The 50,324-nt window shown below is 58.7% G+C and carries 48 protein-coding genes (1 of these 48 cut by a window edge); 12 read left to right on the forward strand and 36 right to left on the reverse strand.

What is annotated here, in order from left to right; all coding sequences use genetic code 11:
• The 3 genes from trpC to lexA form a co-directional block, all read left to right on the forward strand.
• A protein-coding gene (gene trpC, locus AC13CE_RS13385; RefSeq protein ID WP_221539992.1) for an indole-3-glycerol phosphate synthase TrpC crosses the window boundary here: on the forward strand, window positions 1-62 show its end. 724 nt of this gene lie to the left of the window's left edge; 62 of the gene's 786 nt are visible here — the last part of the coding sequence; its start codon lies beyond the left edge, outside the window; the stop codon is at window positions 60-62.
• A gap of 156 nt (window positions 63-218) precedes the next feature.
• Window positions 219-692 (forward strand): cyclic pyranopterin monophosphate synthase MoaC, encoded by a 474-nt coding sequence (gene moaC / locus AC13CE_RS13390; protein ID WP_221539990.1) that lies wholly within the window; start codon window positions 219-221, stop codon window positions 690-692.
• Between the two features lie 127 nt (window positions 693-819).
• Window positions 820-1,521 carry a transcriptional repressor LexA gene (gene lexA, locus AC13CE_RS13395; protein ID WP_482972666.1) on the forward strand — a complete coding sequence of 234 codons (702 nt, stop codon included), beginning with the start codon at window positions 820-822 and terminating at the stop codon, window positions 1,519-1,521.
• A gap of 38 nt (window positions 1,522-1,559) precedes the next feature.
• Here lexA and AC13CE_RS13400 read toward each other — a convergent pair whose 3' ends face one another.
• Complete coding sequence (locus AC13CE_RS13400; protein WP_482972667.1) at window positions 1,560-3,746, reverse strand: ComEC/Rec2 family competence protein; 2,187 nt, start codon at window positions 3,744-3,746, stop codon at window positions 1,560-1,562.
• A gap of 28 nt (window positions 3,747-3,774) precedes the next feature.
• On the opposite strand from AC13CE_RS13400, the gene gltX reads away from it, so the two are divergent.
• The 3 genes from gltX to AC13CE_RS13415 are packed head-to-tail and all read left to right on the forward strand — an operon-like array spanning window position 3,775 to window position 6,709.
• Window positions 3,775-5,199, forward strand: a complete 1,425-nt coding sequence (gltX, locus tag AC13CE_RS13405; protein ID WP_482972668.1) for a glutamate--tRNA ligase — start codon at window positions 3,775-3,777, stop codon at window positions 5,197-5,199.
• A gap of 26 nt (window positions 5,200-5,225) precedes the next feature.
• Window positions 5,226-6,512: a citrate synthase gene (locus AC13CE_RS13410; RefSeq protein WP_221539982.1), complete on the forward strand. Its 1,287-nt coding sequence runs from the start codon at window positions 5,226-5,228 to the stop codon at window positions 6,510-6,512.
• The gene (locus tag AC13CE_RS13415; RefSeq protein WP_482972669.1) at window positions 6,512-6,709 is read left to right on the forward strand and encodes a hypothetical protein; all 198 of its coding nucleotides are present in this window, start codon (window positions 6,512-6,514) and stop codon (window positions 6,707-6,709) included. Before AC13CE_RS13410 ends, AC13CE_RS13415 begins: the two co-directional genes overlap by 1 nt.
• Before the next feature lie 18 nt (window positions 6,710-6,727).
• Here AC13CE_RS13415 and AC13CE_RS13420 read toward each other — a convergent pair whose 3' ends face one another.
• The 3 genes from AC13CE_RS13420 to AC13CE_RS13430 are packed head-to-tail and all read right to left on the reverse strand — an operon-like array spanning window position 6,728 to window position 10,178.
• The gene (locus tag AC13CE_RS13420) at window positions 6,728-8,089 is read right to left on the reverse strand and encodes a sensor histidine kinase (protein ID WP_221539980.1); all 1,362 of its coding nucleotides are present in this window, start codon (window positions 8,087-8,089) and stop codon (window positions 6,728-6,730) included.
• Window positions 8,086-9,030 carry a hypothetical protein gene (locus AC13CE_RS13425; protein WP_221539979.1) on the reverse strand — a complete coding sequence of 315 codons (945 nt, stop codon included), beginning with the start codon at window positions 9,028-9,030 and terminating at the stop codon, window positions 8,086-8,088. The genes AC13CE_RS13420 and AC13CE_RS13425 overlap by 4 nt, the downstream gene beginning before the upstream one ends.
• A 53-nt stretch (window positions 9,031-9,083) precedes the next feature.
• Entirely contained in the window at window positions 9,084-10,178 is a 1,095-nt protein-coding gene (locus tag AC13CE_RS13430) for a hypothetical protein (RefSeq protein ID WP_482972670.1), read from the reverse strand.
• Between the two features lie 288 nt (window positions 10,179-10,466).
• Between AC13CE_RS13430 and AC13CE_RS13435 the strand changes: the two genes are divergently transcribed.
• Window positions 10,467-13,097 carry a coiled-coil domain-containing protein gene (locus AC13CE_RS13435; protein ID WP_221539974.1) on the forward strand — a complete coding sequence of 877 codons (2,631 nt, stop codon included), beginning with the start codon at window positions 10,467-10,469 and terminating at the stop codon, window positions 13,095-13,097.
• 1 nt (window position 13,098) lies between these two features.
• On the opposite strand, the gene AC13CE_RS13440 is transcribed toward AC13CE_RS13435, so the two are convergent.
• Genes AC13CE_RS13440 through ndhC form a run of 21 tightly spaced genes read right to left on the reverse strand, consistent with a single transcriptional unit; the run spans window position 13,099 to window position 32,493 of the window.
• On the reverse strand, window positions 13,099-13,371 hold the full coding sequence (locus AC13CE_RS13440; protein ID WP_221539972.1) for a DUF1467 family protein: 273 nt from the start codon (window positions 13,369-13,371) through the stop codon (window positions 13,099-13,101).
• A gap of 17 nt (window positions 13,372-13,388) precedes the next feature.
• Entirely contained in the window at window positions 13,389-15,047 is a 1,659-nt protein-coding gene (locus tag AC13CE_RS13445; RefSeq protein ID WP_221539970.1) for a ribonuclease J, read from the reverse strand.
• Window positions 15,044-15,820, reverse strand: a complete 777-nt coding sequence (locus tag AC13CE_RS13450) for a type III pantothenate kinase (protein ID WP_221539968.1) — start codon at window positions 15,818-15,820, stop codon at window positions 15,044-15,046. Before AC13CE_RS13450 ends, AC13CE_RS13445 begins: the two co-directional genes overlap by 4 nt.
• Window positions 15,821-15,823: 3 nt before the next feature.
• Complete coding sequence (locus tag AC13CE_RS13455) at window positions 15,824-16,546, reverse strand: biotin--[acetyl-CoA-carboxylase] ligase (protein ID WP_221539966.1); 723 nt, start codon at window positions 16,544-16,546, stop codon at window positions 15,824-15,826.
• Window positions 16,543-17,997: an NADH-quinone oxidoreductase subunit NuoN gene (nuoN, locus tag AC13CE_RS13460; RefSeq protein WP_221539964.1), complete on the reverse strand. Its 1,455-nt coding sequence runs from the start codon at window positions 17,995-17,997 to the stop codon at window positions 16,543-16,545. Before nuoN ends, AC13CE_RS13455 begins: the two co-directional genes overlap by 4 nt.
• On the reverse strand, window positions 17,997-19,541 hold the full coding sequence (locus AC13CE_RS13465; RefSeq protein WP_221539961.1) for an NADH-quinone oxidoreductase subunit M: 1,545 nt from the start codon (window positions 19,539-19,541) through the stop codon (window positions 17,997-17,999). Before AC13CE_RS13465 ends, nuoN begins: the two co-directional genes overlap by 1 nt.
• Window positions 19,541-21,619, reverse strand: coding sequence for an NADH-quinone oxidoreductase subunit L (nuoL, locus tag AC13CE_RS13470; RefSeq protein ID WP_482972671.1), 2,079 nt, complete (start codon window positions 21,617-21,619; stop codon window positions 19,541-19,543). Before nuoL ends, AC13CE_RS13465 begins: the two co-directional genes overlap by 1 nt.
• A gap of 6 nt (window positions 21,620-21,625) precedes the next feature.
• Complete coding sequence (nuoK, locus tag AC13CE_RS13475; protein WP_221539957.1) at window positions 21,626-21,931, reverse strand: NADH-quinone oxidoreductase subunit NuoK; 306 nt, start codon at window positions 21,929-21,931, stop codon at window positions 21,626-21,628.
• Complete coding sequence (locus AC13CE_RS13480) at window positions 21,928-22,548, reverse strand: NADH-quinone oxidoreductase subunit J (protein WP_221539954.1); 621 nt, start codon at window positions 22,546-22,548, stop codon at window positions 21,928-21,930. The genes nuoK and AC13CE_RS13480 overlap by 4 nt, the downstream gene beginning before the upstream one ends.
• Window positions 22,549-22,575: 27 nt before the next feature.
• A complete protein-coding gene (nuoI, locus tag AC13CE_RS13485) occupies window positions 22,576-23,064 on the reverse strand; it encodes an NADH-quinone oxidoreductase subunit NuoI (RefSeq protein WP_221539952.1) in 489 nt (162 codons plus the stop codon).
• Entirely contained in the window at window positions 23,061-24,116 is a 1,056-nt protein-coding gene (gene nuoH / locus AC13CE_RS13490) for an NADH-quinone oxidoreductase subunit NuoH (protein ID WP_482972672.1), read from the reverse strand. The genes nuoI and nuoH overlap by 4 nt, the downstream gene beginning before the upstream one ends.
• The gene (gene nuoG / locus AC13CE_RS13495) at window positions 24,113-26,137 is read right to left on the reverse strand and encodes an NADH-quinone oxidoreductase subunit NuoG (RefSeq protein WP_482972673.1); all 2,025 of its coding nucleotides are present in this window, start codon (window positions 26,135-26,137) and stop codon (window positions 24,113-24,115) included. The genes nuoH and nuoG overlap by 4 nt, the downstream gene beginning before the upstream one ends.
• 2 nt (window positions 26,138-26,139) lie before the next feature.
• Window positions 26,140-26,790 carry a hypothetical protein gene (locus AC13CE_RS13500; protein ID WP_221539945.1) on the reverse strand — a complete coding sequence of 217 codons (651 nt, stop codon included), beginning with the start codon at window positions 26,788-26,790 and terminating at the stop codon, window positions 26,140-26,142.
• On the reverse strand, window positions 26,787-28,079 hold the full coding sequence (gene nuoF / locus AC13CE_RS13505) for an NADH-quinone oxidoreductase subunit NuoF (RefSeq protein WP_221539943.1): 1,293 nt from the start codon (window positions 28,077-28,079) through the stop codon (window positions 26,787-26,789). Before nuoF ends, AC13CE_RS13500 begins: the two co-directional genes overlap by 4 nt.
• Window positions 28,079-28,222, reverse strand: coding sequence for a hypothetical protein (locus tag AC13CE_RS13510; RefSeq protein ID WP_482972674.1), 144 nt, complete (start codon window positions 28,220-28,222; stop codon window positions 28,079-28,081). Before AC13CE_RS13510 ends, nuoF begins: the two co-directional genes overlap by 1 nt.
• Window positions 28,222-28,890, reverse strand: coding sequence for a complex I 24 kDa subunit family protein (locus AC13CE_RS13515; RefSeq protein WP_473820415.1), 669 nt, complete (start codon window positions 28,888-28,890; stop codon window positions 28,222-28,224). Before AC13CE_RS13515 ends, AC13CE_RS13510 begins: the two co-directional genes overlap by 1 nt.
• Window positions 28,890-30,107 (reverse strand): NADH-quinone oxidoreductase subunit D, encoded by a 1,218-nt coding sequence (locus AC13CE_RS13520; protein ID WP_221539937.1) that lies wholly within the window; start codon window positions 30,105-30,107, stop codon window positions 28,890-28,892. Before AC13CE_RS13520 ends, AC13CE_RS13515 begins: the two co-directional genes overlap by 1 nt.
• Window positions 30,104-30,646: a hypothetical protein gene (locus AC13CE_RS13525; protein ID WP_482972675.1), complete on the reverse strand. Its 543-nt coding sequence runs from the start codon at window positions 30,644-30,646 to the stop codon at window positions 30,104-30,106. The genes AC13CE_RS13520 and AC13CE_RS13525 overlap by 4 nt, the downstream gene beginning before the upstream one ends.
• Window positions 30,646-31,551, reverse strand: a complete 906-nt coding sequence (locus AC13CE_RS13530; RefSeq protein WP_482972676.1) for an NADH-quinone oxidoreductase subunit C — start codon at window positions 31,549-31,551, stop codon at window positions 30,646-30,648. The genes AC13CE_RS13525 and AC13CE_RS13530 overlap by 1 nt, the downstream gene beginning before the upstream one ends.
• A gap of 11 nt (window positions 31,552-31,562) precedes the next feature.
• Window positions 31,563-32,114 (reverse strand): NuoB/complex I 20 kDa subunit family protein, encoded by a 552-nt coding sequence (locus AC13CE_RS13535; RefSeq protein WP_473820418.1) that lies wholly within the window; start codon window positions 32,112-32,114, stop codon window positions 31,563-31,565.
• A 4-nt stretch (window positions 32,115-32,118) separates the two neighbouring features.
• The gene (gene ndhC / locus AC13CE_RS13540) at window positions 32,119-32,493 is read right to left on the reverse strand and encodes an NADH-quinone oxidoreductase subunit A (protein ID WP_221539930.1); all 375 of its coding nucleotides are present in this window, start codon (window positions 32,491-32,493) and stop codon (window positions 32,119-32,121) included.
• Window positions 32,494-32,665: 172 nt separating this feature from the next.
• On the opposite strand from ndhC, the gene AC13CE_RS13545 reads away from it, so the two are divergent.
• Window positions 32,666-33,148 carry a YbjN domain-containing protein gene (locus AC13CE_RS13545; protein WP_221539928.1) on the forward strand — a complete coding sequence of 161 codons (483 nt, stop codon included), beginning with the start codon at window positions 32,666-32,668 and terminating at the stop codon, window positions 33,146-33,148.
• 62 nt (window positions 33,149-33,210) lie between these two features.
• Here the strand turns inward: AC13CE_RS13545 and AC13CE_RS13550 are convergent, their stop codons facing one another.
• A complete protein-coding gene (locus AC13CE_RS13550; protein ID WP_482972688.1) occupies window positions 33,211-34,641 on the reverse strand; it encodes a coniferyl aldehyde dehydrogenase in 1,431 nt (476 codons plus the stop codon).
• An 89-nt stretch (window positions 34,642-34,730) separates the two neighbouring features.
• Between AC13CE_RS13550 and AC13CE_RS13555 the strand changes: the two genes are divergently transcribed.
• Window positions 34,731-35,927, forward strand: coding sequence for a thiolase family protein (locus AC13CE_RS13555; RefSeq protein ID WP_482972677.1), 1,197 nt, complete (start codon window positions 34,731-34,733; stop codon window positions 35,925-35,927).
• Between the two features lie 109 nt (window positions 35,928-36,036).
• Here the strand turns inward: AC13CE_RS13555 and AC13CE_RS13560 are convergent, their stop codons facing one another.
• A complete protein-coding gene (locus AC13CE_RS13560; RefSeq protein WP_482972678.1) occupies window positions 36,037-36,501 on the reverse strand; it encodes an SH3 domain-containing protein in 465 nt (154 codons plus the stop codon).
• Between the two features lie 84 nt (window positions 36,502-36,585).
• Here AC13CE_RS13560 and AC13CE_RS13565 point away from each other — a divergent pair, with 84 nt between their 5' ends.
• Together AC13CE_RS13565 and AC13CE_RS13570 are read left to right on the forward strand one after the other, a co-directional pair.
• Window positions 36,586-37,611 (forward strand): 2-hydroxyacid dehydrogenase, encoded by a 1,026-nt coding sequence (locus AC13CE_RS13565; RefSeq protein ID WP_482972679.1) that lies wholly within the window; start codon window positions 36,586-36,588, stop codon window positions 37,609-37,611.
• A 43-nt stretch (window positions 37,612-37,654) separates the two neighbouring features.
• On the forward strand, window positions 37,655-38,083 hold the full coding sequence (locus AC13CE_RS13570; RefSeq protein WP_221539924.1) for a nuclear transport factor 2 family protein: 429 nt from the start codon (window positions 37,655-37,657) through the stop codon (window positions 38,081-38,083).
• 46 nt (window positions 38,084-38,129) lie between these two features.
• On the opposite strand, the gene AC13CE_RS13575 is transcribed toward AC13CE_RS13570, so the two are convergent.
• The 7 genes from AC13CE_RS13575 to AC13CE_RS13605 all read right to left on the reverse strand — a co-directional run bounded on the left by AC13CE_RS13575 (window position 38,130) and on the right by AC13CE_RS13605 (window position 46,174).
• The gene (locus tag AC13CE_RS13575) at window positions 38,130-38,918 is read right to left on the reverse strand and encodes an enoyl-ACP reductase FabI (protein ID WP_247710428.1); all 789 of its coding nucleotides are present in this window, start codon (window positions 38,916-38,918) and stop codon (window positions 38,130-38,132) included.
• Window positions 38,919-38,956: 38 nt separating this feature from the next.
• Window positions 38,957-40,186 (reverse strand): beta-ketoacyl synthase N-terminal-like domain-containing protein, encoded by a 1,230-nt coding sequence (locus AC13CE_RS13580; RefSeq protein ID WP_482972680.1) that lies wholly within the window; start codon window positions 40,184-40,186, stop codon window positions 38,957-38,959.
• 9 nt (window positions 40,187-40,195) lie between these two features.
• A complete protein-coding gene (gene fabA, locus AC13CE_RS13585; protein ID WP_221539922.1) occupies window positions 40,196-40,705 on the reverse strand; it encodes a bifunctional 3-hydroxydecanoyl-ACP dehydratase/trans-2-decenoyl-ACP isomerase in 510 nt (169 codons plus the stop codon).
• Between the two features lie 137 nt (window positions 40,706-40,842).
• On the reverse strand, window positions 40,843-41,541 hold the full coding sequence (locus tag AC13CE_RS13590; RefSeq protein WP_473822372.1) for a class I SAM-dependent methyltransferase: 699 nt from the start codon (window positions 41,539-41,541) through the stop codon (window positions 40,843-40,845).
• Window positions 41,538-42,665, reverse strand: a complete 1,128-nt coding sequence (prfB, locus tag AC13CE_RS13595; protein ID WP_473822371.1) for a peptide chain release factor 2 — start codon at window positions 42,663-42,665, stop codon at window positions 41,538-41,540. Before prfB ends, AC13CE_RS13590 begins: the two co-directional genes overlap by 4 nt.
• Before the next feature lie 74 nt (window positions 42,666-42,739).
• The gene (locus AC13CE_RS13600; RefSeq protein WP_482972681.1) at window positions 42,740-45,247 is read right to left on the reverse strand and encodes a penicillin-binding protein 1A; all 2,508 of its coding nucleotides are present in this window, start codon (window positions 45,245-45,247) and stop codon (window positions 42,740-42,742) included.
• Between the two features lie 63 nt (window positions 45,248-45,310).
• Window positions 45,311-46,174: an N-acetylmuramoyl-L-alanine amidase family protein gene (locus tag AC13CE_RS13605; protein ID WP_482972682.1), complete on the reverse strand. Its 864-nt coding sequence runs from the start codon at window positions 46,172-46,174 to the stop codon at window positions 45,311-45,313.
• 438 nt (window positions 46,175-46,612) lie between these two features.
• Here AC13CE_RS13605 and AC13CE_RS13610 point away from each other — a divergent pair, with 438 nt between their 5' ends.
• Window positions 46,613-49,318, forward strand: coding sequence for an Rne/Rng family ribonuclease (locus AC13CE_RS13610; protein ID WP_482972683.1), 2,706 nt, complete (start codon window positions 46,613-46,615; stop codon window positions 49,316-49,318).
• Window positions 49,319-49,372: 54 nt separating this feature from the next.
• On the opposite strand, the gene AC13CE_RS13615 is transcribed toward AC13CE_RS13610, so the two are convergent.
• Both AC13CE_RS13615 and tnpA read right to left on the reverse strand, forming a co-directional pair.
• Window positions 49,373-50,008 carry a class I SAM-dependent methyltransferase gene (locus AC13CE_RS13615; protein ID WP_482972684.1) on the reverse strand — a complete coding sequence of 212 codons (636 nt, stop codon included), beginning with the start codon at window positions 50,006-50,008 and terminating at the stop codon, window positions 49,373-49,375.
• Between the two features lie 69 nt (window positions 50,009-50,077).
• Window positions 50,078-50,324, reverse strand: a 247-nt coding sequence (gene tnpA, locus AC13CE_RS13620; protein ID WP_482972685.1) for an IS200/IS605 family transposase, incomplete at its 5' end; no start/stop codon positions are given.

The following is a 50,324-nucleotide window of genomic DNA, read 5'->3' on the forward strand; positions in this document are numbered from 1 at the left end:
GCGAGAGCCTCATGCGGCAGGGCGATGTAGAGGCTGCGACGCGGGCGCTATTGCAGGGTTAGACTGTCCTACCAGTTGAGAAAATGGCATGAGGCTAAAAATGTCTCACCCCTACCCAACCCCATCTGCCCGAGCGGCTGACCTGGCAATGGGTCGATTTTTCTCGTCAGGACTGTGGTCCATGTCGTCCACCCGGTTCAGGATCCCAAGGCTTCAAAATGAATAGGCTGACTCATCTCGACGAGGCCGGAGCAGCTCGCATGGTCGATGTCAGCGGAAAATCCGAGACCGATCGGAGCGCAACCGCCGAGGGGAGAATTCGGATGAAGCCGGAAGCTCTGGAAGCTATCATGGCGGGCACCGGAGCCAAGGGTGAAGCTTTGGCGACTGCCCGGATTGCGGGCATAATGGCGGCCAAACGTACAGGGGAGCTCATACCCCTTTGCCATCCCCTGGGACTTGAAAGCATTAAGATCGACTTCACACCGGAAGCAGAAGCTATCCGGGTGACGGCGGTGGCTGGCCTGACCGGCAAGACAGGTGTCGAGATGGAAGCGATGACCGCCGTCAGCGTCGCGCTCCTCACGCTCTACGACATGGGTAAGGCTCTCGATCGCGCCATGGTTATCGAGGGAATCCGTCTCCTTGAGAAGACAGGCGGCAAGTCCGGCGCCTGGCGAGCGGCGGACTGAAACGGGAACGCTTGTTCTCTATTGACGGGTTCTGAAACCGCGGGAATGCTTGACTTGCTGAAATCGGTTGCCTAATTGTTCCACATTCGTTCACAGCTTTGTGAACAGGAACATAGGGAGTTACCCGATGCTGACCGCCAAGCAGCACGAATTGATTCGCTTCATCCAGCAGAAGCTCGAAGATACTGGCATTTCGCCTTCTTTCGAAGAGATGAAGGAAGCGCTCGACCTGAAAAGCAAGTCCGGCGTTCATCGACTGATCTCGGCTCTGGAAGAACGTGGCTTTATCCGTCGCCTGCCCAATCGGGCCCGTGCGCTCGAGGTGATTAAACTACCGGAAGATTCGGTCACCGGCTCTTCGCGTTCTGTTGCGGCTCCCACATCGGCAAACGATTCCGTAATTGCCGCGCATACGGCCAAACCGGTCGCTGTAGCACCAGCGAACGATATTATCGACGTGCCTCTCCATGGCCGTATTGCCGCCGGTGCTCCGATCGAGGCAATCGAAGGCCAGTCGTCCATGCCGGTTCCCGCAGCTCTCCTGGGACCGGGGGATCACTATGCGCTCGAAGTCAGCGGAGACTCGATGATCGAAGCAGGCATTTTCGATGGCGATTTTGCACTGGTCAAGCGCACTGAAACTGCACGCGATGGCGAGATTGTAGTTGCTCTTGTCGACAACCAGGAAGCAACGCTCAAATACCTGCGCAAGGAAGGCGCGATGATCAGGCTTGATCCGGCCAATGGCGCTTACGAGCCACAGCTCTATGAAGCCGATCGCGTTCAGGTTCAGGGTAAGCTCGCAGGATTGCTGCGTCGATATCACTGAACCGAGGGACGGCGTCCGTTTAAATCCGGGCGCCTCTTTCACCGGCGCTCGGGTGCTTGCCACCAGCCATGCATTCCTTGATGTGCGGCGACCGTCTCGATCCTCCGGTCTTCCAAATATATCGTGGTCCCCCCTTGCGCATCGAGATAGCGGCCGTCGGCCTTTAGCCATCGAGGGCGGCAGCTACGGGGCAGCCAACGATCCGCGATCACAATGTCGGAGCGTTCACACGCGGCAGCGAGAGCGCGCTCGTCGATCCGTTCGCGGCTGCGTGCAACCAGCAGATGCCAGACTTTGTCGGAGCGGCGCATAGGGATGCTGCAAAAGTCGGAACTACATCGCGCGCCCGGCCAATCGGCCATCGACCGAGGCAGCGCTTCGGCACCCGCCAGTTCGACGAGATTCTCCTGCGCGTAGGAGCCGGGCTTATTCCGGAGCACATACAGACTTCCGGCAGGATCGACAAAGCCGACATCCGCGCCGTCCCGCGCGATCAGCAGATCGGGGGCCGATGCCTGGCTAAGCAGTGCTGCCCCAAGCAGGGCAGGCGCAAGGCCCCATAACCGCCCCCTTCCTTTCCACAGGGCAAGCCATAGTCCGCCGGCAACGAAGAGGAGAACATTGAGAATACCGATATGAGGCATCAGCTTCACCGCGCCTGGCTGAGCCGCTGTCGTCCGGGCGATGGCAAGAAGCAGGTCGAGCGACTTGCCGACCAACCACCAGAATGGCGAACCCAGACCCACCAGGTCGAAGCACAGTGCGATTGCGATAAGCGGCATAGAGACAAATGTGACCAACGGGATCGCGATCACATTGGCAAAGGCCCCGTAAATGCCTGCACGGTGAAAATGAAAGAGCACGATGGGTGTGAGCGCAATTTCGATAACGAGACCAGTGATGAACAGCATCAGCACCCGGCGGCCGAGCCACCTGCCCCATTGCTCCTCGCGCGGGGCGAGGAATTCTCGCACCGGACTGGAATTGTGGAGCGCCACTATCGAGATGACTGCGGCGAAGCTCATCTGGAAGCTCGGCCCTACCAGGGTTTCTGGCCACAGCAAAAGAACCACGCCCGCAGCGACCGCCACCATCCGCATGGAAAGAGGCTGGCGCCCAAGTGCCAGCGCAATCAAGACCAGCACGGCGCCGACACAACTGCGAACGGTCGGGACCTGCGCTCCTGTCAGCAATGTATAACCGATGCCCGCACCGGCCCCAATGGCGGCCGCCACCAAAGGCAGACGGACCCTCAGCGTCAGCCAAGGCCATAATGCAAGCAGCTTCAAGGCTAGAACGTATGCAGCGGCGATAACTGCGCTGACGTGTAGACCGCTGATCGACAGGAGATGCGTCAATCCGGAGTCGCGCATAGCGATTTCGTCAGCTTCGCTGATGGCCCCGCGGTCCCCGCTGGCAAAAGCGGCCGCGATGCTGCCAGCAGATCCGCCCACATTTTCGCGAACATGCGCTGACAACCATCGCTGCACTCTTGCTATTTCGCCATCACCTCCACGTGGCGGTTCTACCAGCTCGATCTCGCCCACCAGAGAACCGGTGGCAGCATAGCCTTCGAACCAGGCGCTACGCGCAAAGTCGTAGGCGCCTGGCAGCAGCGGAGGGGACGGCGGCATCAGGCGTGCCCGTAATCGTACCCGCGCACCTTCGTTGAAGGTGATCGAGTCGTCTTTTTCGGGTACGTTGACCCGCACCTTGATAGTTCGTCCGGCTTCGGGATCGCGGGTCGCCAGAACCAGCCTGATGCGATCCTCGGCCGGCTGCTCCTGACGCTCGAGAATGCGGCCATCGATCTTTATCATCGTGGGATGTGGAAGTGGCGTGGCCCCCACGACCTCAGATCGCGCCCAGATAACTACCAGGCCGACTGCAAAAGCCAGACCTATTCCTGTACCCGCAAGCCTTAGGTGAGCGCGACCCTCTTCACCTTTCCAGAGAGATTGAACTGAAAGAGATAGCAGAGCGGCTAGTGCAATCGCGCCAATCCATTGCCAAGGGTTTGCTAGGAGAAACCAGCTTCCAATTCCCGCAGCAAAGGCAACGATCAGCCAAGGCCCTCGATCGAAGCCGGAGGCCGCCAAAGATCCCTCGATCCACTCCGCAAATCTGGACATTGCGTCGCGCATACGCCAAGGGCGCTGCACTGCAGCATCGGCGGTGATATCCGCATCGCCAAGCGGAACCAGCGGCGTCCCCTGCGTCGCCATGCAAATACCTGAAAGGAAAGATGAAGGAATGGCAAGCGAAACCGGCAAACAGGTCGTAACACGGTTCGCTCCGTCACCAACCGGCTTCCTTCACATCGGCGGGGCGCGCACTGCGTTGTTCAACTGGCTTTACGCGCGTCATCATGGCGGCAAGGTTCTGCTGCGCATCGAAGATACCGACCGTAAGCGCAGCACACAGGACGCGATCGACAAGATCATCGAAGGACTCGATTGGCTTGGTCTCGATTTCGACGAGCCACCGGTTTTCCAGTCCGACCGTGCCGAGCGGCACGCCGAGGTAGCCAGGCAGCTCCTTGACGCAGGCCACGCGTACAAATGTTACGCCTCCCCCGAGGAACTCGAAGATATGCGTGCGCAACAACGCGCGAATAAACAGCCGATGCGTTATGACCGGCGTTGGCGCGACCGTGATGAAAGTGAAGCACCTCAGGGTGCTCCTTACGTCATACGCCTAAAGGTTCCCACCGAGGGCGAGACCGTCATTCACGACAAGGTCCAGGGCAAGGTGACCGTCAAAAACGCTGAAATCGACGACTATGTCCTTCTTCGGGCTGACGGTACGCCCACCTATATGCTCGCAGTAGTTGTCGATGATCACGATATGGGTGTCACCCATATCATTCGAGGTGACGATCATCTCAATAACGCTTTCCGCCAACTCCCCATTATTCGCGCGATGAACGAGATCGAAGGCGGATGGCCCGATCCAGTCTATGCCCATGTGCCGCTGATACACGGTGCCGATGGGGCGAAGCTATCCAAACGCCATGGCGCAGTGGGCGTCGAAGCCTATCGCGACGAAGAAGGCGTACTGCCCGAAGCGCTCTTCAACTACCTTCTACGCCTTGGTTGGGGTCACGGCGATCGTGAAGAAATCACTCGCGAAGAAGCTATCGAACTTTTCGACCTGGACGGTGTTGGAAAAAGCCCTTCCCGCTTCGACATAAAGAAGCTGCAAAATCTCAATAGTCATTATATCCGCGAGGCCGACGATGCACGGCTTGCATCATTGGTGGCGGGGAAACTTGGCGATACAGCCGAAGTTGCATTGCTTACCAAGGCCATGCCGGTTCTTAAAACACGCGCTAGAACCGTCAATGAACTAGTTGAAGGCGCGGCATTTCTTTTCAAGAGCCGGCCCTTGGAAATGACGGAGAAAGCCGCGGCGCTGCTCGATGACGAAGGTCGCGCGCGACTGGCTGGCCTGTCCGTTCGGCTCGCGAAGGAAAATCACTGGACAATCGAGGCACTCGAAGCCACTACGAAATCGTATGCCGAGGAGCTCGATCTGGGTCTTGGCAAGCTGGCGCAGCCCATGCGGGCGGCGCTGACGGGCACGACAACGTCGCCCGGAATTTTCGACGTACTGGTCCTGTTGGGCAAGGAAGAGTCGCTGGCGCGGATCGATGCGCAGGCCTCGCTCGCAGGCTAAGAATAAGACGAACCAAGGAGACACGCGTGGCCGACAAGCAGGCAACTCTCAATATCGGCGAACAAGTCCAGGACTTTCCTGTTTTGGAAGGAAGCGTCGGACCGGACGTCATCGATATCCGCAAACTGTACGGTACGACCGGCAAGTTCACGTATGATCCCGGCTACAAATCGACTGCCAGCTGTGAAAGTGCGCTTACCTATATCGATGGCGAGGAAGGGGTGCTCCTTCACCGCGGCTACCCTATCGGCCAGTTGGCCGAAAAATCCAGCTTTATGGAAGTCGCGTACCTACTGCTCAATGGCGAGCTGCCGCAGCAGGCCGAACTGGACGAATTCGACTATACGATCACTCGGCACACGATGCTGCATGACCAGCTGCGTCAGTTTTACCAAGGTTTTCGCAGAGACGCGCACCCCATGGCGATCATGTGCGGCGTAGTCGGTGCTTTGTCGGCTTTTTATCATGACAGCACCGACATTTCCGATCCCGAACACCGGAAGATCAGCAGCCACCGGCTGATCGCCAAGATGCCGACAATTGCGGCATGGGCCTACAAATATTCCATTGGCCAGCCTTTCATGCAGCCGGACAATAATCTCAGCTACACTGGCAATTTCCTGCGTATGACCTTTGGCGTCCCTGCAGAAGAATATGAGATTCACCCCGCGATCGAACGCGCGATGGATCGGATATTCATCCTTCATGCAGACCACGAACAGAACGCATCGACCTCGACCGTTCGCTTGGCGGGCTCTTCAGGCGCGAATCCTTTCGCCTGCATTGCTGCAGGCATCGCTTGTCTTTGGGGCCCGGCGCATGGCGGCGCGAACGAAGCGGCTCTGAATATGCTGCAGGAAATCGGATCGCCCGACAGGATCCCGCATTATATCGAGCGCGCCAAGGACAAGAACGACCCGTTCCGCCTGATGGGTTTCGGCCATCGTGTCTATAAGAACTACGATCCTCGGGCCACGGTGATGCAGCAGACTCTGCGTGAAGTCTTCGATGCGCTGAACGTGAACGACCCGGTATTCGAAACGGCACTCCAGCTTGAAGAGATCGCGCTCAACGACGATTACTTCAAGGAAAAGAAGCTCTTCCCGAACGTGGACTTCTATTCAGGCATCATCCTGAATTCGATCGGCTTCCCAACCACCATGTTCACCGCACTTTTCGCCCTCGCCCGTACCGTGGGCTGGGTTGCGCAGTGGAACGAGATGATCTCCGATCCCGGCCAGGTCATCGGTCGTCCGCGCCAGCTTTATACCGGTCCAACTCAGCGCGATTACGTAGCCATCGACCAACGCTGATGTTTCGCTTTACCCTCATGGTCTTCGGAATGGCATTTATGCTTTCCGGAGGCCTTTGGGCGTTGCAAGGATTGGGTATCGTCAGGTGGCCGAGCGACAGTTTCATGCTCGCCGAACGTAGTTGGGCTATCTATGGCGGCCTAACCTTCCTGCTGGGTGGCTTCCTGTTTTGGCGCGGTTCCCGAACGGCAGGCTAAATTGGCGAATAGTCCGGCCTAACTGTCGGCGAGTGGAACCGACAATGTGAAACGTGCCCCCTGCCCTGGCGCACTTTCTACCGTCAGGTCCCCGCCCATTGCCCTTGCAATTCGCCGCGAGATATAAAGGCCCAGACCCGATCCGCCATCTTCGCCACGACCGAGCCGTTCGAATTTTTCGAATACCTTTTCCTGTTGCTGCTCATCAAGGCCGTGGCCTTGGTCTGCAACAGTGATCATTGCTCGATTGCCGATTGAATCGAGACGGACCCAGATACGACTTTCCTTCGGCGAATATCGAATAGCGTTCCCTATCAGATTGAGCAGGACCTGTAGGACACGCCGAAACTCGGCAGTTGCCAACTGGCTTTCCCCTTCAGCCGGGGGATCGAGCATTATGCCGCGCTCCTTGGCCCGTACACCAAGGATTCCGCAGGCGCGACGCGCTACATCGCCAAGATCGATCCGGTCAGGTGCCGTTGCGAAATCCTCGGCCTCGACCACCTCCAGATCGGACAGGTCATCGATCAGCGCCAACAGGTGTTGGCCCGCACTGGCGATATCTGCTGCATAATCGCTGTATTCTTCCCTCAACGGGCCGGCGAGCCTGGTACGGATTGTTTCGGCATTGGCGATGATGCGATTGATCGGTTGTCGCAAAACCGGTGTCAAATCCCTCCCCAGAGAAGGCGTCGTCCCGTTTCCGCTGTCATTGTCGCTTGCAAGAGGCAGTGACGCACTGAGATGCAAAACGAAGCCTGCACTCCCGGGTTCTGGCTGGCCGAGAGGTTCGAGACATGCGGTCCAGTCGCGATCGGAGCCTGCAATCCGGCAAGTGGTTCCGTCCAGTAACCGCCAATGAACAGGTTGCTCGTGAACTTGAGTAGGCAGGATTACGAACTCGGTCCATGGGCGACCAGCGCCCTCACCCACGACTTTTGCAAATTCTACGAGGTCAGGCGCATCCGTTTCAATCGAGTACACGCGCTGAGAAGGGTCGAGGCGCATGGTGCATTCTGCCAGATGACGATGGATTTCTGTGCGGCGAAGCGAGGCTTCTGCCTCACTCTCCGGCGCAATTTCGTCTATATGCCAACTGGCTACAGCAATTTCGCACCCTTCCGCATCCCCCATGGGTGCTATGTCGACCCAAGCGGAAATTCGTTGCCGCCCATCGACGGCACGGAACTGGCGTGACAAGCGAAAGCCGTATTCCCGGGCTTTGCCTACCAAGGCGAGTAATTCCGGAATCGCTAACGTGCTGCCGACTTCACCACCGCAGTCACGATTCAGGACCGCAAGTGGTCCGTCGGCTTCCAGCAGTCGGTCCGCGGCATCGGTTTTACCCCGCGCGATGTAACGGGCCCCGACGTTAGTCATGACCGCCGTCCGAGCGCGTGAGCAGCATCAAGCAACATCCCACGTGCCTTGTCCTCGTCGATCTGCTCCAAACCGGCCAATGGGGCCGCCCCTGGGTGCAGGCGTAACAGGATTTCATCTATGCGCCGAGGTTCGAGTCCTGCCGCGCGCAGGCTCAACCCAAGGCGAACGGTCTGGCGCGCATGGCTCGACAGGATGGCCATTTCACGACTTTGTCCGGAATATATCGCCAGTGCGGTAAAAAACAGTCCGGCTCCCGCATCTTCCAGAGACAACGCAATCCTACCATCCGTACGGGCAAGCAGGCGCTCGAAAAGCGCAAGACGGGACGCACTCTCATCGAAGGAGTGACGCAATTTGGCTTCGGCTCGGTCGACCGAATCCCCACGCGCTTCGCCGCAATAGTTTCTCCATGCCAAGAGTAATTCGTGAAGCAGTTCGCCAGGCAGTTCGCCAAGGGAAAGTTCCATGCGCCGCTGCCCCTGGGCACAACGTGCCTGCGCGGCGAGTGCCGCCATGGCCACGCTCGATATCGCGGGATCGGGATCGGCTATCAATTGCTGCATCAGAGGTGAGAGCACCGGGTCAAGCCCCGAATCCGCTTCCAACCGATCCGTCAGCTGCCACTCCACCGCAAGCGCATGACAATGAGAGAGTAGCGGCTTGCATGCCTGAAAATGCTCCGCCAACGCTTCGCCATGCCGATCAGCGAAGGATTCACGACTTTGTTTACCGGTAGCCTCGGCTTGGATCCGGAGAACCTGGCGCGCGAGATCCGCAAGCATGCCGCGCACGCGCGCAACGATCTCGTCGCTAAACAGTGAATGGTCCGGAGCAGAGAGAAGGTGGCCGAGGATCGGCCCTATCCCTGCCAGCATGGAATCGCCCCGCGCCAATGCGGCGCTCAGATCGCTGTCCGACGAACGTTCGGTCTTATCCATGACGGGAACCCGTTCCATCACATACACGTAGCCCCGCAGTGGTTAATTCGCCGTTAGTCGTCACGAAAGGGCCTGAAGAAACGTGTCGCCAAGACAAGCAAGGCAATGGCTGCTGCCATCTCCGTCGAAAAGCCTGCAAAAGCCGCAGGAGCAATTAGTATCCCGAGCAATATTCGGTCCGCGTAAGTTGCTCGCCAAGGCTCGCTGGCGTGTCGTTCACCGAGCCGGAGCAGACCAATCAAGACCAGCGGAACGAAACCGCGCAGAAAACCGAGTTCTTCTGGAGCTGACAGAACCAGAAGCATGATGAATAACGGATCGATGAGGTAATCGACCGTCTTCCGCAGCAGATTAGGCTTACTTTTCGGACGACCGCGCGTCGCAATCCGCTCTACCACTCCGCCCATATGTGCGAACAATGCCGCAGCTGAGGTGAGGCCTATAGCGATGGCGGGATATCCGACGATGCCCAGGACAGTCGCGGCGAGCATGCAGGTGCCGGCGGCGATTACAGGTATCGGCTCTGCTGAACGACCGACTATATCCCGCGTGAGGCGAGCTCCTGCCCGTTCGGCAACGGCAAGGCCAGGTGCGCGGAATGCTATTCGCCTACGCTGTGAATCGATCCATCGCTTTTCACGCAAATCCAAAGCGGCCCTGTCGGCGTTGAGATGCCAACTGCCCTCAGTCAGTAAATTGCGATCCAGAGGTATGACCTGGCCACCTGTTTGCAGGGCAAGGCGCATCAACGCGCTCGGCAAATCTATATCGTCTGGCAGATCGGAAAGCTTTTCGACCAAGTAGCCGGGAATGAGCATTGTACCCGCCCAGGCAAATCCAAGATCTATTCTTTCATAACCGAGCGGCACGGCGATATCGGCGGGAAAAGCGAGAATACCCTTCTTTGAAAGTGCAGTCTTTACCGTCTCATCGTCAGGCAGAATTCCAGTGTCGATAACAAGCAGTTCGTCATCGGCCGTTACCATTCCAGCGAGACGTGAGGGCTGGCGAATGGCGCGGAATTTCAGCTCGGCACATTCCGCACGATGTTGGAGTTCGACGATCTCCCGCTCTACAGCGTCCACAAGGCAAACTACTCTCTCACACCCCATCAAGAGAGCCAGATCGAGCTGCCTTTCGACCACCATCGCCCCTGCGAAATTCGCAAAGGCAGGCCTTGGTGAACCGGGGCGCGGATCCCTGTCCAGCGTTGACAGCAAGGCTATGCGCATAGTCAGTCCTTCTGGTGCGACGCGATGGAAACCATAGGGTCCGGGCCGCTAACCTGCCAAGCACACAAGTGCAAATGCCCACCGAGACGACGCTGAATGGCAACGTGATCGTGGACGACCAAACGAATAAGAATTCGGGACAATCCGCCGGTCTCGAAGGTTAATGAGGGTTCCTGGTAACGAAGGATATGCTACATATGCAGCATGTCAAAGCGCTCCCACATTTCAGTCGTCGACGGCGAAAACAACGATTTCGACACTCCCCAAGCGACCGGGATCTCCGATGAACCAATTGTTGAGGATCCACAGCAGGACATTGGCGATGCCGGCGATGAATGGGTCGAGGATGACGTAACGCCAAGGGATCGGAACTGGATCAGTCCTTCGCTTGCCGCGCTCGCTATCGCAGGCTGGACGGTTTTCTATTGCTGGGCAAACTGGTCTGATATCATTGTCGGTGGGACTGCACGGCAATGGGTATCGTGGATCATCGAGTGGTCGGTTCCGACGCTTCTCATAGTCGCGTTGCTGATGCTCGTGACGCGCAACTCCACGCGCGAAGCCTTTCGCTATGGCAAGGTCGCACGCAGCCTGTCGGAAGAATCGGCATTGCTGGAAAGCCGCCTTGTGGTCATCAACCGCGAACTCAGCCTGGCGCGCGAGTTTCTCGCCAATCAATCACGCGATCTCGAGTATCTTGGGCGTAGTGCTTCGGAACGGATTTCCGAGCATGCCGAAAATCTCCAAGGGCTTATTCGCAACAACGGTGAACAGGTCGAGGCTATTCACGGCGCAAGTGCCGCTGCGCTTGAGAACATGGAGAAACTGCGGGACAACTTACCGGTCATTGCCAATTCCACGCGGGATGTATCCAATCGGATTGGTGGTGCTGGCCGTGTGGCTCAGGAACAGCTTGCTGCACTCGTTGGCGGTTTCGAGCGGCTGAACCAGTTCGGAGAGGCAAGTGAGCGCCAGGTCGGCTCCTTGCGCAAACGAGTCGATGAGGCCTTGGCTGCCTTCACGGATCAGGCCAACGAACTTGAAACGATCACCGCAGAACGGTTTGCCTCACTGGCAGAAGGCAGTGAAGCCGTTCGAAAGGATCTGCAGACCCATGAAATCGAAGCTCTTTCTTCGCTGCGTGCACGTAGCATCGCGCTACGAAGCGAACTGGCCGAAGCCCACGCTGTAGCGAGCGAGGAAGAGGAACAGGCCCTCGCCGCCATGCGCGCAAGGATCCAGGCGTTACGGGATGAAGCGGCAGAAGTGGCGCGCGGCGTTCGAGATGGTGAGGACGCCGCTATGAGTGCCTGGGGAAATCAGATTGAGGCGATGCAAGTACGACTCCAAAACGCTGTAGCGGAGATCAAGCAGATCGACGAGAGCGTCCTGGAAGCGGCAAATGCGAAGCTCAAGGCATTGTTTGACGAGGTAGCAAGTATCGATTCTCGTATTTCCGAGAGCAACCGACTCTTCGAGGTGGAGACACTCCGCCGGACCGAAAAACTCTCGGCAGCTCAGGACGGGATTGCTGCGACACTCGAAGATCGCATGGCAGCACTCGATAATGCGATATCGGAGCGACGCCAGCTGCAGAGAGAACAGATTGCAGCGTTGGTTGAGGATGGCGAAGCGCTCGGCGAACGTATCGATGCGCTTGGAGCGACTTTCAATACCATCGCGGCACAGGGTCATGAAGCTCGGGAAGTTCTCGCTGGCGGGATCGATGCGCTGGTTGGCCAGCTCCGCAGCAGTCGTGAAGCGCTGGACGGAACCGATCAGGAAATCGTCCGCCTTACGGATGCAAGTGTGCGTCTTCTCGAGCTGATCCAGGCGAGCGCGAAGCAAAGCGCGGAAAACTTGCCGAAGGCTATGGAAGCTTCCGAAGCGCGGTTGGCCGAGATAGAGCATCGGGCAAGCGGGATCCAATCGCTACTGGACCAAGCCCGCGTGACAGGCGAGACCCTCGGCGAGGGCATGGCCGTGATCGAGCAACGGACCCGCTCAGCAATGGAGGGATTCGACACCTTCCACCAGGATTTCGATGGCACTTCGGAGCGCCAGATCGAAAACGTCGAACGTTTGCGGTCCAGCCTCTCTGCGCTGGCTAGCGACAGCAGTGAATTTGCAGATCAGGTTCAGGGCGAATTGCGACAAGCTATCGCCAGTCTCGAGGAAAAGGCCAAAACCGCACTGGCTGCTATCGAGGACGAACAGGCAGGCCGGATAAATCGCATTGCCGATACGATAGGTTCCCGTAGCGCTGACCGGATTGAAAGGGCGTTGGCAGAGCGCACGGAAAGTGCGCTGGCCGAGCTCGATGAAGCTCGTGATCGTTCCAACCTGGCTACGCGCGAGATGACCCAGCATCTTCGCGAGCAACTGGGCCGCCTGAATGAGCTTACCGTCAATCTTGAATCGCGGATCGCCAGTGCCCGAGAGAGGGCCACCGATACGATCGACGGCGATTTCGCTCGCCGGGTTGCGCTCATTACGGAAAGTCTAAATTCCAGTTCCATCGATATCGCAAAGGTGCTTTCCAGCGAGGTAACCGATACAGCCTGGGCCAGCTATCTCCGCGGCGACCGCGGGATTTTCACACGGCGCGCCGTCCGCCTGCTGGATAATTCGGAAGCGCGCGAGATCGCGGAAATGTATGATAACGACAATGATTTCCGCGAACACGTGAACCGCTACATCCACGATTTCGAAGCGATGCTGCGCACGATGCTTTCAACGCGAGACGGTAACGCGGTGAGCGTGACGCTGCTTTCGAGCGATATGGGAAAACTCTATGTGGCGCTTGCGCAGGCGCTTGAGCGGTTGAGGCAGTAAGTCACCCGGCGGTGGGACCCCAGAAGATCAGGTCTTCAGCTCTTATCCAGCCAAAGGCATAGTTGAGCACATAGAGTGTGGTCAGCAGGACCGCGAGGCCGGTTGCGCGCTTCGCAAGAAGTCCGGGCCGGAAATTGGCAGGTGCGCTTTCAGCCTGACCGGGAACTTTGGCGATCCCGGCTTCATCGTGCGTCTCGACCCCGAACGGAAGCAGGACGAACGCGCTGACGACCCAGAACAGCGCGTAGATCGCTAGTATGGAGGTCCATTCCATCGGAAGCTCCATGATTATCAATCCAGTCCCTGCGTTGGCAGCAATACACGGACTTGCGGCCGCTTACCGGACCAGCGCTGGGCAGCCCGGCGCGCCGCGAGACGGGCTGCTTCATGAATGCTATCTCGCGACCTGCGCTCAGCCCCCTTCAATTTTCCAATAGCGTTGCGGATATCTTGAATCGCTTCGGTTACGAAGTCCTCGTAATCCTCGTCCAATGGCAAGCCCAGACTGTCGATCAAAGGATTCAGCTTGTCGTCAAGCGCTACGATCACGACACCCTCGTTCATGATCCGGCGACGCATGACTATGCTGTCGCCGTCTGCGGGTGCGATGATATCGCCGTCCAGAACGAGCCGCCCTGCCCTCACCTCCGCGATCTTGCCTGGCGCACCTGGTGCGAGGCGGACGATATCTCCATTCTGCTGGACCACCGCGTCGGGGATGCCGCTGGCCAGACCGACCCGCGCCTGCTCCTGCATGTGGCGCATCTCCCCATGTACCGGAATCAGGATATCGGGACGCAGCCAGCCATAAAGTGCCTCGAGCTCCGGACGCCCCGGGTGGCCAGAAACATGAATCATACTTTGCCGGTCTGTGACCATGGTCACACCCTTTGCAGCAAGCCGGTTCTGCACCGCGCCGATCGCAAGTTCGTTTCCGGGAATCTGGCGGCTTGAGAACAGGACTACGTCGCCCGGGACCAGTTCGATGGGATGGTTGTCTTCGGAGATACGCGATAGCGCCGCGCGCGGCTCGCCCTGTCCGCCAGTCGCAAGGATCAACACTTCACCGCGGGGCAGTCCCATGGCGGTGTCGAAATCTACCGGCTCGGGAAAGTCGCTGAGATAACCGTTTTCCTGCGCCACATCGATAATGCGATCCAGGGAACGACCGGCAATACAAAGTTGACGCCCCGTTTCCCGAGCGACTTCGCCAAGCGTGTGAAGACGGGCGACGTTGCTGGCGAAAGTCGTCACCAGCACGCGCTTGCCATGATGACGCTGAACCTCTTCCAGCAACCCCTTGAAAACCGCACCTTCGGATCCGCTGGGCGAGGGATTGAAGACATTGGTGCTGTCGCAGACCAGCGCCAGCACGCCCTCGTCACCGATCTCGCTAAGTTCTTGCTCGGTTGTGGGTTCGCCTATGATCGGATCTTCATCGAGCTTCCAGTCGCCGGTGTGAAATATCCGACCGTGCGGTGTGTCGATCAACAACGCGTTACCTTCTGCGATCGAATGGGCAAGCGGGATGTAGGTAACTTCGAACGGTCCGACGCGGAAACTGCCGTGATCCTCTTTGATGATATTAAGTTCGACCTGCCCTTCGAGACCGGCCTCTTCGAGTTTGCGCCGCACCAGTTCTGCGGTGAATGGCGTGGCATATATCGGCACGCCGAGGTCTGACGCGAAATAGGGCACCGCACCGATGTGATCTTCATGCGCGTGGGTCAGCACAATCGCCTCAAGGTCTTTCGCCCGATCCTCGATAAATTCCAGATCGGCGAATACCAGGTCGACTCCCGGATATTGCCCCCCGGAGAATGTCATGCCGAGATCGACCATCAGCCAGCGGCCCTGGCAGCCATAGAGATTCACATTCATGCCGATCTCACCCGAACCGCCAAGGGCAAGAAAAAGGAGTTCGTCTTCAGGGGTGTAATTTTTCTTCAAGAGGTTGCGCGCTCCGCAAGGATGGCTAGGCCGTCGAGTGTAAGATCGCTGTCGACGGCGTCGAAAAGGTCGGTATGTTCATCGAATAGCAGAGCAAGTCCACCGGTGGCCACGACCCGTGCCGGGCGCCCGATCTCACGCTTCATGCGTTCGACCAGCCCCTCGATCAGCGATACATAACCCCAAAATACGCCAATCAGCATCTGCTCTTCTGTATTGCGGCCAATCACGCTGTCCGATGTGGGTTTATCTATAGCTATGCGCGGCAGCTTCGCAGTGTTGCCCACAAGCGCGTCGAGCGACAGGTTGATACCTGGTGCAATGATACCGCCCTTATAGGCTCCATTGAAATCAACTGCGTCGAAGGTCGTCGCCGTGCCGAAATCCACCACGATCAAATCGCCTTCATACTTCTCATGCGCGGCGAGAGCGTTGAGCGCACGGTCCGCCCCGAGCGAACTGGGCTGTTCAATGTCGAGTTCGAAGCCCCACTCTGCCCCAGCCTGCCCTGCGATGATGGGATCGACGCCGAAATATTTCTGGGACAGTACCGTCAAATTGTGAATCGAGCGCGGGACTACCGAGCCGATGATGATATGTGTCACCTGATCGCGTGCGTAGCCTTCGAGTTTCAGCAACTGAAGTAGCCAGACTGCATATTCATCGCCGGTGCGGCGAGCATCGGTGGCGATGCGCCAGCGAGCCTTCACTTCCCGCCCATCGAACAAGGCGAAGACCACGTTGGTATTTCCGACATCGGCTGCGAGCAACATCGCTCAGCTCTCCTCGTTTGCGAGCATCACATCGCCTGCATGGATGACACGCTCTTCCCCGCCCGCCAAGAGCAGGCGCAGCATGCCGTCCCCGGTCAAGCCTCCGAATGCGCCGATAATCGGTTTCTCGCCGGGCGGATGCACATTGAGCTGTGTACCGCGAGGATGCGCTGCGCTTTCCCAACGGCGAACCAGAGAATCGAGACCAAATGCGCGCCAACGTTCGAGCTCGCGGTCAAAGCTGGTGGCAAGCGAAAGAGCGAATGCATCCCGGTCCGGAGCCGGACCATATGAAGAGAGCGCCACCGTCCGCCTGTCCGGCAAATCCGGGGCTGCGGCGAGATTTACTCCGATACCTACCACAACTGCGTCACCCTCGCGCTCGAGCAGAATACCGGCGAGCTTCGCTCCCGCCAGCATGAGATCGTTGGGCCATTTGAGCGACAGGCCACTAGGGTTGGCTACAAGCGGTACAACCACTTCATATAATGCCACTCCAGCTAGTAACGCGAGGGTTGCTGGCGGCGGGTCGCGATCATGTGGTCGAACCACGGTAGACCCCATGAAATTACCATGTCCGTCGAACCATGCCCGACCCAGACGCCCGCGCCCGGCGGTCTGACGATCGGCGACTAGCCAAGCCCCCTCGGCAACGGCCTCACCGGCACGCAGTGCAGCAGCGAGGTCGGCGTTGGTGCTACCGGTTTCAGGGACCGTGTGGATCAAGCCGCGTAGAACAGCGCCTGCGCTGCCAGATCTGCCAGATTGCCCAACCACGGTGTCAGCAAATAGCCAAGTGGCGAGATCACCAGCACGCTGAGACCCAGAACCACCCAATGCGATACCGGAGCCTTTGCCGGACCAGCAACCTTCGGCTCGTCGAAGAACATCACCTTGACGAACTTGATATAATAGAAAGCGCCGATCACACTGGCGGCGATACCGATAGCCGCCAGAGCTACCATATCTGCCTGTACGGCGGCCTGGAACACGACGAACTTGCCCCAGAAGCCGAACAACGGCGGGATACCGGCCAAGCTGAACATCATTGCAAGGAGACACCATGCCAATGCCGGGCTGGTAGTCGAAAGTCCTGAAATGTCGTCGAAGGTAGCGAGCGCCTTACCATCAGCATCACGCAGCATCAGCAGCGCAACGAAGCTCCCAAGGGTCATGAAGACGTAAATGAAGAGGTAGACCAGCACGGCCGACATACCTTCCGGTGTAGCTGCGGCAAGCCCGATGAGGATAAAGCCCACGTTGTTGATCGATGAATAGGCAAGCAACCGCTTGAGGTTCTGCTGGCCAATCGCGCCCAGAGCACCGACCACGATGGAAGCAAGCGCTGCAAAGATGACGATTTGCTGCCACGCCTCGACCTGACCACCGAAAGGGCCGGTGGCCATGCGGACCAGCATCGCTACGGCTGCCACCTTGGGCGCGCTGGCAAAAAAGGCCGTAACCGGCGTGGGCGCACCTTCGTAAACGTCGGGCGTCCACATATGGAATGGCACGGCAGAAATCTTGAAGGCGAGACCCGCGAGCACGAAAACCACGCCAAACATCGCTCCGGTCGGGAAGTCCGACGAAAACGCTGCCCGGATACCCTCGTAATTGGTGGTACCGGAGAAGCCATAAACCAGGCTTACACCGTAAAGAATGATACCTGATGCCAGTGCGCCCAGGACAAAATACTTGAGACCTGCCTCGCTCGACCGATCATCGCGCCGCGCGAAGCTCGCGAGGACATAAGAAGACAGGCTCGACATCTCGAGACCGATGTAGAGGGTCATCAGGTCGGTAGCTGAAACCATCATGCCCATCCCGACCGCGTTGAACAGCATCAGCACGGGATATTCGCCGCGATATTCGCCACGCGCATCGAAATAGCGCGGAGCGACGATAAGGCAGGCGATGGTCGCGACATAAACGAGGCTCTTGGCGAAAACCGCAAAGCCGTCGGCCAGGAACAGACCGCCAAACGCGCTCCCCGCCACCCCGTCATCGAACAACGAAAAGTTGAAAGACAGAGCGCCGAATAGCGCAGCGACAGCGGCAATGGTAATAGCGCGGGCGGCCTTTTCACCGGTCCATGCTGTAACCAGCAGCAGCACGAGCCCAGCGAGCGACAGACCGATTTCGGCGCCGGTAAGGTATAGAGAGGTAGAGTAGGACATTAGTGCTCTCCCTCCCCTTCATGGCTTGGCTCTACGTAATTTGCCGCCTGCGTGCGAGGCGCGCCTACTTCAAGCGCGCTGTCATAACGTGGAGCTACACTGGCAAGACGGGTTTCAAGAGCGGCAATATCCTGACGCATGGGGGCTAGGAAGCTTTCCGGATAGATGCCCATCCACAGCACGGCGGCCGCGATCGGAGCAAGCATAGCCCATTCTCGGGCGTTTAGATCGGGCATTGCGGCGGCATCGGCGTTCTTCTGCAGGCCGAATGCGACGCGGCGGTAGAGATACAGCATATACCCTGCACCCAGGATAATCCCGGTGGTGCAAACCAGCGTGACAAAGGTCGAGACTTCGTAAATGCCGGCCAGTGCCAGGAACTCGCCGACGAAGTTGCTCGTCCCAGGAAGACCGATCGAGGCCATGGTGAAGAGCAGAAAGAACAGAGCGTATTTAGGCATATTGATGCTGAGGCCGCCATAACGCGCGATCTCACGCGTGTGCAGCCGGTCGTAAATTACACCGACACAAAGGAACAGCGCACCGGAGACAAGGCCGTGTCCCAGCATTACCATCATTGCGCCTTCGAGACCTTGTACGTTGAAGGCGAACAGACCCACCGTCACGATCGCCATGTGGGCGACCGACGAATAGGCGATCAGCTTCTTCATGTCTTCCTGCACCAGCGCGACAAGGGAGGTGTAAATAACCGCCACCATGGACAGGGCGAAGATCACCCACGCCAGGTCAGCACTTGCATCGGGGAACATGGGCAGGCTGAAGCGGATGAAACCATAACCACCGAGTTTCAGCAGGACGCCGGCAAGGATCACGGAACCTGCAGTCGGCGCCTGCACGTGCGCGTCGGGCAACCAGGTGTGTACCGGCCACATCGGCATCTTCACCGCAAAACTGGCAAAGAAGGCAAGCCACAGCCACAGCTGGGCATCGACCGGAAAATCGTACTGCATCAAAGCGGGAATTTCGGTCGTCCCCGCCTCGTTCACCATCCAAAGCATGGCGATCAGCATCAGCACCGAGCCGAGTAGCGTGTAGAGGAAGAACTTATACGAGGCGTAGATCCGGTTATCGCCGCCCCACACGCCGATGATCAGGTACATCGGGATGAGGCCAGCCTCGAAGAAGATGTAGAACAGGAAAAGGTCCTGGGCGGCGAAAACGCCGATCATCAGCACTTCCATCAGCAGAAAGGCTGCCATGTATTCGCCGACGCGCTTGGTAATCGAATCCCAGCTGGCAAGGATGCAGATTGGCATCAGGAAAACACTGAGCATAATCAGCATCAACGCGATGCCGTCGATGCCGAGTGCATACTGGAAGCCTGCGAAGATCTGCGCACGTTCGGTAAACTGCCACTGCGCACCACCGATGTCGTAGTTGAGCCACAGCAGAACACCCAGCGCGAGGTCGATCAACGTCGCTAGCAACGCGGCCATGCGCGCCGTCGAGGCGTTCACAAACAGACAGGCGATGGCCGCAACAAGCGGCACGGCGAGCATGAGCGAGAGGATGGGGAACTCCATCAGAACAGCACCCAGGTGATCGCGGCGACAAGCCCGAGCAGCATCACCAGCGCATAGCTATAAAGATATCCGGTCTGGAAGCGCTTGGCGCCGACCGAGCCCTTTTCGACGACCCAGGCAACGCCATTGGGGCCGAAGCGATCGATCGTGCCGATGTCGCCGAGCTTCCAGAACTGGCGGCCCAGCCAGAAGGCGGGGATCACGAAAAGATAATGGTAGAGCTCGTCGAAATACCACTTGTTGTAAAAGAAGCGGTAAACCGGGCCGAGCTGTTCGGCTGCTTTGCCAGGGATCGAGGTGTCCTTGATGTAAGCAAGCCATGCGGCAAGCAGACCAAGAAGCATCACGACAGTCGCCGTCAGCTTCACCCATGTCGGCACCGCATGGAGGCCGTGGATGAGGTTCTCGTTAAAATAGATGGAACCGGCCCAGAACGCTCCGTTCACAGCACCCGAAGAGCCGTCGATGAAAGCATCCTTGAACACATAACCGGCGAGCACCGCACCAATCGACAGCACACCCAGCGGGATCAGCATTGAGATCGGGCTTTCATGCGGATGATAGCCTGCAGTCCCCGCCTCGTAGTTTGGCGAAGGCACGGCGTGTGTTACGTCCTCGCCAGCATCTTCCTGCTTGGGCGCATTATGCTCGTCCGGCTCGTCATGCCCGTCGTGGACCGCGTGCTGGATATGATGGCTGTCTGCCCAACGCGGCTTGCCCCAGAAGGTAAGGAACATGAGGCGCCAGCTGTAGAAACTGGTCAGCAGCGCGGCGAGCGCTCCCATCCAGAAGGCGAAGTTGCCAAGCTCGGTCCCGCGCGCAAACGCCGCTTCGAGAATGGCGTCTTTCGAATAGAAGCCGGCAAAGCCGAACACGTAGAGGACCCCGACCCCGGTGATCGCCAGCGTACCGGCCATCATCGCCCAGAAGGTTAGCGGAATTTCCTTACGAAGACCGCCATAATAGCGCATGTCCTGCTCGTGGTGCATCGCATGGATTACCGAGCCGGCGCCCAGGAACAGCAGCGCCTTGAAGAAGGCGTGCGTGAACAGGTGGAACATCGCCGCCCCGTATGCGCCCACGCCGGCGGCGAAGAACATGTAACCCAGCTGCGAACAGGTGGAGTAAGCGATGACACGCTTGATGTCCCACTGCGTCGTACCGACGGTTGCGGCGAAAATACAGGTAGCGGCGCCGATGAAGGTCACCATGGCGAGCGCAACCGGCGCGGTCTCGAACATGGGAGACAGACGGCAGACCATGAACACACCTGCGGTAACCATGGTCGCGGCGTGGATCAGCGCGGAGACCGGGGTCGGACCCTCCATCGCGTCGGGGAGCCATGTGTGCAGGCCGAGCTGTGCCGATTTGCCCATCGCGCCGATGAAGAGGAGGATGCAGAGCACATCCATCGTCTGCACCCGGAGACCGAGGAAGCCGATTGTCGCTCCGCTCATTCCCGGCGCGGCAGCGAGGATTTCAGGGATCGAGACGGTCCCGAATACCCAGAAAGTCCCGAATATACCCATCATGAAGCCAAGGTCGCCAACGCGGTTGACTACGAAGGCCTTGATTGCAGCGGCGTTAGCGCTCGGTTTCTTGAACCAGAAACCGATCAGCAAATAGCTGGCGAGACCCACGCCTTCCCAACCGAAGAACATCTGCACGAGGTTATCGGCCGTCACCAGCATCAGCATGGCGAAGGTGAAAAGCGAGAGATAGGCGAAGAACCTGGGCTGGCCCGGGTCTTCCTCCATATAGCCCCAGCTATAGAGGTGGACGAGCGCCGAGACGGTAGTGATGACCACCAGCATTACCGCAGTCAAAGTATCAACCCGTAGCGCCCAGTCGAAGGACAGCGCTCCCGATTGTACCCACGTCAGAACCGGAACGACATCAGCCTCTGCGCTGCCATTTACGAACCCCAGAAAAATCGGCCAGCTCAAGGCGCAGGCGACAAACAGCGAACCGGTCGTGATCGCTTTCGCGAAAACGCTCGGCGCGCCCTTGTTGACGAGACCCGCCACGATCGCGGCGAGCAGCGGCAGAAAGACGATGAGGAGAATGGAGGTCTGCACGGATGCTTATCCCTTCATCCGGTTGGCATCGTCGACTGCGATCGTGCCGCGGCCACGGAAGTAGATGACGAGGATCGCAAGTCCGATCGCCGCTTCACCCGCGGCAACGGTCAGTACGAACATGGCAAAGACTTGCCCCACCAGATCGCCGAGGAAGGCACTGAACGCCACGAGGTTGATATTCACCGCCAGCAGAATGAGTTCGATGGCCATCAGGATAACAATGATGTTCTTCCGGTTGAGGAAGATACCGAGAACGCCCAGTACGAACAGGATCGCACTGACGATGACATAGTGTTCGATACCGATCACAGTTCGACCCCCTTACCGACGGTGGGCTGCTTCATTTGCGTCGCTTCATCTGGATTGCGGCGGTTCTGCTTGCCGATATCCTGATGACCGCGCTTGGTCTTGGGCGGTCGGTGCGTCAACACGATCGCACCGATCATCGCGACCAGCAGGATGAGGCCCGCTGCTTCGAACAGGAAAAGGTATTTGGTGTAGAGCAGTGCACCGATCGCGCCCGTATTGCTTTCCAGCATGGCAGGTGCGTCACTCGCCATCGGAGTGCCGAGTTCGATCGCGCCAACCTGATAGGCACCGATGCCCAGCACCAGTTCGGCAAGCAACACCAGAGCGATAACGATACCAAGCGGGAAGTTTCTTACGAACCCAGCGCGCAATTCGGCCACATCGATGTCGAGCATCATGACCACGAAGAGGAACAGCACCGCGACAGCGCCAACATAGACGATGACAAGCAGCATCGCGATGAATTCCGCGCCCACCAGCACCATGAGGCCGGCCGCGTTGAAGAATGCAAGGATGAGCCACAGCACCGAGTGCACGGGATTGCGTGCCGTGATCACCATCACGGCCGATGCAATGACGAGCACCGCAAACATGTAAAAGGCGATAGTCTGTATCATGTTGCCCCGGATTCGGTTGCGGCGCGGTTAGCGGTAGGGTGCGTCGGCTTCAAGGTTCGCGGCGATGGCCCGCTCCCACTTGTCACCATTGGCGAGCAGCTTGGCCTTGTCGTAAAGCAGCTCCTCGCGCGTTTCGGTTGCATATTCGAAGTTCGGACCCTCGACGATCGCATCTACCGGGCAGGCTTCCTGGCAGAAGCCGCAATAGATGCACTTGGTCATGTCGATGTCGTAACGTGTAGTGCGGCGGCTGCCGTCCTCGCGAGGTTCGCTCTCGATGGTAATAGCCAGCGCCGGACACACTGCCTCGCATAGCTTGCAGGCGATGCAGCGTTCCTCGCCATTGGGGTAACGGCGCAGCGCATGCTCACCGCGGAAACGCGGAGACAGCGGGTTCTTCTCGAACGGATAGTTGATCGTCACCTTGGGCTTGAAGAAATACTTCAGCGTGAGGGCATGTGCCTTCACGAATTCCCACAGGGTGAACGATTTTATGAGGTGCGCGACCGTACTCATGCGGCGGCTCCATAGTGGCCGGTGGCCATGAGCCAACCGGAAATGAGAACGACGAACAGCAGGCTGATCGGCAAAAATACCTTCCAACCCAGACGCATGAGCTGATCGTAACGATAACGCGGGACGGTCGCCATGACCCAGCTGAACATGAAGAAGAAGAAGAACGCCTTCAGCAACAGCCAGACGATGCCCGGCACGTAATAAAGCGGGGCCCAATCAATCGGTGGCAGCCATCCGCCAAAGAACAGCAGCGCGTTGAGCATGCACATCAGCAGGATGTTGGCGTATTCGCCCAGCCAGAAGAGGGCGAAGCTCATCGAGCTGTATTCGGTCTGGTAACCCGCGACGAGCTCGCTTTCGGCCTCCGTCAGGTCGAAGGGCACACGCTGCGTTTCCGCGAGGCTGGAGATGAAGAACATGACCCACATCGGGAAGAGCAACAGGTTGAAAACATAGCCGTTGACGATCCCGAAACCGTGCCCCTTCTGCGCCATGACGATCTCGTTCAAGTTGAACGTCCCGGCATAGAGCACCACGCTGACGAGAATGAAGCCGATCGAGACTTCATAGCTGATCATTTGCGCAGCGGCGCGCATGGCGGAAAAGAACGGGTATTTCGAGTTCGACGCCCAACCGGCCATCACCACGCCGTAAACCGACAGTGAACTGATCGCGAGGATGTAGAGGAGGCCGACGTTGATATTGGCCAGCACAGCGGTCGCGCTGAACGGAATCACCGCCCATGCCGCAAGCGCCACCGTGAAGGTGACAATCGGCGCTAGGATGAAGATGCCCTTATTCGCCGCGCTGGGGATGATGGTTTCCTGCAGGAAAACCTTCAGGCCGTCGGCAAAACTCTGCAGCAAACCGAATGGCCCGACTACGTTAGGGCCGCGCCGCAAATTGATCGCCGCCCACACCTTGCGGTCGACATAAATAATCATGGCCACCGCCAGCATCAGCGGCAGCGCGATGAGCAGAATGCCGGAAATGGTGGCGACACCCCACGCCCATTCGTAGCTCATTCCGAGGGATTGGAAGAAATCGGTCATTCCGCAGCCTCCGCCAGTTCGCCGCCATGGAGGAGTTCTGCCGAGCAGCGATGCATCACATCGCTGGCGCGAGCGATCGGGTTGGTGAGGTAGAAATCCTTGATCGGATACGCACTGATCGTACCCTCGGCAGTTGCCTTCTCATCCGCTTTCGGCAGCCCACCAAGATCCGCGAGACCTTCCTCCCCGAGCGCAGGAACTTCAGCAATCATTGCCGACTGCAACTGAGCGAAACTGTCGAAACCGACTTCGACCTTCAGTGCATCCGCCAGCGCGCGCAGAATCGTCCAGTCCTCGCGTGCGTCACCTGGCGCGAAGACGGCCTTTTCGGCAAATTGCACACGGCCTTCGGTGTTGACGTAGGTGCCATCCTTTTCGGCGTAACTCGCGCCCGGCAGGATGATATCCGCCGCATGCGCGCCCTTGTCGCCGTGATGGCCGATATAAATCTTCAGCGCATCGGCGAAGGGTTCGAAATCCATTTCATCCGCACCGAGGCTTATCACCACTTTGGGTTTTGCCTCGACGATATCCTTCATCCCGCCCTTTTGGGCGTAGCCGAGCATGAGACCGCCCATACGCGCAGCAGAGAAGTGCAGCACGTTGAAGCCATTCCAGCCACCACGGACCAACTGGAACTGGTCGGCGAAGCGCAGGCCTGCTCCAAGCGCACCTTGCGCCAGGGCGGCACCACCCATGATGATAGCCGGACGCTCGGCGGAATTGAACACTTCGGCCACTTCATCGGGAAGATCGCCCAGTACCGATAGCTCGTCGCCAAGGAATACCGCCGGATATGTCGTGTCCCAGAAGGGGCCGACGACGAAAACCTTGGCACCGCGTTTCACCGCCTTGCGGAGACGCACGTTCACGAGCGGCGCTTCCCAGCGGATATGGCTGCCCACGATCAGGATGGCATCGGCGGTCTCGATCCCGGCAAAGGTCGAATTGAAATTGACCGCTGCGAGGTTCGATACGTCGTAATCCATCCCCGTCTGACGCCCTTCAAGCAAGGTCGAACCGCACGCCTTGAGCAGCGCCTTGGCGGCGAACATCGTTTCGCAATCGACCATGTCTCCAGCGATCGCGGCTATGTCCTTGCCCGGCTTGGCTTTGGCGATGGCCTTAAACGCCTTGTCCCAACTCGCCTCCTGGAGCTTCCCGCGCCCTTTTCCCGATTTCTGGCGCATGAATACCTTGTCGAGACGGCGACGCGAAAGGCCGTCTATCTGGTAGCGCGCCTTGTCCGAGATCCATTCCTCGTTGACATCGTCGTTGATCCGCGGAAGCGCGCGCATCACTTCGCGCCCACGGCTGTCGAGGCGGATGTTCGCGCCGACGGCATCGGATACGTCGATGCTGAGCGTCTTCTTGAGCTCCCACGGACGTGCCTCGAATGCATAGGGGCGCGAAGTGAGTGCACCGACCGGACACAAGTCGATCACATTGGCAGACAGTTCGTGCTCAGCAGCCTGTTCGAGATAAGTCGTGATTTCCATGTCTTCGCCGCGACCCAGCGCGCCGATTTCGTCAACGCCGGCGATTTCTTCGCTGAAGCGTACGCAACGGGTGCAGTGGATGCAGCGGGTCATGATCGTCTTGATCAGCGGGCCCATATACTTCTCGGTCACGGCTCGCTTGTTCATCGTGTAGCGCGTCGCGCCACGACCATAGGCGATCGACTGGTCCTGCAGATCGCATTCGCCGCCCTGATCGCAGATCGGGCAATCGAGCGGATGATTGATGAGAAGGAACTCCATCACCCCTTCCCGCGCGGTTTTGACCATCGGAGTATCCGTGCGGATTTCCTGCCCGTCCGTTGCGGGCAGCGCGCAGCTTGCCTGCGGCTTGGGCGGTCCGGGCTTTACCTCGACCAGGCACATGCGGCAGTTGCCGGCGATGCTCAGCCGCTCGTGATAGCAGAAGCGCGGAATTTCCTTGCCCGCAAGCTCGCAGGCCTGAAGGACGGTCGCGCCTTCCGGGACTTCGATTTCCTGTCCGTCTACGGTGACTTTAGGCATTCTCAGGAACCTTGAAGTTGGGCCGGAGGCATTGCCGTCAGCAGGCGATAATACGCTTCTGCGATGGCTGCTCTCACGTTTACGGGATTGATTTCGATAGACACGCCTTCGGGAAGGCACGGGCCAAAATCGGTGGCCATCTGCCGGATTGCGGCGATTTCGCCCTTTGTGCCGACCCGCGTTTCGTCCAGAAACTGGTAAGCTGTCTGCGGATGATTGGCCACATAGCAATAGGCGAATTCATGAATGGAGCGGATCTCTTCGGGCGCTTGCGACGGCAAAATCACAGCCTTGCGGATTTCTTCCTCGTCCATCAGGTTCAGCAGCCCTTCCGCCACCGAACCTCGCACATGGTTGCGGAGCATCGATGCACTGACGAAGTTGCCCATGCATCGGTTGGTGTTGCGATGAAAAAGCTCGGAAAAAGCCGCGTCTTCTTCCTTGGATCCCGGTGACGAAGTGATGAAGGTAATCGATTGATGATGTTTCGCATCGGCCAGACAAACGCCAAGGCGGCGGATCATGATCCAGTACTCGGCTTCACTCGCAGTAGTCGGGGCAGAGGAGAAACCTGAAGTTCCGGGCGATAGCTGCGCATATGCAGGCGTGGCGAATGCTAGCCCAAAGGCAAAGAGGAGAAGGAGGCGCTTCATTCCGCAGCCTCCGCGAACTGTGCGTTATGCTCTTCGATCCGCCGCTCGAGTTCCGGGCGGAAATGCCGGATGAGGCCCTGGATCGGCCAGGCGGCAGCGTCACCCAGCGCGCAGATGGTGTGTCCTTCGACCTGTTTGGTGACCTGCTGGAGCATGTCGATTTCCTCGATCGCCGCGTCGCCGGTCCGCAGGCGCTCCATCATACGCCACATCCAGCCCGTACCTTCACGGCAGGGCGTGCATTGGCCACAGGACTCGTGCTTGTAGAAATAGCTGATACGACTGATCGCGCGGACGATGTCGGTCGACTTGTCCATGACGATTACACCCGCCGTACCGAGGCCAGAGCCGAGATCTTTCAACCCGTCGAAGTCCATCGGCGCATCCCAGATCTGCTCTGCCGGGACCAGAGGGACCGAAGAGCCGCCAGGGATCACAGCAAGCAAATTGTCCTTGCCGCCGGTGATGCCGCCGCAATGCTTCTCTATCAGTTCGCTGAATGGAATGGAGAGTGCTTCCTCGACCACGCAGGGCTTGTTCACGTGCCCGCTGATCTGGAACAGCTTGGTACCCTTGTTGTTTTCGCGTCCGAAGCTGGCGAACCAGCTTGCACCGCGACGAAGGATTGTCGGGACGACGGCAATTGATTCTACATTGTTGACTGTAGTCGGACAGCCGTAAAGGCCCGCGCCTGCCGGGAACGGAGGCTTGAGGCGGGGTTGCCCCTTCTTGCCCTCAAGGCTTTCGATCATCGCGGTTTCTTCGCCGCAGATGTAGGCGCCCGCACCGCGGTGCAGGAAAACATCGAAATCGTAACCGGACTTGGCGGCGTTCTTGCCAATCAGGCCTGCATCATATGCCTCGTCGATAGCGGCCTGCAGCGTCTCGGCCTCGCGGATGTATTCCCCGCGAATGTAGATGTAGGCAGCCCTCGCCCGCATGGCGTAACCGGAAACCAGCGCACCTTCGATCAGCTTGTGCGGATCGTGACGAATAATTTCCCTGTCTTTGCAAGAACCTGGCTCGGATTCGTCAGCATTGATGACAAGAAAACTCGGGCGGCCGTCCTTGCTTTCCTTCGGCATGAACGACCATTTCAGGCCGGTCGGGAAGCCAGCACCGCCGCGCCCGCGAAGGCCAGAGGCCTTCACTTCCTCGATGATGTTGTCGTGCCCGCGAGCGATCAGGGCCTTGGTATCGTCCCAGTCGCCACGCTGCTGCGCTGCCTTCAGGCCCCAGTCCTGGAAGCCGTAGAGGTTGGTAAATATACGATCCTTGTCAGCAAGCATCAGAAGCCTCCCCCGAACACGAGGATTGCTGCGACAATCAGGATTGCGAGCAGTGCGACTGTCTTGATGACACCCTTCAGCACTTTCCAGGCAATCACGACCGCAAGGATCGTGAGGATGATCGTGATGATCGAGCTATCCATCACCATTCACTCCGGTAATCGTGATTTTCTTCGGTCATCTTCTCGAGCGAACTTAGCGCATTGGCTGGTTCGCTGGTGTGACGACCGGGCTCCTGCGTGCCAGTCTTCGGTTGTTCGCCCTTCGCCAAGGCATCAAGGATGGAATCAAGACGCTCGGGCGTGAGATCTTCGTAATTGTCGTCATTGATCTGGACCATCGGCGCGGTGGCGCAATTACCCATGCATTCCACTTCGGTGAGGGTCCAGAGGCCGTCGTCGGAAACGCGGCCTTTCTCCATGCCGCGTTTCTTGCAAGTCTCGAACAATCCGTCCGAACCGCGCAGCATGCAGGGCGTCGTGCCGCAGACCTGGACGTGGAATTTGCCCACCGGCTTGAGGTTGTACATAAAATAGAAGGTCGCAACCTCGAGCACGCGGATGACCGGCATATCGAGATAGTCGGCGACATATTCGATTACCGGCAGCGGCAGCCAGCCCTGCGTATCGGTTTCTTCGCCGACCTGTCGCTGGGCAAGATCAAGCAGCGGCATTACCGCCGAGCGCTGGCGCCCTTCGGGATAACGCGCAATCGCCTTGTCCGCCTTCGCGCGGTAGCTTTCGGTGAACTCGAAAGCACCCCAGCGCTCGCGCAGTTCGGGAGTATCGGCTGCGGGGTTACGGTCGGCCATTAGCGGTCGCACTCCCCGAACACGACGTCGATGGCACCAAGGATGGCGGTGGCATCGGGTAGCATGTGACCCTTCGACATGAAATCCATAGCTTGCAGATGGCTGAAGGCCGTCGGACGAATCTTGCAGCGATAGGGTTTGTTCGACCCGTCGCTGACCAGGTAGACGCCGAATTCGCCTTTCGGACTTTCGGTAGCCACGTAAACTTCGCCCGCGGGCACGTGGAAGCCCTCGGTATAGAGCTTGAAGTGGTGGATCAGCGCTTCCATCGACTGCTTCATCTCGGCGCGCTTAGGCGGAGCAACCTTGCGGTCGTCGCTAGCGACCGGCCCTGATGGCATATCGCGTAGGCACTGCTTGATGATCTTCGCGCTTTCGTAAACTTCCTTCACGCGCACCACGAAGCGGTCGTAACAATCCGAATTGGTGCCGACCGGAATGTCGAACTCCATACGGTCGTAAACATCGTAAGGTTGCGACTTGCGCAAGTCCCAAGGAATGCCCGCGGCACGAATCATCGGGCCGGAGAAGCCCCAGGCCACGGCATCATCCTTGCTTACGACAGCGATATCGACGTTACGCTGCTTGAAGATGCGGTTATCGAGCACGAGGCTCATCGCGTCTCCGAAGAGTTCGGGCAGCCGGGTGTCGAGCCATTCGCCGATATCGACGAGCAGCTTTTCGGGTACATCCTGGTGCACTCCGCCGGGGCGGAACCACGCGCTATGCATCCGGGCGCCACTCGCGCGCTCGAAGAAATTCATGCAGTCCTCGCGCAGTTCGAACACCCACAGGTTCGGAGTCATCGCGCCTACGTCCATGACGTGCGCGCCGATGTTGAGCATGTGGTTGCAGATGCGGGTCAGTTCGGCGAACAGGACGCGAAGATACTGCGCTCGCTCGGGCACCTCGACATTGAGCAGCTTTTCGATCGCGAGGACATAGCTGTGCTCCTGGCATAGCGGACTGCAGTAATCGAGCCGGTCGAAATAGGGCAGCGCTTGCAGATAGGTCTTATGCTCGATCAGCTTTTCAGTGCCGCGATGCAACAGGCCGACATGGGGGTCGATCCGCTCGATGATTTCGCCATCCAGTTCCATGACCATGCGCAACACACCGTGCGCTGCGGGATGCTGGGGCCCGAAGTTGATCGTGTAATTGGTGATCGTTTCGTCGCCGGTGGTCGGCGATTCCTCGATGTGCAATGCACTACTCATGCGCAGATCCAGTTGCCGGAATAGTTTTGCGAATTGCCTGCCGCGTCGGTCACGACGACATTGGCCGGGCGGCTCTGGCCCTCGCCAGCAGCCGGCGCAACCTGGATGGAGAAGCCTTCGCCCGTAAATGTTGTACCCGACTTGATGCCAGCCAGACCGCCAGGTCCCGCATCCGTCATGACCAGCGTATCGCCAACGCGGACAACCGCCTTGCCGGGAAGAGTGGGTTCCTTCATTCCGGCTGCAATAATCATTTCCTGATTTCCGACCATGAAGGTGCAACCGCCTTCGCGGGGCCCCAGATTTACCCCACCGATATCGCCAAGGCGCTGAAGCTGGGTAAGGTTCGCGTCAGAAGGAGGTGCGGCCACCGCAACGTTCGGTGCGTTTGGATCGGGCTGCGAGGGATCGAGTTGGGTCCCAGCTTCTTGCTGACCGATACGGTTCGCAAAGTCGTCAGCACTTTCCTGCTCTCCTGCAGGTTCCTGCGAGCAAGCGGCGAGTGCCAAGATCGAAAGCGGCAAGATTACCAAACGCATTACTTGTCACCCTTCTTCTTGACTTGAGATTTGCTCTTCACAGGAGCTTTTTTCCGAGCAGTCTTTTTCTTCAGAGGCTGTGTCGCAGCTGCTGTATCTTTGGCTTTGCCTTTGCGCTTGGCACGATCCGGCTGATCTTCGGTAGGCGCAGGAGCAGGAATGCTCTCGCCCGCGTCCTCTTCGGCCGGGGCTCCTGCGCTGACCTTATCGGTTGCCTTTTCGTCAGTGTCCTTACCCGCTCCGGTATCGGAGGGCTTCTCCGTAACTTTGGGATCATCGACCGGTGATGTACTTGCCTTCTCGTCACCCGGAAGGACGTAATCCGCACCTTCCCATGGGCTCATGAAATCGAACTGGCGGAGATCCTGGGCAAGTTCGACGGGTTCGTAGACAACGCGCTTTTCGTCTTCGGAATAGCGCAGCTCTACATAGCCAGTGAGGGGGAAGTCCTTGCGGAAGGGGTGCCCCTCGAAGCCGTAATCAGTCAGGATGCGGCGCAGGTCGGTATTTCCATCGAACAATACGCCATACATGTCGAACACTTCACGTTCGAGCCAGCCCGCATTCGGCCATAGAGTCGTGACGGTCGGCACCGGCGTATCTTCAGATGCAGTGCACTTGACCATGATGCGGCTGTTCTTCGTCAGGCTCAAGAGCATGTAGACGACCTCGAACCGTTCCGCACGGCCCGGATAGTCGACTCCGGCAATTTCCATCAACTGCTGGTAGTCATGAGCATCACGCAGGATACGCAGGGCATCTTCGACCGAGGCGCGATGCACCGTGAGCAGGAGCTCGCCATGCTCTTCATGAGCCTCGACAAGATGTTCCCCGAGCGCACCCGAAAGCGTGCTGGCCAGCCCGTCGATCTGGGTAAAGCGGGGCGCGGAATGAAGTGTAGCCATCGCCTGTTCCCTCAACGCTCGATCGTACCGACGCGGCGAATCTTCCGCTGCAACTGCATCACTCCATAGAGCAGCGCTTCGGCGGTCGGCGGACAGCCAGGAACATATATGTCGACCGGTACGATCCGGTCGCAGCCGCGCACAACACTGTAGCTATAGTGGTAATAGCCACCGCCATTGGCACAGCTGCCCATCGATATGACGTACTTAGGCTCTGACATCTGGTCATAGACCTTGCGCAGTGCGGGTGCCATCTTGTTGCACAACGTACCGGCAACGATCATCACGTCGCTCTGGCGCGGGGACGCGCGCGGGGCGACGCCGAAACGCTCCATGTCGTAACGCGGCATGTTGACGTGAATCATCTCGACAGCACAGCAGGCGAGGCCGAAGGTCATCCACCACAGCGAGCCGGTGCGGGCCCACTGGAACAGGTCTTCGGTCGAAGTAACAAGGAAGCCCTTGTCATTCACTTCGGTCTGGAGCGCATTGAAATAATCCGCATCGGGCTGGCGCACTTCGCCGGGCCTTGCTGCAGGAGCGAGGGTCTGGGGGGTGTTCATGTCGTTACTCCCACTCCAGCGCGCCGACTTTCCAGGCGTAGGCGAAGCCGACGATCAGTTCGCCGAGGAATACCATCATGGTGATCCAGCCCGGCCAACCGGTCAGGTCGAGGCTGACCGCCCAGGGAAAGAGGAAAGCCGCTTCGAGGTCGAAGATGATGAAGAGGATAGCAACGAGATAGAAACGCACATCAAATTGGCTGCGCGGATCCTCGAATGCGGGAAAGCCGCACTCGTACTCGCTGTACTTCTCCGCCGTTGGCTGGTGCGCCCCGGTCAGGCGCGAGACACCCATCGGCAGGAATACGAACAGGGCTGAAAGTCCCGCCGCTATAAACAGGAAGATCAGGATCGGAAGATATTGTTCGAGGTCGACCACGTATGATTCCGTCTGGGTGATGTTTGCGGGCCCGCCTCTAGGCCTCTCGCCAGAATGGTGCAAGGGCCAGACAGGCAGAGATTCGGGCGATTGTCACCTTGGCGATTGAATGCCTGTTAACATGTTGCCAACATGGCTGAATGAGGGATTCTTGCGAAGGGGGTAATTCCGGATGATCAAACAAGCTGTTTCGGGCGCTGCGCTGGCCGCGTCGCTGCTTCTCGCCGCACCGCTCGCCGCAAAAAACATCACTGCCGATGTCTCCCAGATTGCGGAATTGCTGCACGAAGAAGGCTATCGGGCCACAATCGAGGGAGAAGGTGGCGATCACCATATTATGACCGGCATGGCAGGCTATAATTTCCTGATCCTGCCCTTCGACTGCGAGGAGGATGGTACGGGCTGCAAGTCAGTTCAGTTCTATACCGCGTTCACACCGGAGACGAAGCCGACGCTGGAGGAGATGAATAGCTATGCAGCGGAGAACCGCTTCGGCCGCATCTATCTCGATAAAGACCGCGATCCGGTAATCGAGATGGACGTGGATCTCGAAGCCGGAGGCATGTCGAAGGAGCTCTTCATGGACAACCTTGCCTATTGGGAGGCAATCATGGTTGGCTTCGCCGAATTTGCATATAGCAAGGACGCCGATTGAGCCGGAAGCGCGTCGCTCTATTGTATTTTCAAGGAAACGATGCGGCTGGCCGCGGACGATCCCTATTTCATCATCGTTTTCACCGCCTTCCGGGTTGCAGGCCCATAGGGAGGCTTGAACCCGCCCAGCTTTGCCACGTCGATGCTGGGCTGGGTATAAACGCTTCGCGCATGGCTGAATTCACGGAAACCCTCCACACCGTGGTAACTGCCCATGCCGCTTGCGCCGACGCCGCCGAACGGTAGGTCTTCCATCGAGACGTGGAAGATCACATCGTTGACCGTCACGCCGCCGCTAATAGTCCGGGTGAGCACCTTTTCGCGTTCGCCCTTGTCTTCACCAAAATAGTAGAGACCCAACGGGCGGTCGTTCTCGTTAACATAATCGATCGCCTCGTCGATCTGACGGTAGGTTTTGACCGGCAGGACTGGTCCGAAGATTTCCTCCTGCATTGCCTTCATATCATCGGTCACTCCCTTGAGGATGGTGAGCGGCATCTTGCGCGCATTGCTGGTGCCGAAATCCTCATTGCCAGGATTGACTTCGATCACCTCGGCGCCCTTGTCGCGTGCATCGGCAACCATGTCCTGCAATCTGTCGAAGTGACGGTCGGAAACGAGGCTGGCATAGTCGTCATTCTCGAGCAGGCTCGGGTACATTTTGGCCGTGCCTTGCCACACGCCATGTATCGCCTCGTCCTGCCTGCTTTCGGGGACGTACATGTAATCGGGCGCAAGGCAGATCTGGCCCGCATTCATCATCTTCCCCAAAGCGATCCGCTCGCCCGCCTTGGCGAAATCGGCACTTTCGCCAAGGAAGACAGGGCTCTTGCCGCCGAGTTCCAACGTAACGGGCACGAGGTGCTTCGACGCGGCTTCCATCACCTTGCGACCTGTAGCTGTCGAACCTGTGAAGACCAGATGATCGAAGGGCAATTCGGAGAACGCTGCGGCAACTTCCGGTCCACCGGTGAAGACGGCGCATTCGTCGGGCGTGAAGTATTCCGCGACCAGTTCCTGCATCATCAGGCTGGTCTTGGCAGTGAATTCGCTCGGCTTGATCATCGCCCGATTACCCGCGGCGAAAACCTGCATCAATGGGCCAAAGGTAAGATTGACCGGGAAATTCCATGGGCTGAGAATGCCGATCACACCTTTCGGCTCGTAACGCAGTTCCGCCTTCGCGCCTAATAAACCAAGCGGGAACTGCACGCTGCGTCGCTCGGGCTTCGACCATTTGTCGATATGTTTCAGGCAGTATTTGCCGAAGTTCACCGTGCCCGCGATATCGGTAATCATCGATTGCATCGGAGAGCGGTTGCCGAAATCGCCGCTCATCACCTTGCACAGATCGTCGCCGTGTTCCTTGAGGAGCTTCATCGCGCGCTCTATACGGCTCTTGCGAGCTTCGATCGGTTCGGGGCGCGCTGCGGTGAACACCGCGCGCTGCTTGCGTAGGACGTCTTCCATCTCGAGCTTGCGATCGTCCGCCATCATATTCTCCCCGGGTCTATGTTGCGCTGCAGCAGCACAAGTCCTATCTCGAGTGGCAGATATTCCAGACAACAAGGACCAGCACAAGCATGAGCCAGTTCAGCGCAAACGATCCCGTCGTCATCCTGTCCTACGCACGTACCCCGATGGGCAGCATGCAGGGCGCCCTCTCCGATGCATCCGCGACGGATCTTGGCGCCACGGCGGTAAAGGCTGCGATCGAGCGTTCTGGAGTGCCAGTCGACAAGTTCGACCGCACTTACATGGGCTGCGTTCTTCCGGCCGGTCTCGGTCAGGCCCCTGCCCGCCAGGCTTCGATCAAGGCCGGTCTGCCCAAGTCGGTACAGGCGACCACGGTCAACAAGGTTTGCGGCAGCGGCATGCAGACGGTCATCATGGGTGCAGAGGCGCTCGCCAGCGGGACGATCGACTATGTCGTCGCAGGCGGTATGGAGAGCATGACCAACGCGCCCTACCTCCTGAAGAAGCATCGCAGCGGCGCGCGTATCGGCCATGACACGACCTACGACCACATGTTCCTAGACGGTCTCGAAGACGCTTACGAGGAAGGACGGGCTATGGGTAGTTTCGCCCAACGCACCGCCGACGAATACCAGATGACGCGCGAGGAAATGGACGAGTATTCTATCGAATCTCTGCGTCGGGCAAATGCCGCAATCGAAAGCGGCGCCTTTGCGAGCGAGGTAGTGCCGGTCACCGTTTCGACCCGCAAGGGCGAGGTGACGGTCGACACAGATGAGGCTCCCGGTCGTGGCAATCCCGACAAGATCCCGCAACTGCGCCCGGCTTTTGCCAAGGACGGCACCATCACGGCTGCCACCTCCTCGTCGATCTCGGACGGTGCGGCGGCGGTAGTTCTGACCCGCGAGAGCGTTGCTAAGGATAACGGCCAGCAACCAGTCGCAAGGATCGTGGCCATGTCGGCGCATGCGCAGGAACCGGCGCAATTTACCGTCGCTCCGATCGGCGCAATCCAGAAGGTGCTGGATCAGGCTGGCTGGAAAGCGGACGATGTCGACCTGTGGGAAGTCAACGAAGCCTTCGCCTGTGTCGCCATGTTCGCCATGCGGGACATCGGCATCCCGCATGACAAGATCAACGTAAACGGCGGCGGCACTGCACTCGGCCATCCTATCGGTGCCAGCGGCGCGCGTATCATCGTTACGTTGCTCAACGCGCTCAAGAGCCAGGGTAAGAAGAAGGGCGTGGCAAGCCTGTGCATCGGTGGCGGCGAAGCCACTGCCGTGGCCGTGGAAATCGTCTAGGCTTGGCGCGTAGGACACGGACGTGATTGTCCGCTCTCGCGTAACTCTCTGAAATTCCGAAAGGGGCGGCTTACAGTCGCCCCTTTTTCAATCCGTGCGACTGAAATTTTCAGGGTTCCCCGGCCCCCCAGAGGCTCTCCTGACGAACCCAGCCTTCACGTTCGCCGACAGTGAATTCGCACCAACCGTCATCGCAATCGCCCAGCCTTCCTACCACGCCCGGCTCCAATCGCCACTTCACCTTCGAAGCCTCATCATCATCTTCGTGCATGGCTGCAGGACTTTTCCCGATCACAAGTGCCCCCCGATCCGGATCGAGCAATCGTGCTGCCACCCAGCCACGGGCCCCATCGGGATCCTCGATCAACCGCCATCCTTCCATCACGCGGACCACCTTCACCGGTAGTCCCCTGCGCCGGTAGACCCAATCGATCTTGTAATCGGCGCTCGGCCCGACACGCATGTTGATCTCGTCGGCCCGGAGGCTTGCCCAATATGGAACTTCGCGATCCTGTGCTTGGGCCAATGTGGCCAACATAAGTGCCGACAGGGCAAGAATTAAACGAACTATCATGCCCTCCCCCAATACCGGGAGCCTCACTCGCTCACAAGCATTGCTTGACCCTTCCAATGCGGAAAGCGTAGCGAGTTGGATTGCATGGTAACGACATCGACATCCGCATCCGATCCCGAGAAACGTCTCAACCGGAAACCGCGTGTCGTGGTGACCCGGCGCCTCGGACCATCCGTCGAGGACCGCATGAGCGAATTGTTCGACGTGCGCACCAATGCGTCCGATATGCCGCTGACCCGTGACCAATTGCTGGAAGCGATGCAGGATTGCGACGTACTTGTGCCAACCGTTACCGACCGCATCGACGGGGAGATGATTTCGCAGGCTGGCGAGAATCTAGGCCTGATCGCCAATTTCGGTGCCGGTACGGAGCATATCGATCTGGACGCCGCCGCAAGGGCGAAGATCATGGTAACGAATACCCCGGGCGTCTTTACCGACGATACGGCCGATCTGACTATGGCCGGTATCATCGGTGTGCCGCGCAGAATCCGTGAAGGCGTGCAACTGATCCGCAGCGGCGAATGGACCGGATGGGCGCCTACCGCCATGCTTGGCCGCAAGCTCGGCGGTAAGACCCTGGGAATCGTGGGCATGGGGCGGATTGGTCAGGCGGTTGCGCACAGGGCACGGGCGTTCGGGCTCGAAATTGCCTATCATAACCGCAAGCGCCTGCCCGAGGCGATCGAACGCATGTTCGCTGCAAGCTGGGTCGAAGATCTCGATGATCTCGTCGCGCAGGCGGATATCCTTACGCTGCACTGTCCGGCCACCCCCGGAAACCATCACCTGATCGACGAACGACGTCTATCTCTGATGAAACAAGGTGCGAGCCTCATCAACACTGCGCGCGGCGACCTGGTCGACCAGGAAGCGCTTATCACGGCGCTCGAAAGCGGCCATCTCGCCGGAGCCGGACTGGATGTGTATCCGGACGAGCCGAATGTCGACGAACGCTTGATCCGGCATCCGAATGTGATGACCCTCCCCCATATCGGGAGCGCTACTCGTGAAGGCCGGGAGGATTCGGGGCACAAGGTCATCGCGAACATTCGTATGTGGGCCGATGGACACCGACCACCGGACCAGGTGCTTAGCGGTCTCGGCTGACGGCTCTTGTCCCCCGCGCGCCATGCTGTAAGCGATTGCCGTCATGGATGAATTCGCCTCGAAAATCGAAGCACTCGAGCATTTGTGGATGCGAAGCTGGGTGCAGCGTGATCGCAACCAGATGAAAGCTTTGGCCGCGCGGGATTTCATTTTCCTGTTGGGCTCAAGAAGTCCCGCGATCCTCGACCGCGCGAGCTGGCTGGAAGCAGCGACCACGCGTTTTCGCTGTTCTGGTTATCGCTTTGACGAAGTCTACGTCCGCCGCCACGGACCCACTGCGGTTTTCGCGACCCGCATGACGCTCGACGCAACCATGGGCGATCATGAATGGTCGGGCGAAACCTGGCTGATGGACTTGTGGCAGAAATCGAAGGTCAGGCGCAAATGGCGGATCGTCGAGCGTACTTTATCCCGGCCAGATACGGACGAAAAAATGCCCGATGCTATCAGATCGATGCAATTGTGGCGTTAAACCCAGCCTTAGTTTGAGCTCGCTCCGTGTCCGAGGCCAGCGCCGCTCACAGATTGTCGTGTTGCGGCATGCCCAGAACGTGGAAGCCGCCATCCACGCGGATAATCTCGCCGGTGGTGCAGGCTCCAGCGTCCGAACAAAGGTAGACTGCCGTGCCGCCCACCGCCTCCAACGTGGCGTTGGCGCGTAGCGGCGCGTTGGCCTCGGTATGCTTGAAGGTTTTGCGCGCACCGCCGATGGCCGAGCCGGCCAGCGTTTTCATCGGCCCGGGGCTGATCGCGTTGACGCGAATGCCTTCAGGCCCAAGGTCGTTGGCCAGATAACGTACCGCCGATTCAAGCGCCGCCTTGGCCACGCCCATCACATTGTAATTCGGCGCTACGCGGTTGGAGCCCATGTAGCTCAGTGTCAGCACCGTGCCGCCATGTTCCACCATCATCGGATGGGCGCGGCGGGAGATTTCGATTAGGCTGTAGGCGGAAATATCCAGGGAATTCCTGAAATTCGCCCGCGAGGTGTCGAGAATACGGCCCGTCAGTTCCGACTTATCGGAATAGGCGATGGCGTGGATCACGAAATCCAGCCTACCCCATCGATCCTGCAAGGCACCGAAAGCAGCGTCGAGCGAGGCATCGTCGGTGACATTCACATCGAGCAGGAAATCCGAACCAACACTCTTGGCAAGCGGTTCCACCCGCTTCTGGAACGCGTCGCCCTGATAGGAAAAAGCGAGCTCAGCGCCTGCGTCGGAACAAGCCTTGGCGATCCCCCAGGCGATTGACCGATCATTGGCCACACCCATCACAAGACCGCGTTTTCCTGCCAGAACGCCCATTTTCAATCTACCTTAACTATAGGGATCACAACCTTGATTCACCCGTGAAATTTCGACAGCAGCATTGAACCATTAGTGCCGCCAAATCCGAAGGAATTGGTCATCACCGTATCGAGTCCGGCATCCGCGACCATCTCGGTCGCGATTTCTTTCGGTTTCAGTGCCGGATCGAGTGTTTCGACATTGATCGAAGGAATGATGAAGTCATGCTCCAGTGCCAGCAGGCAGTAGATCGCCTCCTGTGCGCCAGTAGCCCCCTGGCTGTGTCCGGTCATAGACTTGGTCGAACTAACCGGCGGGATCGCACCTTCGCCAAATACCCGGCGCACCGCCTCTATCTCGCCTACATCGCCCACGGGCGTCGAGGTGCCATGCGCGTTGATATAGCTCACCTTGCGATCCTCGCCGAGCGTGCGAAGCGCGCCGCGCATGGCACGCTCCCCGCCCTCGCCCGAAGGAGCAACCATGTCAGCCCCGTCCGACGTAGCGCCGAAGCCGGTAACTTCGGCGTAGATTTTCGCGCCGCGTGCCTGAGCATGCTCGAGGCTTTCCAGAACCACAATGGCGCCGCCACCGCTGATCACGAAGCCATCCCTGTCCGCATCGAAAGCGCGCGAGGCACGTTCTGGCGTGTCATTATATTTGCTCGACATCGCACCCATGGCATCGAACAGGCACGACAGCGTCCAGTCCAGTTCTTCGCCACCGCCGCCGAACATCACGTCCTGGTTACCCATCGCAATCTGCTGTGCCGCCATGCCGATGCAATGCAGCGAGGTGGAACAGGCCGAAGTAATGGAAAAGTTCATGCCCTTGATCTGATAGGCCGTGGCAAGGTTGGCGCTCACGGTGGAGGACATGCACTTGGGCACAGCAAACGGTCCGATGCGCTTGGTCGCGCCGGTCTTCAGCACCGTCTGGTGGGCCGCAAGCATGGCCGAGGTGGAGGGGCCGCCCGATCCGGCGATAAGGCCGGTCATCGGGTTGATGACGTCCTTTTCCTCCAGCCCGGCATCGGCAATGGCCTGCCCCATGGCAATATGGGCGTAGGCCGCACCGGGCCCCATGAAGCGCAGGGTGCGCTTGTCCACATGCTCGGAAACGTCGAGGTCGACCGCCCCAGCAATCTGCGAGCGGAAGCCATGTTCGGCCATTTCTTCGTTGAAGGTAATGCCGGATTTGCCCGTTTTCAGCGCGGCCAGCACTTCGGCGGCATTATTGCCAATCGAGGAGACGATCCCCAGACCGGTTACGACGACTCGACGCATGTTATCCTCTCACGCCTCTGACAAGGCGACTTTCATATCTTTGACTTGATAGATGACTTCGCCATCGGCCTCTACACGGCCGTCGGCCACACCCATCGTTAAGCGACGGGTTTGAATCGCCTTGGTGAAATCCACGTAATAAGTGAGCATCTTGCGATCGGGCCGCACCATGCCCGTCAGCTTGACCTCACCGACACCGAGCGCATAGCCGCGCCCTTCCCAGCCACGCCAGCCCAGGTTGAAACCGGTAAGCTGCCACAGCCCATCCAGGCCAAGACAGCCGGGCATGATCGGATTGCCGGGGAAATGGCATTCGAAGAACCACAGGTCCGGTTTGATGTCGAATTCCGCGACCACATGGCCCTTGCCATGGGGGCCGCCATCGCCGGAAATATCGGTAATCCGGTCCATCATCAGCATCGGCGGCTCGGGCAATTGTGCGTTGCCAGGACCGAATAACTCGCCCCGCGCGCACTTCAGCAGATCGTCACGGTCAAAACTGGTCGGGAAATTTGCCATCCCAGACGGTACTCCTCACCTTTGCGTACTATTTGAGGCTGCGCCTAGCACCCCGTCCTGACACTGAAAAGGGCGCAGGAAATTTCGTTTGATTGGCAGTGCCTGAGTTGGCGAAAGAGGCTTTCGAGCAGGGTATGTCAGGTGTTGGGACAAGCAGTGATCGCTTCAGGGTCGGGACGCGTTTCGGCGCGTTCGAAGCGTGCGAAATACCCGTTAAGATCGGGGCGCTCGACGAACTCCACGAGCTTGAATCCCACCTGTTCGAACTCGCAAAACAGCAGCTTCGGCGCAATGCCGTGCTGATCGGTAGGTCGATCGATATCGACCACAATGACCTGCCCTTCGCTTCGCAAGGCAGGCCACATGCGCCAGAGGAACTCGTAAGGCTGGCCGATCTCGTGATACATGTGGACCATGAAGATGCGGTCGAAGCTGTTGTCGGGCAGTTTAGGATCAGCAAGTTCGCCACGGCGGATCGAGACATTGTCCAGCCTGTAGCGTTCGACGCGGCGGCCGAGGCGGTCCAGAGCCCTCTGGTCGATATCCTGCGCAAGCACGCGACCGTCGGCACCGACCCGGTCGGCCAGGCGAACAGTATAGTAGCCGTTGCCCGCACCGATATCAGCCACGGTCATTCCTGGTGTGATTTCGGCAAGGTCCATGACTGTCTGGGCCTCTCCGCGGCTGTCGCGCTGATCCTCGGTAGAAAACTGGTTGGATCCAATCTCCGACACTGGCCGATCAGGTTCGGGAAACAGCGGTTCGTCTTCCGGCTGCTCCACACACGCCGACGCCAGCAGCGAAGCAAGAAACAGGAACGGCGCACGCCGCGTCACTCGGTATCCTCCACCTCGATCTTCTCGCCTGTCACGCGCTGGGCGAGCGCAGCCGAAATGAACGGGTCGAGCGCGCCATCGAGCACATCGTCGGGAGTGGGCGACTGTACTCCGGTCCGCAGGTCCTTGACCATCTGATAGGGCTGAAGAACATAGCTGCGGATCTGGTGCCCCCACCCAATCTCGCTCTTCTCCTGATACTCGCCCGATGCCGCAGCCTCGCGCTCTGCCATCTCGCGCTCGAATAGCCGCGCCTTGAGCATGTTCATGGCCGTAGCCTTGTTTTTGTGCTGGCTGCGGTCGTTCTGGCTCGCGACGACGATACCGGTAGGCTGGTGCGTTATGCGCACGGCAGAATCGGTCGTGTTGACGTGCTGTCCGCCTGCGCCGGACGCGCGGTAGGTATCGATCTTGAGGTCGGAAGGATTGATCTCGATATCGATATCGTCGTCGATCACAGGATAGACCCAGACCGAACTGAAGCTGGTGTGACGACGGGCAGAACTGTCATATGGGCTGATGCGGACGAGGCGGTGCACGCCGCTTTCGGTCTTTGCATAGCCATAGGCATTCTCTCCCTTGAGAAGCAGAGTCGCGCTTTTGATCCCGGCCTGATCGCCGGCCTGGTATTCGACCGTCTCTACCTTGAAACCGCGACGCTCTGCCCAGCGGCCATACATCCGGAAGAGCATCTCCGCCCAGTCCTGACTCTCGGTACCACCGGCCCCGGCGTGGATTTCGATGTAGGTGTCATTCCCATCGGCTTCTCCGGAAAGCAAGGCCTGCACCTTGTCTCGATCGGCACGATCGGCAAGCGCTGCCAGGCTCGTGAGGCCGTCCTTGACCACCTCATCGTCGCCTTCGGCGTCACCCATTTCGACGAATTCGATCGCATCGCCCATTTCGCTCTCGATTTCGCGGACGGTATTGATCGCGGTTTCGAGACGTTTTTGCTCTTGGGTGATGGCCTGGGCCTGCTTCGGATCATCCCAAAGGGTGGGATCCTGTACACGTGCGTCTAGCTCGTCCAGGCGACGAAGTGCACGCTCCCAATCCAGCGACTGGCGTACGAGAGCAAGTGCAGCTTCGATACGGTCGATATAGGCCTGCCCTTCGGCACGCATAATTCAATTCCTCAAACGATTAGTCCGCCCACCTAGCGCTCGGACGACGATTGTAAAGTTAGGTCGAGAGCCAGCTAGTAAATGCCGCCCTGATCCTCGACGAAGTCAGAGGGCTGTTCGAACCGCCCTTCGGTGCGGCTTCCGCGCACGCCCTCTCGCGCCCGGCGGATGAGTTCAAGAATCTCGCTACGACGGGCAGCCAGTTCATCGGATCGGGTAGAACGCGCTGGCTCGGTATCGGGTTTGAACGCCTCCCAAATAACCGCGGCCGTCGGATCGTTACTCGGCGATCCGTCGAATACGCGTTTGCCGGTACGCCGGTCGATCTTGACCATTCTGATCCCGGGCGGTGCGATAAAATCATCCGAAGTCCAGCGCTCACGCGTCTGTTCGATGAACTGTTTCATGATTGGCGCAGCGGTATTGCCGCCCTGTACCCATCCGCCCAGATTGCGAGGCTGGTCGAAGCCTACATACATGCCGGCGATAATATCGGGTGTGCCGCCTACGAACCAAGCGTTGGTCGGGCCATTCGTAGTCCCCGTCTTTCCGAAAAGCGGCAGTTCGAGGCTGCGCAGACGAACGGCTGTGCCGCGGGTCACTACGCCCTGCAGCATATGCACCACCTGAAAAGCCGTGCGCGGGTCCAGCACCTGTCTTCCGCCCGGCTCGAAGCGAGGCATCGGTTGTCCGTCCCACTCGTCCATGTTGCAACTTACGCATTCGCGATTGTCACTTCGATATATGACCTTGCCGCGCCGGTCCTGCACATAATCGATGACCGATCCCTCATGCTGGCGGCCCCAATTGGCGAGCGCAGCATAGCCATTGACCATTTTTGCAACGGTCGTGTCGCCAGCTCCCAGCGCGAAGGAATAATAAGGCTCGTAATCACCGATGCCGAGCCGCTTGATCGTCTCTGTGACATTCTGCATGCCGGTGTCGTCGGCAATATGAACCGTCATCAGATTCCGGCTCTGTTCAAGGCCCCAGCGCATGGTGTGTTCACCGCCACCACCGCCACCGAAATTCCGGAAACATTTTTCACCGAGGTTGGCACCTTGCCAGACGCAGAAGGTCTGGTCGGGCACCATAGTGGCAGGAGTCATACCGTGATCCAGGGCAGCTGCGTAAACGAAAGGCTTGATCGTCGAGCCTGGTTGGCGCAGCGCCTGCGTCGCACGATTGAAGCTGCCGAGACGACTGTCGAAACCACCCTGCATAGCCAGAATTCGCCCTGTCTTGGGCGACGCGGCAAGAAACGCACCCGACACTTCCGGCACACCCCTTATCCGATAGCCGCTGCCTGATTCCTCTACGGCGACGACATCGCCAACTTTTATAGAGGATGGGGCACCCGATAGATCGTAATCTTCGCCGTTGGTCAGGCCAATCTTGGGCGAAGAGCCGGCTTCGGTGACAACACCGATGCGCCAGTTCTCGTAATTGATCGAAATGTTGGAGGAAAGAAGCTGTCCGTGCAGGTCTCCATTGTCCGGATTGAGTGTCGCGATCGGGCCGGTGTACCCACGGTTACCGTGATAACGCAGAAGCTGCGCGCGCAAAGCGTCACGGGCAGCGTCCTGCAATTCGACGTCCAGCGAGGTACGCACCCATAGCCCGCCTGCATAGACACTGTTCGACCCGTCATCTGCAGTTTCCCCGAACCGGTCGATCAACTGGCGGCGAACTTCTTCCAGAAAATAGCCTGCGTCCGCAGAGCGTTCAGTGCGCTGCTGTACCAGACCGAGAGGCTGTCGCTTGGCTGCTTCTGCTTCCGCGGAGGTTATGAAATCATTCGCAACCATCTGACCGAGAACGAAATTTCGACGCTCGATCGCCAGATCCTCGTAGCGTGCTCGACCATAGCGCTCAGGTGCTTTGGGAAGAATGGCAAGAAACGCGGTTTCATGTAGCTCCAGGTCGTCGACGTCCTTGTCGAAATAGGCGCGGGCTGCGGCCTGAACACCAAAGCTGCGGCGACCGAGCGGGATTTCATTCAAATAGAGCTCAAGAATCTCCTGCTTGGTCAGAACCTGTTCAATGCGCTGTGCGAGAATCATTTCCTTGAGCTTGCGGGTGACCGAATATTCGTCTCCCAAAAGAAGGTTCTTCGCCACTTGCTGGGTGATGGTCGATCCGCCCACGGCTCGCTCGCCGGAACCGAATTTCGTGGCGTAATCGACCACGGCGTTCAGCGTTCCCGTGAAATCGACCCCGCCGTGACTGAAAAAGGTCTTGTCCTCGGCCGAAAGAAAAGCCTCGATCATCTGCTGCGGGAAATCGACGTATTGCAGCTGCACGCGCCTCTCGCGTGCATAGGAGTGCACAATCTCGCCATCCACGCCGCGGACTACTGTGGGCAGCGGGGTCTCATATTCGAGCAGCGAGTCGGCTTCCGGCAAATTTCGCGCAAGCGAAGCCCAGGCCAGCACCAGGAAAATAAGACCGATGCCAATAAGATAGGTGAGCACGCGCAGGCGCCGACTTTCATGCCAATTATCGCGCATCCATGCGAGAAAACGCGCAGGATCACCCGTCAGGCGCTGTCGGACATATTCCAGTTTGGGAATGGCAACCATAATTGCGGTCGGCCTTAGCACGCGCTTTCTGGACAATGCCAGAACAAGAATCTCGCCCTGCGATCAATTGTCCTCTTGGCGTGCCAGGTAAGCTCCAATCGCTCGAGCCATAACCTCAGCGAAAGCAAGTCGTCCCTCTTCGGAAGCGAGGCGCATTGTGTCGCCCTCGTTGGAAATGAAGCCGCTTTCGTAGAGCACGGAAGGAACGTCCGGAGCGCGCAGGACGGCCAGCCAAGCGGAACGTCGCGCCTGTGGATGAAACTGGATAATGCCCTGCCCTTCCCGCTCGATCAGCGATGCGAACAGGTTCGATTGCTCCTGGGTTCGTCTCTGCGAAAGTTCAACGAGGATATCGCTGACCCTCTCATCCTGCCGTGACAGGTCCACACCATCGAGCGTGTCTGAAGCATTCTCGCGTTGGGCGAACAGGGCTGCTGCCCGGCTCGAAGCTTCCAGCGACAGCGTATAGATGCTCGCTCCTGCAACCTCATTCTGGCTGCCCGCACTATCGGCATGGAGCGACAGGAATAGATCCGCATCGAGACGCTGAGCTATGCGGTACCGTTCTTCATGAAGCAGATAGGTGTCGTTATCCCGTGTGAGCGCAACCCTGGCTATGCCTCTGTCCTCCACCTCGTCGCGCAAAGCTCGTGCCAGCTCCAGGACGAGATCCTTCTCCACATAGCCGCGAGCCGATGCTCCCGGATCATGACCGCCGTGCCCTGCATCGATAACGATTAAAGGCAGCGAGGAGTCACCCTTGATCTCAGGCAAGTCTACAGGGCTATTTCCACGCGGCAATTCAATGCGAGCTACGAACCCTGCGCCCTGCCCGACGACACCTGCACCCCACGCAAGCATCACCAGCCCTCCGATCAAGGCAAGAGGCAACAGCGTGATCGCTAAAAGCGGGAATGGGCCTTTCATTGCAGGCCTATGGTTAGGGGTGAAGACACGAACGGCGCAATATAGTTGCCGAGTGATACCCACGGTGCTAGCGAACAGGTACTCGGAAAATCCGTGCCTCCGATCGGCGCGCTCCATTCGCGACGAAGAGGGTCACTCTCCCGAGGATGCCGTCGCCATTCCGGCCGCGGCTTCGATAGTACAGGTTGATGCAGGACACGCTTCTCTCCCTTCCGGCCGATAGTATGCAGGCGGTTCACCGTCTTGCCGTGCCGTGGAAACGGACGGGCCGTAAATCGGTTCAGGGCGGGCTCGCAGACACGAATCACCAGCTTCTCGCCTATGCGACTTGCTGGCTTCCAAATGCCGCAAACCCTTCGGGGGAAAGCGGATTTCCTACAATAAGGCGCAGCAGGTTTGGCGGGAGTAGCCCGCCCCGCAGCGCATGGAGAATTATCAATGGCAACGCGCATGTTAATCGACGCGCGCCACCAGGAAGAAACCCGGGTGGCGGTCCTCAAGGGAAACCGGATTGAGGAATTCGATTTCGAATCCGCCGACAAACGGCAGATCAAGGGCAACATCTATCTGGCGAAGGTTACACGGGTAGAACCGTCTCTTCAGGCAGCCTTCGTCGACTTTGGCGGCAACCGACACGGTTTTCTCGCCTTCAGCGAAATCCATCCTGATTATTACCAGATTCCGAAGGAAGATCGTGAAGCCCTGCTGGCAGCGGAAGCTGAGGTCGCCGAGGAAGAACAGCGTCTGCGCGCCGAAGAAGAAGAGCGGGGCGAAATGCCCGGTGACGAATACGACGCCGATGACGAAAGCTCCGAAGCCCTTGCTGAAGATCTCGCCGAAGACGGTCTCGAAGAGGTAGATACCTCCGACAAGGACGATGTCGCTACGATCGAGGAAGGTCAGCTCGACCGGGACGAGGACGAAGAAGACGAAAGCGACGAGGACGAAAACGGAGGTCGCTCGAAGGATCGCGGACGCCGTGGTCGTGGACGCCGTCAGGGCAAAGGGCGGAGCCGCGCCAAGGAAGTCGACGAAGCGCGCGCGAAACGCATGGCATTGCGCCGCAAGTACAAAATCCAGGACGTCATCCAGCGCCGCCAGGTTCTGTTGGTGCAGGTCGTAAAGGAAGAGCGCGGAAACAAAGGCGCAGCTCTAACCACCTATCTCAGCCTGGCCGGCCGCTATACCGTGCTGATGCCGAATAGCAGCCATGGCGGGGGCATTAGCCGAAAGATCAATTCGGCGAGCGACCGGAAGCGTCTGAAGCAGGTGGTAAGCGATCTCAAGCTGCCCAAAACCATGGGCTTGATCGTGCGCACCGCCGGTCTTTCCCGCACAAAGACCGAGATCAAGCGCGACTTCGATTATCTCGCCCGGCTTTGGGACGAGATTCGCGAGAATACCCTTGCGTCCGCCGCCCCTGCCCTGATCCATTCGGATAGCGACCTGATCAAGCGGGCTATACGAGACATCTATAATCGAGAAATCGAGGAAGTCGTCGTCGAGGGTGAAGAAGGCTACAAGTCGGCCAAGGCTTTCATGAAAATGCTCATGCCCAGCCATGCCCGGCGCGTGAAGCAATACGCCGACCCCGTACCGCTGTTCCAACGCTACGGCGCCGAAGACCAGCTCAAGGCGATGTACGACCCGGTGGTCCAGCTCAAGTCGGGCGGTTACCTCGTGATCAACCCAACCGAAGCACTGGTTTCCATCGACATCAACTCCGGTCGCTCCACCAAGGAGCATAATATCGAACAGACCGCGCTTTCGACCAATCTGGAAGCGGCCAAGGAAATCGCGCGGCAGTTGCGCCTGCGCGACATGGCCGGCCTGGTGGTCATCGACTTCATCGACCAGGAGCATCATTCGAACACTCGCAAGGTCGAGCGGGCCATGAAGGATGCGCTCAAGAACGACAGGGCGCGGATCCAGGTGGGACGCATCTCTAGTTTCGGCTTGATGGAAATGAGCCGTCAACGCTTGCGCACCGGAGTGCTTGAAGCGACCACGCGTGAGTGCCCGCATTGCGACGGCACTGGTCTTGTTCGTACCGCGAGTTCTGCAGGCTTGTCAGCGCTGCGCTTAATCGAAGAAGAGGCAGCCAAGGGCAAAGGCACGAAAATCCGCCTTGCCGCCAGCACCGAAGCAGCGGTCTATCTGCTCAACGAAAAGCGCGCGGAACTCGTCGAGATCGAAGACCGCTATGGCGTCATAGTGGAAGTGGTTCCAGAAGGTGAAGACGAAGGCGCAAAGATGAGCGTCTCTAGCCATGGGCCGAAGCCAAAAGACACACCGAAATTTGAAGCCCTCGTTGAGGACGACGTCATCGAAAGTGACGACGCGGACGAAGACGATGATGTCGATAGCTCCGACATAGAAGATAGCGAAGATGATCGGCCACGCAGAAAGCGTCGTCGGCGTCGTGGTGGCCGAGGTCGCAACAAGGATCGCGATCAGAGCGACGAGTCCGGTGAATCCGAAAGCGACACCGACCAGGAAGGCGATTCCGAAAACGAAAACTCGGACGATAAGCCCAAAAAGCGTCGTCGCCGTGGTGGCCGCCGCCGGGGCGGCCGAGGTCGGGGCGAGAACGGTAACGACGAGCAGAAGTCAGACGGCCCTGAGAAGCTTGAGGAAGTTTCCGAGCAGGTGGCCGACGATATGGCTGTAGTCGCGGGCCCCGACGATGCTCCGCAAGCTGCCGAGGAAAAGCCCAAGAAACGTGCTCCACGGCGCAAGAAGAAGGTCGTTGAACCTACCGAACAAGAGGCTGATGAAGCCAAGACCGAAGAACCGGCGGCAGAGAAGCCCAAGCGCACTCGCAAGAAAAAGGCTGATAGCGAAGCTGTAGATGAGGCCGCGGAAGAGACTCCGAAGCCCAAGCGCACGCGTAGGAAAAAGGCTGAAGTCGAAAGCGAAGCACAAGCGGACGCGGCCGAGGCAGTGGTAGAAAAGCCCAAGCGTACTCGTCGCAAGAAAGCGCAAGAAAAGTCGGATGATACGCAGACTGCCGGCAAATCCAAAGCCGAGGATTCCGTATCTACACCCACGCCGAGCGCGCCGCCAAAGGTCGAAGACAACGCCGAGCCCAAGGAGACTGCCGCGCCGAAACGCGGTTGGTGGCAACGCACCTTCGGCGAATGACAAACGTTTCATCCCCGGTCGGCATCCGAGCCGCCCGGGGATGGAGGCAAAGGTTCAGGCTCCTGCCCGCCGGGCCACTCCCCATTCCATCCAACCCAGGGCTTTGGGAGTGCTTTCGAGATAGGCTTGGCCGAAGGGCTCGACTTCGAAACCCGCACCACGCAACGATGCGCCGATCGGACGGGTCAGATGGCACCCCCCGGCAAACGGGCTCCAAAACGGTTCGATCCGTTTCTGCCATCGCGCGACACCGGCATCCGGTGCCTTGCCATGCTCCAGAAAGAGCAACTTGCCTTGCGGTTTGAGGATACGGCGAAGTTCGCTCAATACCTTCTCGGGGTCCTGAACCGAACAAAGCGTATATGTGCACACGGCAGTGTCGAAACTACCGTCGGGAAAGGGTATTTCCTCACCGACACCTTCGCGAATATCGCTTGCGAAGCCCATCGCTCGTGTTCGCTCGCGCGTACCATCAAGTAATTTTGGATGAGGATCGATACCCGCGAAGTCGGTTACCTTCGCCCTGTCATAAAGCGCCTGATTAAGCCCGCCGCCACAACCCAGTTCGAATACGCGCCCTTCGGCCAAAGGTATTACTTCCCGGCGCCGCTTCTCGATTCCCTTTTGACCACATGCAAATGTGATCAGTCGCGGCATTAAATGCGCATCGTAAAAGCGCTTAATCCCCATAGTCTCTCCCGCGCGATTCGCACGAGGTGAGCTTAGCGCTGAATGACTGACCGGCTGACGCCGGTAGGTTCATGGCGAAGGGCTGAAGCCTTGCTTGTGGGTATGGCGGTCGAGATAGCGCATGATGATATCGTCGGTGATGTTTCCGGACGTGGTTGAGAAGTAGCCACGCTGCCAGAAGCGCTGGCCCCAGTAGCGCTTGCGGATATGCTCGAACTCCTGCTGGATCTTGCGCGAGGACCGCCCCTTGACCCGGCGCACGAAGTCGCTGACCGAGATATGCGGTGGGATTTCAACGAACATATGGACGTGATCG

This window comes from Qipengyuania sp. B-5 (assembly GCF_056857815.1).

Bases quoted from the DNA above. Each gene is read 5' to 3' on its own strand.
- gltX (WP_482972668.1), top strand. From the start codon at position 3,775: ATGGCAAGCGAAACCGGCAAACAGGTCGTAACACGGTTCGCTCCGTCA.
- AC13CE_RS13515 (WP_473820415.1), bottom strand. From the start codon at position 28,890: ATGGCCGACCGTAACCCCGCAGCCGATACTCCCGAACTGCGCGAGCGC.
- prfB (WP_473822371.1), bottom strand. From the start codon at position 42,665: ATGCGTGCCGAAGGGCAGGCCTATATCGACCGTATCGAAGCTGCACTT.
- AC13CE_RS13465 (WP_221539961.1), bottom strand. From the start codon at position 19,541: ATGGAGTTCCCCATCCTCTCGCTCATGCTCGCCGTGCCGCTTGTTGCG.
- AC13CE_RS13510 (WP_482972674.1), bottom strand. From the start codon at position 28,222: ATGGATAGCTCGATCATCACGATCATCCTCACGATCCTTGCGGTCGTG.
- nuoG (WP_482972673.1), bottom strand. From the start codon at position 26,137: ATGCCTAAAGTCACCGTAGACGGACAGGAAATCGAAGTCCCGGAAGGC.
- AC13CE_RS13610 (WP_482972683.1), top strand. From the start codon at position 46,613: ATGGCAACGCGCATGTTAATCGACGCGCGCCACCAGGAAGAAACCCGG.
- AC13CE_RS13400 (WP_482972667.1), bottom strand. From the start codon at position 3,746: ATGGCGACGCAGGGGACGCCGCTGGTTCCGCTTGGCGATGCGGATATC.
- AC13CE_RS13450 (WP_221539968.1), bottom strand. From the start codon at position 15,820: ATGTTGCTCGCAGCCGATGTCGGAAATACCAACGTGGTCTTCGCCTTG.
- AC13CE_RS13555 (WP_482972677.1), top strand. From the start codon at position 34,731: ATGAGCCAGTTCAGCGCAAACGATCCCGTCGTCATCCTGTCCTACGCA.
- nuoI (WP_221539952.1), bottom strand. From the start codon at position 23,064: ATGAGTACGGTCGCGCACCTCATAAAATCGTTCACCCTGTGGGAATTC.
- nuoH (WP_482972672.1), bottom strand. From the start codon at position 24,116: ATGACCGATTTCTTCCAATCCCTCGGAATGAGCTACGAATGGGCGTGG.
- AC13CE_RS13570 (WP_221539924.1), top strand. From the start codon at position 37,655: ATGGATGAATTCGCCTCGAAAATCGAAGCACTCGAGCATTTGTGGATG.
- AC13CE_RS13420 (WP_221539980.1), bottom strand. From the start codon at position 8,089: ATGACTAACGTCGGGGCCCGTTACATCGCGCGGGGTAAAACCGATGCC.
- AC13CE_RS13440 (WP_221539972.1), bottom strand. From the start codon at position 13,371: ATGGAATGGACCTCCATACTAGCGATCTACGCGCTGTTCTGGGTCGTC.
- fabA (WP_221539922.1), bottom strand. From the start codon at position 40,705: ATGGCAAATTTCCCGACCAGTTTTGACCGTGACGATCTGCTGAAGTGC.
- AC13CE_RS13530 (WP_482972676.1), bottom strand. From the start codon at position 31,551: ATGGCTACACTTCATTCCGCGCCCCGCTTTACCCAGATCGACGGGCTG.
- AC13CE_RS13605 (WP_482972682.1), bottom strand. From the start codon at position 46,174: ATGAAAGGCCCATTCCCGCTTTTAGCGATCACGCTGTTGCCTCTTGCC.
- AC13CE_RS13425 (WP_221539979.1), bottom strand. From the start codon at position 9,030: ATGGATAAGACCGAACGTTCGTCGGACAGCGATCTGAGCGCCGCATTG.
- AC13CE_RS13575 (WP_247710428.1), bottom strand. From the start codon at position 38,918: ATGGGCGTTCTGGCAGGAAAACGCGGTCTTGTGATGGGTGTGGCCAAT.
- AC13CE_RS13550 (WP_482972688.1), bottom strand. From the start codon at position 34,641: ATGGCGGACGATCGCAAGCTCGAGATGGAAGACGTCCTACGCAAGCAG.
- AC13CE_RS13580 (WP_482972680.1), bottom strand. From the start codon at position 40,186: ATGCGTCGAGTCGTCGTAACCGGTCTGGGGATCGTCTCCTCGATTGGC.
- AC13CE_RS13415 (WP_482972669.1), top strand. From the start codon at position 6,512: ATGTTTCGCTTTACCCTCATGGTCTTCGGAATGGCATTTATGCTTTCC.
- AC13CE_RS13545 (WP_221539928.1), top strand. From the start codon at position 32,666: ATGATCAAACAAGCTGTTTCGGGCGCTGCGCTGGCCGCGTCGCTGCTT.
- AC13CE_RS13600 (WP_482972681.1), bottom strand. From the start codon at position 45,247: ATGGTTGCCATTCCCAAACTGGAATATGTCCGACAGCGCCTGACGGGT.
- AC13CE_RS13565 (WP_482972679.1), top strand. From the start codon at position 36,586: ATGGTAACGACATCGACATCCGCATCCGATCCCGAGAAACGTCTCAAC.
- nuoF (WP_221539943.1), bottom strand. From the start codon at position 28,079: ATGCTTGCTGACAAGGATCGTATATTTACCAACCTCTACGGCTTCCAG.
- moaC (WP_221539990.1), top strand. From the start codon at position 219: ATGAATAGGCTGACTCATCTCGACGAGGCCGGAGCAGCTCGCATGGTC.
- AC13CE_RS13480 (WP_221539954.1), bottom strand. From the start codon at position 22,548: ATGATACAGACTATCGCCTTTTACATGTTTGCGGTGCTCGTCATTGCA.
- AC13CE_RS13500 (WP_221539945.1), bottom strand. From the start codon at position 26,790: ATGAAGCGCCTCCTTCTCCTCTTTGCCTTTGGGCTAGCATTCGCCACG.
- AC13CE_RS13520 (WP_221539937.1), bottom strand. From the start codon at position 30,107: ATGAGTAGTGCATTGCACATCGAGGAATCGCCGACCACCGGCGACGAA.
- AC13CE_RS13525 (WP_482972675.1), bottom strand. From the start codon at position 30,646: ATGCGTTTGGTAATCTTGCCGCTTTCGATCTTGGCACTCGCCGCTTGC.
- nuoN (WP_221539964.1), bottom strand. From the start codon at position 17,997: ATGTCCTACTCTACCTCTCTATACCTTACCGGCGCCGAAATCGGTCTG.
- lexA (WP_482972666.1), top strand. From the start codon at position 820: ATGCTGACCGCCAAGCAGCACGAATTGATTCGCTTCATCCAGCAGAAG.
- AC13CE_RS13430 (WP_482972670.1), bottom strand. From the start codon at position 10,178: ATGGTGGTCGAAAGGCAGCTCGATCTGGCTCTCTTGATGGGGTGTGAG.
- AC13CE_RS13435 (WP_221539974.1), top strand. From the start codon at position 10,467: ATGTCAAAGCGCTCCCACATTTCAGTCGTCGACGGCGAAAACAACGAT.
- AC13CE_RS13535 (WP_473820418.1), bottom strand. From the start codon at position 32,114: ATGAACACCCCCCAGACCCTCGCTCCTGCAGCAAGGCCCGGCGAAGTG.
- AC13CE_RS13560 (WP_482972678.1), bottom strand. From the start codon at position 36,501: ATGATAGTTCGTTTAATTCTTGCCCTGTCGGCACTTATGTTGGCCACA.
- AC13CE_RS13615 (WP_482972684.1), bottom strand. From the start codon at position 50,008: ATGGGGATTAAGCGCTTTTACGATGCGCATTTAATGCCGCGACTGATC.